Below are 57,671 nucleotides of genomic sequence, written 5' to 3'. Positions count from 1 at the left end.
TTTGATTATTTTAGCCCAGAGTTGAGTGTAGCGCCAGTGTCTGCCAGAGCGATGGGTTGAGTGCGGGCGATAAATCGTGGCAAGTAACCTCAAACCCAGCACCAAGATATTCGTGCCGTCCGCTTTATCGATAACGTTTATTCTTTAAAGCGTCTCCTCTTTTGAACGCAAAACTTTTAAGCTGTGCGGAAGCCAAAAAGATGCAAACGCAGAATGCTGTACACAGAAATCCACCCAATAAGGCTGTATGCCAGGGCAAATGACCTTTTCGCGTGAGTTGACTGTAAATCATCATTAATGGCGATCCTAATGCGCCAAATAGCCCAAGATAGTATCCCAAGTCACCTATACGCCAAAGCAATCCCAAGAACCAACTTTGCTTGCGTAGTTCTTCATATTCAGGATAGTCTAGTGACATTACAAATCCACTCCCTGTGCCTAATTAATTTAAACTATGAATCTACCCGCAAATTCTGCACATCCTCAACGCTAATCCCGGTAACTTGGGCGATTGCGCCATTATCTAGCTGTGAGAGTAATTGTTGGGCGATCGCTAGCGTTTCTTCTCGTTTTCTTTGTTCTCTTGCTGCCTGTATTCCTGCCTGTCTTGCTTCTTCAACAGCTTTAATAATTGCTCCCTGTTGGTCGTGAATAAACTGTTCCTTGCGTTCGTAAACTTCTACTTCTTCCCGACTTAACCGGGCTTGATTGGCAAGATCGAATGCTTTGTGGATTTCCGGTACGCTATCGATTGTTTCGGGAACTTCTGAGAGCATTCTGGCATATTTCATGAAATATATCCATTTATCTGTCAAAGTTTCTAGTTGACTTGCTTCTTTATGGAATTTAGGTAATTCTATAAACACTAAATTCATGGCATCTTCGGGATAGTTTAAATTGCTTTCAACTTCTTTATACACAAATCTCGAAATTAAGTTAGGGCTGTTGCGAAACATTTCAAAATCTGTAATGGTTAAAGCTATTAATGGCTTGAGCATTCGATAGCCTTCTCCTCTTTGCAATTGAAATGCGTAGGTTGTGGCTGCATTGTACAATACCCGATTGCCAGAATATTGAACGTTGAGAACTAGAATTTCAATAATGACTAAGGTACCATCGTCTAGTTTGGCTGTGACATCGAGGTAAGTATCTTTTAAATCTGCAAGTTGCCTCGGCAGATTTGGGTTGATTATTTCTAAGTCTTCGATGGTGGAATTTCCTTCATAAATTAAGGCGTTAAGAAAGCTAATTAGAATCTCTTTGCTTTCTGAGGAGCCAAAGATTTTTTTGAAGGCGTATTTGGTTTTTGGGTTGATAAATATCATGGCTTTAATTTTGTAGTAGTGATTCAATCAGTGAGGCGTAGTTTGTTGGAATATTTAGGAATCGCCCCGCAAATTTTGCACGTCCTCAACGGTAAGCCCTGTAACTTGGCTGATTTTGTCATTATCTAGCTGTGAAAGTAATTGTCGGGCGATCGCCAACTTTTCTTCTCGCTTTCCTTGTTCTATGCCTTGTTCTATGCCTTGTTTTATGCCTTCGTTAAGCGACTTAATAATTGCTCCCTGTTGGTCATAAATAAACTGTTCTCTTTTGTCTAAATCTGCCACTTCCTCTCGGCTCAACTTGGCTTGATTCGCAATATTAAAAGCTTCATGTATTTCTGGTATACTATCCATTGTTTCTGGGACTGATGTCAGACTTCTCGCATTTTTCATGAAATAAATCCATTTATCTGCTAAAGTTTCAAGTTCCTCCTCTCCTTTGATAAATTTCGGCAATTCTACAAATACTAAATCTAGCTCATTTTCGGGATATGTAAAGTTTTTATTGACTTCTTTTAACACAAATCTCGAAATAAATTCTGCATTCTCAGGAAACATCTCAAAGTCAGTAATTGTCAAAGCAATTACTGGCTTCAATAGTCGATAGCCTTGGGCTGCTTCCAATTGAAAAGCATAGGTTTTAGCTGCATTGTAAAAAACCCGCTTGCCAAAAGACTGGACGTTGAGCACTTGCATTTCAATGATTACTAAAGTGCCGTCGCTGAGTTTGGCTTTCACATCGAGATAACTATCTTTTAAGCCTTCTAGTTTGGGAGGCAGATTCGGGTTAATAATTTCTAAGTCTTCGATGGTGGAATTTCCTTCATAAATTAAGGCGTTGAGAAAGCTAATTAGAATCTCTTTGCTTTGTGAGGAACCGAAGATTTTTTTGAAGGCGTAATCGGTTTTCGGGTTGATAAATATCATAGTAGTCAGATTTAGTTTTAAGGTTATCGGTTTGGTGGCGAAGCAACAGGATTTGAGAGCGGTCAAACGGCAGATTTTGTTTCAGGTAATGGCTTGACATTTTCTGGCAAATGTGAGTTGCCGATCGCCAGCACGGGCTCATCGTCCCTGTGTTCGTCATCGATCGGCAGTTGGCAAGAAATCAATTCTGTGACGATCCGATCGCCCAAAACATCTTCCCAATCCTGCAACTGTTCCCTGGCTTTGATCGGCTCGTTGACAGCAACATCTACGCCCATTTGTTGGAGGTTGAGGCTGTGGGCTGTCGATCGACGATTCACAAACTCCACCAACCAAACACTCAATCCCACTGCGGCCATCAAAGGCAATACAATCCGATAATCGCGGGTTAATTCAAACATCAATAGAATGGCTGTCAGCGGTGCTCTAGCGCTACCTGCGAGGACGGCGGCCATGCCCACCATTGCGTAGGCGGCAGGGCCTGCGACTCGATCGCTCAATGCCGGGATCATTTCCAAAAAGATGCCATAAGCCGAACCCAACGAAGCTCCCAAAAACATCGCCGGGGCGAAGATACCACCCACTAAACCGCTACCGAGGCTGATAGCTGTCACCGCCAGTTTGACGAATAGCAGCAACAGCAGCAAAGACAAGGAAAATTTGACATCTTGGAGCATTGCTTGGACTGTTTCGTAGCCCACACCCAAAATTTGAGGCAATTGCAGGGCGACTAAACCGACGATCGCACCGCCGATGACGGGATGAAGCGGCCGGGGCAGTCGTCCCAGCCAAGCAAATCCTCGGGTTTTTCCTTGAAAACAGCGATCGGCCAATTGAATTGCTTCTGTATAAGCTAAGGACACACAGCTTGCCAAAAGTCCCAATCCCATGTAAAGAGGCAGTTCTAGAGGACTGCGGACATCGTAGATTGGCAAAGCAAAGGCCGGCTGAGCTCCCAAACAAATTTGAGCGATCAGCGCCGAAACTACGGCGGAGAGCAAGACAACGCTGACTGACGAAGTGGCGAAGGTGCTACCGAGTACGACTTCTAAGGCAAAAAAGACTCCGGCGATGGGAGAGTTAAACCCGGCGGATAAGCCTGCTGCTGCTCCCGCGCCGAGGAGCAAGCGCTGCCGTTCTGGGGAAAGCTGCAAGATTTGAGCTAGCAGCATTCCGAAGTTGGCGCCGATTTCCACGCTGGGGGCTTCCGGGCCGAGGGAGGCGCCGGTGCCCAGGGATACTGAGGCCGCCACCATTTTGGTGATGGGTTTGAGGGGGGAGAGTTCTTGTAGCCCACGGGTGGCGGCAATTAAGGATGACATATTGGGGCCAAAATCGCGAAACCGCCAGCGCATCAGCCCGATGATGACTCCGCCGAGGGTGGGAATGCACGCTAGAGTCCAAGATCCCGAAGAGGCGATCGCCCCCATAAAGTCTTCCAGCATCAGGCTGTGGATCAAGTGGATCAGGTAGTGAAATGTGACGACGCCTGCGCCAGTAACTCCCCCGATCACTAGGGAGAGGACGAGCAGGAGGGTTTCTGGGTTCGGATGCAGGCGGCTGAACAGCGGGCTGAGGCGGGAGGAATGCGGAGTTTCTGCGGTTGAGCCGGGCGGCAGCAGCTCCACAGGATGGGTGGCTTTCATTTAGCGGTTCATTCTTCTGTGAGAAGTTAGATAAATATTACATTTTATTTCTTATTTTCATTTTGAGTGATTTCAGAGGAATTGACAAGTTAATTAAGGCGTATTTTATGGCAGATTTTTGGGGCTGGCGGCTGGGATGGAATGACCGCTTCTGAGGGTGAGTGAATTTTAGCTGATAATTGTATGCTCAGTGACATTCAAAATTAGATAAACTGAGCGATAATCCTAATTAACTATATCTACAGTCTTATAGTTTCTGGCGATCGCATTAGAGGCTCTGCCATCTAGCAGTCTGTTTAACAGTTGACAGTTGACAGTTGACAGTTGACAGTTTGAGACCGATGTCTACCTAGAAGGAAGAGGATTGGAGTAATGAATGGTCTGATTTTAATTTCTCCCTAAAACGGAGAGGCTTTCAACCAATTCTTTCTGGTAAAATCACTGGAACTAAATGCTCTGATTTGAGATTTTAGGTCGAATAAAATATCTCAAATCGAAATTTTGTAGTGAGGACTGAAGTCCTCAGGGAATAGGACTAAAGTCCTCACTACAAACCTGTTTGATGGTGGCTGTTCGATCGCAAATATAGCAATTGCCACAGCGGTGAGGACATAAATAACCTCATGAATATAGCCGATACCCGTCAAGCATAAATGGTTTGATTCCCGTACTATGCAACTGTCAACTGTCCACTGCCAACTGTCCGCTGCTATATCATATCGGTTGTTGCGCGACCGGGATTCTGGGTTTGGGTTTGGCGATCGACATTAGCGGATCGCCGATGGTGGCCACCTTCCAGGGCGGGGATTCTAGCTGGCGGGCTGCGATTAAAAAAGGTGCCCCTCGTTTTAGGCGATCGACCATTATTTTAGGTGGAATAAATGCAGATAACAAAGGTTCGTTGACGCTGCCGACATAGGCGTAAGCACCATTTTGCAACCACCTGCCAGCAACGGTATTTGCATCATCTGGATCTGATGCTGACCAACTGTGAATCATGTGGATTGCTGCGGGAAATTTCAGTTTTGGTATATCCTCAACCAAGGCGTCACCGTTACCGACTTGGAATGATTTGGGATAGCCTTTGGAATTCATTAATATTAAGTCAAATGTCCACGGTTTGGATGCTACTAAACTCCGCCACAATTGGAGAGTAGACTGGGGTTTTTGCACTAATTCGACATTCAAACCTATGCTTTTTAGTCCGCTAGCTGCTGACTCCATTTCATATTTTCCCCAATTTCCTTCTTTTGGGTAACTGTCATACAGCATAGCTGTTTGGCTGTCGAGAAATATGGCGCACATGGCTTGATAGATCGATCGCACTTGGGATCCGTAAATCCAGCCAGCCGCGGCCCAACGTTCACCGTTGGGATGCCGTCCCAAACCGTCGGTAACAGCCCATTGTTCGTCTTGCTTTTGGGGGGATTGATATTTTACTGCTAGTTGGCGTACAATCGTGATTGTGTCGATCGCATCTCCGAGTTGCGAGTAAAAATATCCGGTTGATTCAACAGCTTTTGTAACTGCTGTTTGCAGATTTTTCCACTGTGCGGTATTAAGGTTATCGTTCGGTTTTCCGAAGTTGCCTTCGAGAAATACTAAGGGTTGGCCACGGGCTGCTGCTAAGGCAACTGCTGCTAAACGTGCGGGGTCATTTTCAGATGTGATGACTACTCCTGGCGGTTCCCAGCCGAGTTCTCTCCATTTTGCTTTTAAGGTTTGAGTATCCGTGGCATTCCAGGCTGCTGCTGTTGCCTTCAGCATTAATTGTTGGAGTTTTTGACCTTTTGGGATCTCCTGTTTGATGCTGGGTAAACGGACAATTTCTTCGGGTTGGAAGCGCTGCAAAAACATCGGTGCATATTTTTGATCTTCGATGAGAATCGGCCAGTGTCCTTTGAAATTCCACTTTTGGATTGCGGCTAAGAATGTGGCTTCGTCGGGGACTAAAACAATGCGGTTGACTGTTGGGATGTTGTCCCGGATCAGGCCGACTCGCAGGCCTATTTGCACTGCCCAGGGTTCTTGTTTGGCTGATGGGGGGAGTTGGAAAGGTTTTTTGAGCAGGCGATCGCACCCAACAGCGATTGTTGCTATGATGGAAATAAGGGCGATCGCTAGCAATTGAAGTTTTAACTGTTTTTTCATGAGGGAAGGGAAGAGCAGCAAAAAACTCGTAGCTTGCGGGGCGGAACGCCATCGCCAACACTAGAAATTATAGGTATATTTTTATACTAATCCCGGATTTTCGAGGCATGACACAAAGAAAGATTGTAAGTGCGATCGGGATGGCGACTGTTTGGGCGATCGGCTTAGCAACTACAGGTTTAATAATTTTCGCAGCCAACGGTTCCTCAGTCAAGCATCAAGTCCGACAATTGCTGACAGCGAGAGAATGCCGGGGGTGCAATCTTTCCGGGGCTAATTTGAGTGCAGTTTTTCTCGAAGGCGTCAATTTAGAAAATGCTAACCTCAAAGATGCCAATTTGTGGAGTGCCCATTTGGTAAATGCTAACTTGAAACAGGCAAATTTGGCTGGTGTTTACCTGATAAGCAGCAATTTAGTAGGGGCAAATTTGGAGGTAAGTAATTTAGAAAAGGCGTTTTTAGAAGATGCTTATTTGGGAGAGAGTAACTTGAAAAAAGCTAACTTAACAGGTGCTTTTATGAAAGGTATTTTTCTGGTTAATGCTGACTTAGAGGGGGCGAATTTGGAGGGGGCAAATCTGTGGATGGCGAATCTGGAAGGTGCTAATTTGAAGGGTGCTAATTTGAGGAATGCTTTGCTGTTGGAGACAAATTTGACCGGGGCGAATTTGAAGGGGGCGGTGATGCCTGATGGTACGCGGCATGAATGAAAGTCAGTTGATAGTTGACATCAGTCATTAGTCAGGGGAGAGGGCGATCGCACCTGTAACCTTTATTTCCCCTTATTTGGTGAGGGAGTGAAGGGGTGAGGTGCGATCGGGATTCTAATAGCTAGCAGTTTGGGTTAGGAAGGGCGATCGAACTGATGGAGCAAATAAGGGCGATCGCCCTGAGACTCGAACTCAGTCAGCGAGCAGAATGTCAATTGCAAACGCAGGAACTTTTCAAAGCTATCTAGAAACTCGATGCAACCACATTGTTGCAGTAGATTCGATCGTGCTGCTGTCCCAAGTGTCATAAAAACCTAAAGCTTCACGCCAATTAAAGGCATTACCACCGGAGGATATCAATTTACGACTATATAACTTGTTTTCGCCCTTGTTATCTGGTGAAAATTGGGAGTTTTTTCGATAGCCTCCGTAGAACCATTCTCCGGCTGGATCGTTCACAAAAAAGTCACCATTGTTGTTATAACCGCGAATAACTAAAATGTGACCCGGCTCTGTCCAATAACCATGCAATATACATATCTCACCAGAATCGAGAGACCGAGTGATGTCTGAAAGACTCCCCCTCAGTGTCAAATCATCTCTCAAGCCTAAACCTTCTAACAATCTTCTGATTCCATCGGGAGAACCGTGATCTATTCCCAGCCGATCGAAACGTTCTTTTACATCATCCTCGTACTGTGGCCAGGGGCCTAAATCTGCAACTTGAAAATACTTGAGACACATTGCTGCGCTTGTAGAACCGCAAGTGATCTTTGGAGCAATTTCGTTATCGTATTGACTGAAATAGGGAACGTTATGATTGACAGCCATAATTTACCTCAAGCTAAGTGTTGTATTGGAATAATAAATATGGTGTTAGCAGCTTTTGCTCTGCTTTAACTCCATCAAAACCCAAAGTAGATAGCCCTGCCGGTGAGAAAAAGTGACAGACTTTTGTAAAGATTTGTCAGCCATGAATAGGCTCTTACTAGATAGCCTGTGGCAAAACAAGTCGCTTCAGTAATGCGTCAAAATCTACATCAGGATTAGAGACATTAAAATCAAAATCATTCCGCATTCCAATTTCCCCAGCATACTGCCAAAAAAGCACCGGGCAAGGAACATCTGTACTAGGCTGAGCTTTAAAAGCATCAAACTCTAAAGGTGGAATTGGGATGCTGGGTGTGCGGAACCTGTTATCAAATCTAGCAATCCATAATCCGTGACATTCCGCACCTCTATTCATTGCTTGTTTGAGGGAGGTTGATGTTTGATCGTCCTGCGATCCCAAGTAAACGCAAGGTAGCATTTTAATTTTGGAACTGCTAGCTATAACTGCTTTAGACCATCCGAGATAATATTCTGTAGATAGTGGATCGCTTGGCTCAACATCTAAAAAGAAATAAAATTCTCCGCCTTGAGATTGGAGATAATCTTCACCAAAAGTTGCCAAGAAATCCAATGCTTGATCTGTACCATCAATATCACCTTCTCTCTCTCCAAATCCAACTCGTGTTGTGAAACGACCGATCGGCAAGACGCGAATATTATTTCTCCTAAGTATGTTGTTTTCTTCACGTTTTTTGTATTCTCCAAACCCTGAAAAGTCAGTTCCGCTAAAATAGCGACCCCAGTATGCAGGTTTAGCCCCACCTAATAATCGAGTTGCGCCACCAACAATCAAATCTGAATTGACGTTGATGGCTGAGTCAGCACCTTGAACTCCAATATTAAGATTGCCTGCGATCGATATATGTCTCTCGAAGACAAACCAATCTTTGCTTCCTTTAATTGGATTAGCAAGCACTATTTTAAGATGACCAAATTGAGCCTTGGAAAATTCTTCTATTTCAAGTATGTCACTTTCCTTGAAATCAAATTTTTCATCATTAGATAGTTCTGTTGACTGTATGGGACGTTTTTTCAGAACAGTATCGACAATAGCCTTTAACTTCATTGCTTTATTCTTCCAGATGAGAATGTTGAGTCAGAATCAGCCAACAAAGATGAATACTGCTTTGAGAATGCAATAAGCTTGCTTGTTTGACTCTGAATAGTTTGACTTTCCCCATCAAACCCTAAAACGATCGCCCTGGCGGTGAGAAAAAGTGACAAGCTTTTGTAAACTTACGTAAATTCACTCGATCGATTTGAGATTTTACCTTATCCCAAATCCGAGTTCAATACCCCTCTTATTTCTCAGTCCGCGCAGGCGGACTTCGTTCGTATAGACGCGGTTTCAACCGCCGAGTATAAAAGGGACTACCTTGCGGTTAATTAAGTAAATTTGTTTTCTATCCTGAAAAAGAACCCCCACTCAGAATATTCGGTGAATATAGTAAATAGTTCAAAATAACAAACTATGACAGCACAAGAGGCGATCGCCCTAATCGACCATCTGTTACAATCCGCAAACAAACAGCAAAAACTCACTGACATTCAATCCCACGTCTTTCTGGAAACTTGGGAAGGACACTCTTATCAAGAGATAGCCGATCGCCTACTTTACGAACACGACTATATCAAACAAGTCGGTTCGCATTTGTGGCGAAATCTCTCTCAAATTCTTGGCGAAAAAGTCTCAAAACAAAATCTGCAAGCAGTCTTGCGCCACTACCAGCAGAGCAGTGCGGGCATCCAAGATTGGGGAGAAGCGATCGATGTTTCCTATTTTTACAACCGCTTGCAGGAATTAGAAACATTAGAAACTTGGATTAGCGGCGATTCTACCCGTGCGATCGGTATTTTTGGAATTGGCGGTATCGGCAAAACTTCTCTGTCTGTCAAACTCGCCCAGCAAATTCAATCTAAATTTGAATTCGCGATCTGGCGGAGTTTGCAGCAAGCACCGACATTAGATGCTATCCTCAGCGATATTTTACCAATTTTAACTAATTCATCAGCCGAAACCAATCACTCTATTCATGCTCTCATGGAACAGTTGCGGCAAAAACGCTGTTTGTTAATTTTCGACAATCTGGAGTCGATTTTGCAAGCAGGAAATCGCAGCGGACAATATCAACAAGGTTATGAAGATTACCGACAGTTATTTGCCCGCATTGCTGACGAACCACACCAAAGTTGTCTGATTTTAACCGGACGAGAACAACCCGGCGGGTTTGCCGTGCGATCGGGCGAAAATTTACCCGTGCGATCGCTCAAACTCTTCGGCCTTTCGCCACCTGTATGCCAGCAAATCCTCGCTGATAAAGGATTAAAGGTAACGCTATTGCAATGTCGAGATATTGTAAATTATTTTGGTGGCAATCCCCTCGCCCTGAAACTTGCTGCAACGACTATTCAAACACTTTTTGGTGGTGACATTCACGCATTTTTAGTGCAAGGAAATACTGTTTTTAGCGATTTGTGGGATTTGCTCGATCGCCAATTCGATCGCCTGTCTCCCCTGCAACAACAAATCATGTACTGGTTAGCCATTAACCAAGAAGCAGCGACTCCTGCGAAGCTAAAAGCTGAAATTTTGCCCGAAGTTTCGGGACGGCAACTGATGGAAGCATTGGAGGCGCTGGCCGAGCGATCGCTGATTTTCGATGAGCGATCGCTTAATTATACCGCATCCACCAGTTTAATGCTACAACCTGCGATCGCCGAGTATGTCAGAGAACGATTGCTCGAACGAAACTGTCGTTCGAGCAATATCGAACTTTTAATAAATGCCCGGAATTAGTTTTTTTACTCGCTGGCGGTATTCTGAATAGTCGGGATATTTATCGCTCAACCAAGTTTCTTCGCGTCTGGATTTGATGTCAAAAAATATTAGTAAAATTGCAGTCGCTATTAAATGAGATAAACTGAATTGAAAGATTGTCCAGCCGAGGGCTGCGAAGATGCCGCCGCTGTACAAGGGATGCCGCACTATTCCGTAAATGCCTGTTTGGACTAATTCTCCGTCTTCTCTGGGATAGGGTAAAGGTGTGAGGTTTTTCCCCAAATCTATCAGTCCTTTGATGATGAAAGTTAATCCGATTAAGCTGAGAATACTTGCTAAAAACCAGGTAAGATAAATTAATTGAGTTGATTGACTTTTGAATCCGGGTAGTTGATAAACTGGTAAGATTGTAAATGCTGCAAGTAATACTAATTGCAGAAAAACTAAATATTCGCCCCGGCTGTTGTTGCTCCAGCCTTGGCGCGTGAAACCCCAGTCAGTTAATAGTTTTTTCATAGGAAGAGGAAAGTTCGGCTAGGGATTGTGGAACTGACATTTTTGGGCGCATCTGGTAGATTGTTTGTAGTTGTGCGATCGCGTTTAAAGAGCGCTAAAGCGCAACTACGTACCTCGGATAAAGCGCTCAAGCGCAACTACATACCTCGGATAGAGCGCTCAAGCGCAACTACGTACCTCGGATAGAGCGCTCAAGCGCAACTACATACCTATTAGAGATTTATTCTCGCCAGGGACGTGTCATTAGTTCTAGTTGGTTGACTTCATCTTGGCTTAAAGTCCAGCCTAGGGCGCCTGCGTTTTCTTCGGCTTGTTTTGCGGTTTTGGCGCCGGGAATTGGGATAACTCCGTTTTGGGCTATTAACCAGTTTAGGGCAACTTGCGCGGGCGTGCGATCGCGCTTTCTCCCCATTTTTCGCAAGGTAGACATGACTAATTCGATTTTTTCAAGGCCCACTTTGCCGAATCGGGAGTCCATTTTGCGGGCTCCTGTAGGTGGTTCTTGGGCTGTGTATTTGTCGGTGAGCAATCCTTGGGCTAAGGGGCTGTAAGCTAAAATTGTTACTCCCAATTCCGAGGCTGCACGTACAATTCCTTGTTTTTCTACTTGCCGCGATAGCAATGAGTAACGGACTTGATTTGTTGCTAGGGGGACGCCTCTGGCTGCTAGTATTTTGTGAGCTTCGCGCATCTGTTCTTCGGAATAGTTGCTGACTCCTACTGCTTGAATTCTGCCTTGTTTTACTTCGTCTGCTAAGGCATTCATCAGAGTTTCTTGACTCAGTAAAAAACTAAAAGGCCAGTGTACTTGGTAGAGGGTTATTTGTTCTACTTGCAACCGTTTTAAGCTGGCACTCAAGGCTTCGGAAACTGATTTTCCGGTAATCCGCCAGGGTACGGGGCCGAATTTGGTGGCTATTTGCACGGGTTGGCTAGTTTTTTTGATAAACTGTCCCAGCAATTCTTCTGACAAGCCGTTACCGTAGACTTCGGCTGTGTCGAAAAAGTTGATTCCGGCATCTAGGGATGTGTTGAATGCTGCTTCTACTTCGGCGGCGCCGTAGTTGCTGCCGTAGTTCCAAAATAGTTTGTCGCCCCAAGCCCAAGTTCCGACGCACAGGGGAATGACGGCTGGGCCATTTTGTCCTAGGGTGATAGTTGTCACGGTTGGTAAATCCACAGTTATAGCAGTTGACAGTTGACAGTTGACAGTTGACAGTTACATAGTACGGGAATCAAACGGTTTATCGATCGCGGGATCGGGGATCGATTCATGAGGTTATTTATGTCCGCGCTTTCAGGTGGCGGTTGCTATATTGATTCTCTTTATTTTTATATGAATAATGTCATTTGAGCTTCTAGCTGTGGGTATAATGGCGGCCGATTGCAATATCTCAGTTACTATAAATTCAAATGTTGTCTTTATTTGAAAAGTTATGCCGATCGACCGTTTGCCAGATTCTACATTAACAGATTCCACGACTGCTGCCCAAAAGAGAATTGACCTCGCGACGATGTTCCGCCTGGGCTTGTTTCAGATGGGGCTGGGCATGATGTCGATTTTGACCCTGGGGGTACTCAATCGCGTGATGATTAAGGAGTTGGCGATTCCGGCTACTGTGGTGGCTGGTACCCTGGCGATGCACCAGTTTGTGGCGCCAGCGAGGGTATGGTTCGGGCAAATGTCCGATGCTAAGCCTTTGTTTGGCCATCACCGCACGGGTTACGTGTGGATGGGAGGGCTGTTGTTTGTGATTTCGGCTTTTTTGGCGGTGCAGGTGATGTGGCGCTTGGGCGCTAGTTTAGACGCTGTGGGGTGGACGACTCCGACTTACGGCTGGGTGGGTTTGCTGGGTTTGGTTTTTGCAGTTTACGGTATCGCGATTTGTTCGAGCTCGACTCCTTTTGCTGCTTTGTTGGTGGATGTTTCCGATGAGGAAGATCGATCGAAGTTGGTGGGTGTGGTGTGGTCGATGCTGATGGTTGGTATTATTATCGGGGCGATTGTCAGCAGCGGTTTGCTGAAGCAGATTGATGGGGATGTGCCGCGGGAAGTGTTGCAGGCTTCGATTAATGGTTTGTTTGTGAAGGTGCCGGCGGTGGTTTTGCTGTTGGTGGGGATTGCAACTTTTGGGGTTGAGAAGAAGTATTCGCGTTACGGGGCGCGATCGATCGCAGTTAATCGAGAAGATAAGATTACTTTAGGAAGTGCGCTGCGGATTTTGACTGCTAGCCGCCAAACTGGTTTGTTTTTTACTTTCCTGCTGGTGATGACAATTTGTTTGTTTATGCAGGATGCCGTTTTGGAACCCTACGGCGGGGAAATTTTTAAGATGCCGATTTCGGAAAGTACGCGGTTGAATGCTATTTACGGTACTGGTGTTCTCATCGGTTTGAGCGCAACTGGTTTTTTAATTGTGCCGCGGATTGGCAAGCAAAATACGATTAGATTGGGTTGTTTATCGGTGGCGGCTTGTTTTGGCTTGATTATTTTATCGGGATTTACTGGTAATCCCATTGTGTTTAAGTCGGCTTTGATGTGTTTCGGGTTAGCTTCGGGAATTACAACGACGGGGGCACTGAGTTTGATGTTGGATTTGACGGCTGCGGAAACTGCGGGGACTTTTATTGGCGCTTGGGGTTTGTCGCAAGCGATGGCGCGGGGTTTTGCTACGGTTAGCGGCGGTGCTATTTTGGATTTTGGCAGGACTTTGTTTGGAGTGCCGATGTTGGCTTACGGGTTGGTTTTTGCAGTGCCGGCTGTGGGTATGATTTTCGCTTTGTATCTGTTGAGTCTGGTGGATGTTGCAGAATTTCAGGATAATGCTAAAAGTGCGATCGCAACTATCCTTGAAAATGAATTAGACTGAGAATACCGGGCGGTTGAAACCGCGTCTATACAGACCAAACCCGCCTCCGCGGGTTGAAGAAAGTTCTCTTCAGTCCGCGGAGGCGGACTTCGTTTTTGTAGACGCGGTTTCAACCGCCGTCTTCGTTTTTATCAGCGCGGTTTCAACCGCCGTCTTCTCCTACAAACCAGTAACTAATGCAAGATTTTTGGAACTCTATTCTAACTTTTTCTCAGACAACTGTCAAAACAATCGGACAGCAGTTTTTGAAAGATTTCGGTTCTGCACAAGCGGATGAGAAATCTGATGGCAGTTTGGTTACGCAGTCTGACAATTGGGCGGATGCAGAGATTAGAAATGCGATCGCACTTGCGTTTCCCAGTCACGGGATTTTGAGCGAAGAAGGAGAGCACGTTTTACCCGATACTGAATGGTGTTGGGTTGTCGATCCTCTCGATGCTACCACTAATTTTGCTCGGGGCATTCCAATTTGGGGGATTTCTTTAGGTCTATTATATCGCGGAACTCCAGTTTTTGGCTGCGTGCATTTGCCACCCCTGAATCAAACTTTCCACGGTTTTTATGCAGAGAATTTGGCGGACGATCCTGTATTGACAAATATGCCTCAAGGTGCATTTTTAAACGATCGCCCGATTCGCCCGAGTGATGATAAACTGAGTGGAAATCATATTTTTAATTTGTGTTCGCGGAGTGTGGGAATTGGGCCTCATCTTCCGAGTAAAATTCGGATGTTGGGGATGGCTAGTTACAATTTTTTAATGGTGGCTTCCGGTGTGGCGATGGGAGGAGTTGAAGCGACTCCTAAAATTTGGGATATTGCTGGGAGTTGGGTAATTGTCAAGGCTGCGGGTGCGGTTTGGCTACCGCTGGAATCCCAAGCGATTTTTCCGCTGGAAGTGGGTAAGAATTATGCGAGGGTTTCTTTTCCAACTTTGGTGATGAGTCGCCAGGAATTAGTGTCGGTGTTTTTGCCGTTTGTTGAAGCTTGGAAGAAGAAAAAAATGGGCTAATCTTAAAGTCGCCTCGAACCCAATAGGTTCGATCGTTCGGACTTCAGTCCTTCTTTCTTGCGGACTTTAGTCAAATGGCACTGAAAAAGTGACAAAAAAAATCTGTAAGGCAAGATATACATAGATAATTGCCTTACAAACCAAAAGATCTCTTTCCCGGCAATGCCAAATCGTGCGTCCATTCTCTCTCCAACAATTTTTGCAGAGTGTTGCCTCACCTTGCCAGAAGCTGCTGCCAGATTCTGCCGTCCATTCGCTTCTAGCTTGGGAGAAGATCACCTACTACCAAAGCATCTACACATCAGTAGTCACCTTAACTTGTCACCAATGGGTCTTGCATAGGCGGTTGTGATTCGTTATGCTTTGCACGGTCTATGACCGTGCTTTTTCACCAGCCCCAAGAATGGTAAAATTGTCACAAGCCGAACAGAAAATTAGTCCCGAGCCCTTAATTGGTTACTCGATATCAATTTACTTCAAAATCCTCATAGGGAATCAACCTGAACTCTTGACGAAACATCTGCCTGGGCGGCCATACTTACCGCTTTGCTTCGCGCCTCTATAATTTGACCTATCTCGCGCCCCAAGCTTGGTTGGCGTTCAATCATTGTATTTACAGCATCTGAGTAGATGACAAGAACTTGCAAATCGTCAACGGCGGCGATTGATACCGGACTCGGTTCCCCACTAAATAGTGCCATTTCCCCAAAAAACTCACCACGCAAGATAGTCATTACCTCCAACTCCATGCCAAACTGGTTCCTGACTGTGACCTTAGCCTGACCCGCAATGATAATGTACAAAGCATTACCAGGCTCGCCTTGCCGGATGACTTTCTCTCCCGCACCAAACTTCTGTAAAATAGTTCCCTTACCTAAGTCATCCAAATTTTTGGGTTCTCTAGCTAAAGGCATAAATCCGGGAATTGAGTGCAGGCTTTGGGCTAACTTAGTTGAAGCGCTATCTGCCTTATCAGCAGGTTCCACAGGATACGAGTATCGGTAACGATATAACGTTAAGTTGTTTCGCTGCGCTGCGTACCAAATTCGCGTCATAAATCGATCGACTATCTGGTCTACATCCTCAAAGTTTTTGACAAAGAACTCCACCTCATACATAATTGCAGTCTCATCATAGGATTTGGTTTTAATATTTGGTTCCGGTTCCGCTAATACTCCTTGGGTAGCCAAGGCTGTACTTGTTAGTACCTGCTTCACGAGATTAGGCGGGCTATCGTAGGAAAAACCAATATTGAGGCGTTGGTTATAAATGCCTTCTGGTTGGCTGTAATTATAGATGATTCCTTTTCCAATGAACTGATGAGGAACGATTATCATCTGGCGCTGGAGAGTGAGCAGGCGAACCGATCGCCAATTGATATCAACTACCTCACCTTCGATATCTCCAATCCGCAACCAATCACCAACGCTAAAGGGACGTTCTAGAAGCAGCGCCATGCCAGACATGACGCTGCCTAGTGTGTCCTGAAGCGCCAAACCGATCACAATTGAGCTAACGCCCAATCCAGTAGCAAGACCGGCCAAATCAGCACCCCACACTGCCGCTAGCACGATCGCACTTCCTACAAGCACCAAAAAAAACTTAGAAAGATCGATCAGCAATTTGGGCATCCGTGCCCGCCATGTATTAGCCTCAGCTTCTTCAAACAAAATCACATTAAGCAGCGAGAGAGATGCGTAGATGGCAGATATCCAGAACAGTGTTGCTACGAGCTTGGGAAAATTCCCATTAACGTCAAGCTTCAGGACATTCCTGATTAAAATCATCACCATTAAGACCGGCAGGACAAGGTTTTTTATAACCAGCAGGGTAGTCGCCAGTGGTCTAGCGTGCCTTTGTAGGTGATAAATAACCTCTCCTAGTAAAACGACGAGGAGTGGGAACCCTAATCCGACAATTACTGCCCACATCTCCCAGTCGTTTGAAGAGCTTAAATTATTCATGGACTTCCTCCGATCCAACATTTACTGGAAGCTTATAACTTGTGATTTGCCAAGCTACTAACTTTTCTTTTCCAGATTCTTGAATTTCACCAACCAACTCAAAATCGTAGAGATCGTGCAGGCGATCGTAGATATCTTGAGACACAAAGATTGCGCCGGGGGGACAAGCCGACTTCAATCTATTGGCAATATTTACGCTCTCACCCCAAACATCATAGAGCAATTTATTTTTGCCAATGACACCTGCAACCACATCTCCTGAATTGATACCGATTTCTACGTCTAGATCCAAGCCTTTTTCATAATTAAATCGGTGGACAAACGCCAGCATTTCCAAAGCAAAATCCACCGTGCGTTTGTCATGATCCAAACGTGGCACACTCAGCCCGCATACAGCCATATAACCATCACCAATAGTTTTAATCTTCTCCAAACCGTATTTTTCGGTCATTTCATCAAAGGCTGTTACCAGTTCATCAAGCAGAGCGATAACTTCGGGAGCTGACATGGTTTGAGAGAGCTTAGTAAATCGATGGAGGTCGGAAAACAAAACCGAGACATGAGAAATCTGATCGGCAATTGCTCGATCGCCCTGTTTGAGGCGTTTGGCTATTGCGGGACTAAATATATTTAAGACTAATGCTTCATTTTCGCGATTTTTCTGTTGAATTAGTTGAGTTTCGGCACGAAGGCGGCCTATCGTTTGGTTAAATGATTTAGCTAACTCTCCAAATTCATCTTCTGAACCAGATTTAACCACCGCGTCAACTTCTCCAGCCCCCACCAGGCGGGCACTAGCGATTAACTTCTTGATGGGTCTGACAAAGATTGCGGTCAGCCACATGGCAACAACCGTGATTATCGCGATGATTGCAGTAGCTGCCATCACAATTGTTTTTTGAAAGGAGTGAATTGACGCATAGGCTTCCGAAACATCCATCTCCGCCAATATCACCCACCTCAATCCATCAATATCTAGTGGAGAATAAGAACTCAAAACAGGAATATGACGATAATCGTCGATCACCTGGGTGCCCTGTTTCCCAAATAACGCTTCCTTCACTCCTGTTGTTTGCGCTTGCTGTAGGAGGATTGTAGTATTGAACTCTTTGATTTTCTTGATGGTCTTTTCATCAGTACCGATAGAGGCTAGAATTTTTGCATGACCTTCTGGGTCTTCTATCTGGAAACGAGATGCAGAGCGCATTAGATAATCCGACCCAACCAGATAAGTTTCTCCTGAATCGCCCAGACCACTTTGTTTCCAATTTTTGTTACCAGTCATCACATTGTTAATTTTGTCAACGGGAAACTGGAACGCCAAAATACCAATAAATTCCGAGCCGTTAAAGATTGGAGCAGCGATAAAAGCCGCAGGCGCACCGTAGGAAGGGCTGTAGGGCTTAAAATCTACTATTTTCACATACCCCTTTCCCTTTGCCTGTCGTGCAGCGGCGATCGCGTTTGCTAGGTTACTCTCTTTGTAGGGGCCATCGATCAAGCTTGTGGTAAAGTCGGCTTCTTTAAAAACCGTATAGACAACAGTTCCTTCGCGATCGATCAAAAACATATCGTAGTAACCATATTTTTCAACTATATTGCGAAAAATAGGGTGGTAGAGGGCGTGAGCGCGGCTGTAAGCGCTGGCGTCGCCTGGAGTATCAAGGAGAAGTTTCTTGCCAACGGGGTTCGGATTAGCAGCGATGTAGTGGTACTGTAGGTAACGAGCAGCGGGTGTTTTTGGCCTGTATGCTGCCAGAACAGGCGAACCATCGTTAGTTCGCGTTAGTTTGGTTAAAAATTCTTTCTGGTAGTAGGTATCAATTTTTGCGTCAAAATTCGCTGGAATTTTAGACTTTTCAAGTTCGCTGTAAGCCGTCTTAAATTCCTGTAGGGCTGCGACTACTGTCAAGTCTTCGCTGAGGGTTTGGGTGTGGTTTTTAAGGTTTTCAAAATAATCTTGGATTTGATAAGCTTTCACAGCCCTAAGGCTGGTTAATTGGTTAAAGACTTTTTCGGTCAGAATAGCTTTCCCACTGCTAGAGCATATAAACGTGCTCGCAAGCATAGCGCAAAGGCTGACTACCAGCAACATGACTATGAGTTTTGTTTTTATACTTAAATGATTCACTAATTGCATAGGATTTTTCCTGAGAGTCTGGGTATTATTTCTTTCATCTCTAAGAAGTTAAAGAGTAATCTTTCACCATTGGTAGCGATCGCTTTTCATTTATAGAACCCATTTGACATCTTTTGGCGATCGGCTCACAACAGTCGCTCTACTGCCCAACAGCACAAAAAGAGAAATCCTGGATAGCAGATTCTAAGCTGCTGTGCATCTATATTGTAGAATATCAACATATCATATCAATTCCGGCTCCATCGGAATGATATAGAGGAGACGGCAGTGCCGTGTCCCTACCACGATCAATTGTAGGGACACGGCACTGCCGTCTCCTCATTTTGGCTGCTAATAATTCAGATGCTAACGGAATTGATATCATAGGCAAGCGATCGCCAGATATATGCCAGCCATAAACCATCTGTCTCAAGAGCCAAAAGAAAGACTAATTAAACTTTCAAAAGATGCACATTGGCATTATAATAGAGAAAAATTTTTAATTATTTTAAGAGTAACTTATGGCTATTTTGCTCTAGAAATTAGTAAGTTTATGGAGATTTATAGACCAATACGGTTCACCTAAGACAGATCCCCCCTAACCCCCCGAACCAAACAGGGTGGTTTTATTGTCGTCAGACAAATTAGGTACGTAGTTGCGCTTCAGCGCTCTTTCCTAATCTTAGAAAGAGCGCTGAAGCGCAACTACGTACCTTGTAACGAAGATTGCAAAACTAGGAAAAGTAGAATTTAGCCAACTCATGCTAATAAACACTCTATTTCTGCTTCAACACCACCAAAGTAATATCATCAAACACCCTCTGAACACCAATATACTCCCGCACATCAGCGATCACAGCTTCCCGAATTTCTGCGGCCGAAAGCTGACGATTTTCAATCACAACTTGCCACAATCTCTCTAATCCGTACTGCGCTTTATTAATATCAAAAGCTTCAGGAATTCCATCAGTATAAAGCACCACCACATCCCCAGGATTTAACTGCACTTCTGCTTGAGCAACAAAGTCGCTAATCTCGTCTACTAAGCCAATGGGAAATCCTAAATCCATCGTGTCTATGCACTCCAATGTTCCATCAGCACGCACTACGATCGTTTCCTCATGTTGTCCGCTCAATTTCAGCACACCTCCGGCATAGTCTAAGATGGCGAGAGACATATTTTTCGGGGAATCCATGCGCTGGAGATTGTCATAAAGAGTCTGATTTATAACATCCAAAAACTTTACGGGGTCTGTTTCGTTCATTTTCTGAAGCGTCCTGACAGCCGTTTGTGCCATAATCATCAACACGCCACTTTCTAAACCATGTCCGGTGACATCGCCAATACTAATCTTGACTTGACCATCCTGTTGCAATACGTCGTAGTAATCGCCACCAACTTCGTCTGCTGGTTCCATAAAGCCAGCTATTTCTAAGCCGTCAACTGCTTCTAATTCTGACTGTTTGGGTAATACCATTTGTTGCAGTTGTTTGACAATATCGAGTTCTGCACTCATACGCAGATTGTCTTGTTTCAGGAGTTCATTGAGGGTGCTAATTTCTTGATTCGCTTCAGCTAGTTGAGCCGTGCGTTCTTTGACTTTATCTTCTAAAGTGCGATACAGCAAGGCATTTTCAATCGAAATAGCAGCTTGGGAAGATAGAACTTTAAGGACTTCTAAACGTTCGATCGTAAATGCCCCAGCAGTCAAATTATTTTCTAGATACAGAATGCCGAGCAATTTGCCTTGATTGATAATAGGAGCACATAAAACCGACTTAGGCTGATTTTTTACAACATAAGGTTCACTAATGAATATACCCTCTTTGGTAGCATCTGATAGCACTATATCTTCCTGAGTTCTTTCGACATATTTAAACATCCCCATTGGCACATCGTCGCAGTCTTCAACAGCAATAGATTGCAAAACTTCCACTTTTTGTGGATCGAATTGACCAGTCGCTTCAATAGTTAACTTACCATTGTTTAATAACATCAGTAAACCTGTTTGTGCGCCTCCATTCTCCAGCACAATATTCATTAATTTTGCTAATAATTGGTCGAGGACAATTGCACCAGCAAGAACTTGGGAAGCTTTGATAACTGTGGACAAGTCTATATCTGAACTTCCTCCAGTTTTTGAAGAAGCTATCCCAGTAGCAGTAGCCTGCAAATCAGTTTTTTTCTTGGCAGATACCTTGGGTAGCAACTGCGGATATTTCTGCTCCAAATCCTCAACTTTGCGTTTGGCACCCCAAAATTGGTAGCCATAATGGGCTTTTTTCATGTAAAGTTGGGCAATTTCCTCTTTGCCTTTCCCTAACCAGAATTTAGCTGCCAATTCATTACCTAAAGCTTCATTCTGAATATACTCATTTTCATGAGCTGAAGCAATGGCGCGATCGTACAAGTCCCATGTCAATTCTATTTCTTTATTTGTAATGCGAGCGATTTCTGCCTCCACCAGTAGATATTTATGCAGGAAGTTTTCAGGACAATTATCTGCCCAAATTTTCATCTTTTGCTGACAGGCTTTAATAATTTCCCCATATTCGTGCTGCTGTGCATCGGTAGCAGTGGGATAAAGAGCCGTTAAAATTAGAGGATAGTAAAGATAATGTTCGCCTTGAGTGGGAATACCTGAAATAAAAACGATGATTTCATCGCTTTTTTTAATATATTCTAAAGCGTTTTCATAATCACCATAGAAAAATACAATTTGGGCTTTAAAGATGTTATAAGCTGCTATTCCAGGCATAAAAGATTTTTCCTCGCACATCTGGAGGCACTGCAATTCATCAAAATACTCATCGCTAAAAGAAAATTTATCCAGGGTTAATCCCTGTAAATTTAAAATGAAATGCCGCTGTAATTGCTGAATACCAGCAAAAACATTATTTTTTATTTTCTTTAGAAATTCAAGATGTTTGTTAGATTCTTCAAGAATGCTATCAAAATTATCAGAACATAGAACTCTTTGCAGAATCAAATGGTAAGAATTGTAGCTGACATAAACATCTCCAGTTTCCACTCCAGCTAGGTAGCCATTCCTCAGAAACGGAATTCCTTTTTTAAGATGGCTTCGCCAGGGATTAATCAGACCACCGAACATATTAAAAACTTTGCAAGCCAAATTAACATTATGAAATCGCTCGTTGAGCTTCATCGATAATAGACCAAATTCATAACCCACTTCATAATCAACTAATCTCGCACCTGCCAAGAATCCCCAAAAAGCATATCCATGAGCCGATACATCTGAGTTGCCGTTTTCCAGAGAAAGATTGACCATTTTTAATGAAATCAAAGCCAACAAATCTTGATCTACGAAATAAGCTGGCCCAGTAATATTCATTAAGAGAGTCATACAAGCTCTAATCTCTGGATCGAACATTTCTGGGGCATCAATTAGCTCAGAAACTTTGATATGCTCCAGATTGGCTCTGTATAACTCCAACTCTAAGTCAAGGGCAGACAAAATTTCCGATTTATCGGTTGTAGGCAAACTTAATCCCAAGGATTTTAAAGCCTCCGATCCAATGCCAACAGCTTCTACAAATTTGCCTGTATTATCATACAAAACTAAACGAATATTCTGAATTTCGGCTCTTTCTACATTAGATTTAACTTGAGTTAATATCAAGCCAAATAACTCTTCTGCTTTTTCAAAGTTACCGCATAGATATTCACATTCAGACCGTTCTCGATATAAACTAAAAGTCAGATCGTAATGCTCTTGCCAAGCATCTGTCGGCAACATCTCTATTCCCGTAGTAAAGTATTGCTCTAAAGCAGCCGCGTAAGCCGTTGAAGCTTTGGCTTTTCTCCCCGCTTCCAAGTTCAATCGTGCTAATTCAACCCGTTCCGATTCATCAGCAATTAATTCCCCAGCTAAGTTCAAATGATCGACTATTTCAAAGATTTTTCCTGGCAGTTCCTCAGCAGATAAATTCGCCAGCAACAGCCGCCCAATCTGGAGATGCACTGCTTTTTTCCGATCATCATCAATCAGAGCATAAGATGCTTGTTGTATCCGGTCATGCAGAAATTTATAATCTTGAATTAATAGGTTTTGATCTAACTCTGATGTCGGCAAGATGAATCCGGTCTGAACTGCCACAACTAGGTCGGGGAAAATTACCTCTTTGAGTTTTTCACTAACGATAGCAAGAGTGCTTAAGTGGAAAGAAGCACCTATACAAGATGCTAAACGTAAAACCTGCTGTGTGAGGGGGGGCAGTTTTTTTAACTTGCCTATCATCAATTCTACAACATTATCAGTAATATTTTGTGCTTCAATTTGGTTGATATTCCACTGCCAACTATGCTGTTGAGAATCAAAAGTTATTAGATCTTCTGCGTACAGGGTTTTGAGAAACTGATTGACAAAGAATGGATTACCACCTGTTTTCTGCATCACTAGCTCTGCCAAGGTTTTTACCGAATCAGTGTTGCTATATAATGTATCGGCAATCAGTTGACTAATATTTTCTAGCTCTAAAGGTGCTAAGGTAATATAATTGATAGTGGCTCCATCTTTGAGCAATCCATCAAGCGTCATCATCAAAGGGTGGATTGGGCTAACCTCATTATCCCGATAAGCTCCAATTAAAAACAGATATTGCATATCTGCGTCTGTCATCATCAGTTCTATTAACTTAAGTGTCGCGGAGTCTGCCCACTGTAAATCATCGAGAAATATGACTAAGGGGTGCTCTTTTGTACAAAATGTTCGGATGAAGTTACCGAAGACAATATTAAACCGATTTTGCGACTCGCTTGCCCCTAATTTTGGCACGGGTGGCTGTTCGCCGACAATCAGTTCTACTTCGGGAATTACATCAATAATTACTTGACCGTTTGCACCAAAAGCAGCTCTAAGTTTTTCTCGCCATTGTTCGAGTTGTGCTTCACTTTCAGTTAATAGTTGCCGCACCAATCCCTTAAAGGCCTTGACAACAGCCGAGTAAGGAATACTCTTTTGAAATTGGTCAAATTTGCCCGCCGTAAAATAGCCGCGCAGTCGGGTATTTGGTTTGTGAATTTCGGCTACTAGCGATGATTTGCCAATGCCAGAATAACCAGCCACTAACATCATTTCTACCCCCCTCTGTCCCCCCTTGCTAAGGGGGGATGAAAGGGGGGTTGCTACTCGCTCAAAAGCTGTCAGTAAGGCTTCAACTTCTGCCTCGCGCCCGTAGAGTTTTTGGGGAATTTGAAACTGGTCAGAAATATCTTGAGTACCCAAATAGAAATCTGATATATTTCCTTTGGTTTCTAACTGATGCAAACATTCTGCTAAATCAACTCTGATTCCAAAAGCACTTTGGTATCGATACTCAGCCGTTTTTGCCATCAGTTTCACCACGATATCTGAGATGGCTTGGGGAATTTCTGGATTAATTATATTGGGAGATATTGGCACTTTGGCGATGTGACAATGTACCAACTCCAGTGCATCCGTGGTTTCAAAAGGGAGTTGTCCCGTTAGTAACTCATAGAAAGTGACACCGAGGGAGTAAAAGTCGGTGCGGTAATCTAGGGAACGGTTCATTCTTCCCGTTTGCTCTGGTGAAATATATGCTAAAGTACCTTCTAAAACATTGGGATTTTTCAGGGTAGGGTTTTCGCGGGTTAAGACTGTAGAAATACCAAAATCAATAATTTTGAGCTGCCCGGTTTCTGGGTTGAAAATAATATTCGCCGGGTTAATATCTTTATGGACAATATTTTGTGCGTGAATACTGCCTAAAATCTCAGCCGTTTTAATAGCAATGCGAAGAAATTCCTGTAGGGGAAATGCCGGCGTGCTTGCTGCCTTACACTCATTCATCAAGTGTTTTAAAGATGACGCGCCAAAATCCTCAAGAATAATAACTAAAGTCCGCTTATAGGGTTTTAATTCATAAACCTTAATGACTCCATCAAGATTCAAATTCCGAGTAATTTCATATTCTTGTTTATAGCGGGTGAGTTCCGAAGGTGTGGGATAGTCTTCTTTGAGGAATTTGAGAATAACGGGTTGGTTATCGTCTTGGCGGATGCCTCGATAAACATTGGAGTTGTTACTTTCGTAGATTTGAGTGAGAATTTGGTAGCCGTCAAGTTTAAGCATTTTTTTTATAGTAAGGTGCTACAAGGAGTATTTCCAAACTGCGAAGATGGAAATACTCCCAAAACTTTGGCATTAAAAAGCTGAATGGGGAACTATCGCGGGCAAGATACTGCGCTATATGTGAATACTTTTCCCCTGTGGTTTTGATTTTACTCTATCTTCTTTGCCTAATCTCCTTCTGCGATCGAGAAGTTAAGCGATCGAGGTTTTGGCCAAGCATCATTCTCGCCCATAATTTTGCTGCCGATGATATTCCTGGCTGAACTGTTGTGTGATAATAGCCTTTGCTGCTTGCATTCCTGCGATCGTAGTCGCTTCGATACCCCAGAATTGAAACTATTATCGACCCAATCGCCTGTTAGGTAGAGGTTATTGAACCCGCGAGGGCGATTATCTCACCTGGAACCATCGGCGCGGAGACGAAACTGGTAGCTACCAGGAACAGACAATACATAACGCTCTGAAGGAGTAATATTAATCCGCCAAAACTGAGAGTACATATGTAGCATGAACTCAAGCATCTTGAAAATGTATTCCCAGGGGGAACCAGCTTTAATATCTCGATCGAACCAAGGAAATTCATTCTTAAAGTAAGGAAAATGTAAATTCCAAGGAGCCCAACGACCATGTTTATCTTCGTCTTCAAAGACAATGAAGCTATGGGTTGAAAAGCATTAGCTGGTGTATAATCGACAAAAATATAGGGAATAAACCAAGTGTGGTGATCGACCAAAAATTTCCCTCCCTCTTATTTTCCTGCCTCAGTCAATACCCAAAACATGACCTCCCCTGTTTCAGAGAAGAAACCTTTGTCACTGCCGGGAGGTTGTGTAGAATTAATGTGCGCGATCGTATCAAATACCATCAGCACACGGTTAGCAGCAGGACGGTATTGGAATTGATCTTGGCCTGGTATATTGAGATATTTGTTGCAGAGATTCTGTAAATTTTCCGAGGTTCCTTCCAAGACAAATCCATAGAGTTTTGTCTCATTGAGAATGTAAGGGGGTGCAAAAGCCGTATCGCCTCCTCTTGTGATGTATTGAGGATAGTTGGAAAAGGTAGAATTAGTATTTGTCATAAAATAGCTCGGTAAGTGGGAAACTCAGAGACTTTAGTCCTGAGAGGGAAACGACCCGGCGGTTTCAACCGCCTTGAATCTTTCTTTATCCATTACCGCCTTGGAGTTGCTTAACTTGGTGTACTTTTGTAATGTACTTTCGGCAGGACAGTTACCGCCTCAAACCTTGCAACCCTGTACGCATAATGTTTGCTCTTTTGGAGCCTCCCTTACGGGGTAATGTTCGCCTCGACCTGGTTATAAAGGCTTGTTAGACCTGCGACACTGTTTCAGTGACTTTAAAACTGTTTAATCGCAGATGACAGAGCGGAAAACTGGCGTCGCATTCGTCGGTGTCGTGACCTAAATAACGTATCCTTTTTCAAGGGGTCTGGTCAGAACAGCTTGCAATTTCTTACAAGCTCAGTGGCGTTGATTCCCTGAGTTCCTGACATTCGTTGAATTGGTTGTTGGTTGATTTTCCGACTTAGACAGTTTAAATGATGTGAGCTATTGTGTTTTTGCCACCATCGGACGATCACTAAAATCTTTGTTGCATATTTTCCCTCCTTAACGATGAAACAGAGGTGAATTTGAGTACGGTTGCGATTTGGCGAGCGAACCCTACTATTAATTCAACCTTTATATCATATGTTTTTGAGAGTTTTAGTATTTTGTATTAAAATTTAACTATTCTTTAATATTATGGATAAACTCTCTATTCTCTTGGCTTGCGATCGCGAAAATTGGAGGCAGAGCCTCCGGATCTGCATTACCAGGCAGAGCCTAGTAACGAGTAGAACGAGTAGATAGGTCGATCGCACCGACGACTCAGAAGCCTCTAGAAACTGGTTTTTGGGGTCTTATGATTAAGTTTAACTTCTGATGATGTTACTCGATCGTCAGCTCTTATCAACAGCGAAGTTAATCTATGTCGATAATACAGATAGAGATCTGCATTAGGAGCAAGAGGAATGGGCAAAACTTCACAAAGAACTGACGATCGCGATCCTGCTCCATTTAATCCTCTAGAATTTGGGCCTTACTATCCTTATGGAGCTAATGATGGTAAAGTAACGGATAGTACAATGGCTAAAGAAATGAGTTTCTTGGGTCGCTACGGACATCCGGACGGTTCAACATTTAATGCTCAACAATTTTTAGAAGAACAACCTTCAGTATGCTTGGCAAGGTGAATTTCTCAGAGATAAACCCCATCAGCCGTGGGTAATTTTTGGGGCTCGTGACTAGGGATAGATTTATCTCGAAAATAGTCGCTCTGCGTTGACAATTATAGAAAATATTGTATCAACCGATCGCATTACTTTGCAACAAAAACTAACAGGAATTACGCAGGGACGTTATATGTAGCGTGTCTGTGTTTGGACAATAGCGATCGATCGCGCAGCGGTCTAAAAGTTGTTCGGGAGAAAATGAGAACAGAGTTTAAAGCAAGCTCAAGTTAACAAAAGATCGCGCATCCGACTGGATTAATAGACTTCATATCAAAAACATTGTGCTAGAATCCATCAATACGTAGTCGTAGGTTGGGCACAGGCCGAGAAGAGCAATCTTCTTGCAGTCTAGGGGAGGTTGTAGGTCAGCCACCATTTGGGTCTTCCCAGTTGAAAGCCACCCTGCAACATGAGCCTGGAATCTGCAACCGCAGCCGAGTGCGGCTTTCGCGGTGGGAGTGTCGCGCTAGAATTAGCATTACGAGTTAACACTCGAACAAAAACGCTCGTTGTGCGAGCGTGACCTCAAAACGGGCACATAGCAGGTGGGAATAAACCATGTTTGAACGCTTCACAGAAAAAGCAATAAAAGTAATCATGTTGGCCCAGGAAGAAGCTCGCCGCCTGGGTCACAACTTCGTAGGGACAGAACAGATCCTCCTGGGTCTGATTGGAGAAGGAACCGGAGTTGCAGCCAAAGTCCTCAAATCAATGGGGGTCAACCTCAAAGATGCTCGGATTGAGGTCGAAAAAATCATCGGGCGCGGTTCGGGCTTCGTAGCAGTCGAAATTCCGTTCACCCCTCGCGCCAAGCGGGTTCTAGAACTGTCCCTCGAAGAAGCTCGCCAACTCGGACACAATTATATAGGTACAGAACACCTGCTGCTCGGCCTGATTCGTGAAGGTGAAGGAGTAGCGGCCAGAGTCCTGGAAAATCTGGGAGTAGATTTGTCGAAAGTCCGCACCCAAGTGATTCGGATGCTGGGAGAAACGGCAGAAGTCGCAGCCACCGGCGGCGGAGCTCGCACTAAAACCCCAACATTGGACGAATTTGGTGCCAACCTGACTCAAATGGCGGTTGATGGTAAGCTTGACCCCGTAGTCGGACGGCAAAAAGAAATCGAACGGGTAATTCAAATCCTCGGTCGCCGTACTAAAAATAACCCGGTACTTATTGGCGAACCTGGAGTCGGCAAAACTGCGATCGCCGAAGGTCTGGCCCAGCGCATCGCTAACAACGATATCCCAGATATCCTCGAAGATAAGCGCGTCGTTACCCTCGATATCGGCTTGCTCGTAGCTGGTACGAAATACCGGGGGGAATTTGAAGAACGCCTCAAAAAAATCATGGACGAAATCCGCACGGCGGGTAACGTGATTTTGGTGATTGACGAAGTGCACACTTTGATCGGTGCTGGTGCGGCTGAAGGGGCGATCGACGCAGCGAACATTCTCAAGCCAGCTTTGGCAAGAGGCGAACTCCAGTGTATCGGCGCTACAACCCTCGACGAGTACCGCAAGCACATCGAGCGCGATGCCGCCCTAGAACGCCGCTTCCAGCCCGTGATGGTCGGCGAGCCCACCGTTGACGAGACGATCGAGATTCTGTTCGGTTTGCGGGAACGCTACGAACAGCACCACAAGCTGAAAATTTTGGATACAGCCCTGGAAGCTGCCGCCAAACTGTCTCACCGCTATATTTCTGACCGCTTCCTCCCAGACAAAGCAATTGACTTGGTAGACGAAGCTGGTTCGAGAGTCCGCCTGATCAACTCCCAACTGCCGCCCGCAGCTAAGGAACTTGATAAAGAACTCCGCCAAGTCCTGAAAGATAAAGACGAAGCGGTGCGTTCTCAAGACTTTGACAAAGCAGGTGAATTGCGCGATCGAGAAATGACGATCAAAGCCGAAATTCGCGCGATTTCCCAAGCCAAAAAAACTGACTCGGCCCGCACCGGCGAAACCGACCCTTCGCCAGTAGTTACCGAAGAAGATATCGCTCAAATCGTCGCAAGCTGGACGGGCGTACCGGTCAACAAACTGACTGAATCTGAATCCGAAAAACTGCTGCACATGGAAGATACCTTGCACCAGCGCTTGATCGGTCAAGAAGAAGCAGTGAAAGCCGTTTCCCGTGCCATCCGCCGCGCTCGCGTTGGCTTGAAAAATCCCAATCGCCCGATCGCCAGTTTCATCTTCTCCGGGCCCACAGGCGTCGGCAAAACCGAACTGACGAAAGCCTTAGCCGGCTACTTCTTCGGTTCCGAAGACGCCATGATTCGGTTGGATATGTCCGAATACATGGAACGTCACACCGTCTCCAAACTTATCGGTTCTCCTCCTGGTTATGTCGGCTACAACGAAGGCGGACAACTGACAGAAGCAGTTCGTCGTCGTCCTTACACCGTCGTGTTGTTTGACGAAATCGAAAAAGCCCACCCCGATGTCTTCAATATGCTCTTGCAAATATTGGAAGACGGCCGCTTAACAGATGCCAAAGGTCGTACCGTGGACTTCAAAAACACGCTGCTGATCATGACCTCCAACATCGGTTCTAAGGTCATTGAAAAAGGTGGCGGCGGCCTCGGTTTCGAGTTCGGCGACAACCAAGCTGATGCTAATTACAACCGCATTCGCTCCTTGGTTAACGAAGAACTGAAGAACTACTTCCGCCCAGAATTCCTCAACCGACTTGACGAAATTATCGTCTTCCGTCAGTTGAACAGGGAAGAAGTCAAGGAAATTGCCGTTATCATGCTCAAAGAAGTGTTCGGCCGCTTGACAGAACAGGGAATCACTCTGGAAGTGACCGAAAAATTCAAGGAACGGCTAGTAGAAGAAGGCTATAACCCCAGCTACGGAGCCAGGCCCCTGCGCCGCGCGATCATGCGGTTGTTGGAAGACAGCTTGGCTGAGGAAATCCTTTCTGGCCGCATCAAAGATGGCGATATCGCTGTTGTAGATGTGGGCGACGATGGAATTGTCAAGGTGCTGCAAGGTCAAAAACGGGAATTGCTGCCCCAAGGCGCTGAGTAAGTGCGTTGAGTAAGTGCGATCGCGAGTAAAGTTTTAAGATCGCAAATTGCGCGATCGTAAATAACTCAAAATCAGCATATAAAAAAGGTAGAGAATCTTAATTCTCTGCCTTTTTTATGAATAAGAGTCAATAAAATTATAGGAGGAGTAAATGACATCTGAAGAAAAGAATTTTGGTACAGAAGTAGCAGAAAACCTACCTGATACTTCGACTTCGCTCAGCACAAGCCCGTGGTGGCAAAAAGCGTGGAAATCGCAGCGAGAAAATCTTCAGATTGTGATTATTGCTTTGGCTTTAGCAATAGTGATTCGAGCGTTGGTGGCAGAACCGCGCTTCATACCCTCAGATTCTATGGTACCAACTTTGCGCGTGGGCGATCGCGTCGTAGTCGAAAAAATATCCTACTACCTGGAACCTCCAAAAACTGGTGACATCGTAGTATTTGCGCCGCCGGAACAGTTGCAAGAACAAGGCTTTACCGCAGACCAAGCATTTATCAAGCGGGTAATTGGCTTACCAGGTCAAACAGTAGCTGTGAAAAAAGGTCTAGTTTACCTCAACGACAAACCCCTCGTTGAGAAATATATTGCCGAACCTCCTAAATACCAGTGGGGGCCTTATGTCGTCCCGGAAAATCAATACTTCGTGATGGGAGACAACCGCAACAACAGTAACGACTCTAGCAGGTGGGGATTTTTACCTAAAAAGAATATCATCGGCCGGGCTGTATTGAGGTTTTGGCCACTTGAGCGTATCGGACAAGTTTGAAGAAGTCAGTTGACAGTTGACAGTTGACAGTTGTCAGTTGTCAGTTGTCAGTTGTCAGTTGTCAGTTGTCAGTTGTCAGTTGTTATTGCAAGCCCAATGCCATAAAGACCCCATGCCCCATCCCTCGACTTCGCAATTCCCAATTCCCAATTCCCGATGCCCATGCCTTATCCTGTACGGAAATTTCTACTGATTTTTGCGCCTTGAGCGGTAGAGAGTTCCTCCGGCAACTGATAAAATAGTACCAAAAGCAGCGGGATTTCCCGCCTAGATCAAAATCACTTCAATATTAAAAATTAGGAAAGCTATGGGATTTTTTGATTCAGAAATTGTTCAGCAAGAAGCCAAGCTGTTGTTTGAAGACTATCAATCTCTCGTCGCACTAGGCGGGAATTACGGCAAATTCGATCGCGAAGGCAAGAAGATGTTCATCGCTCAGATGGAATCAATGATGGATCGCTACCGTATTTTTATGAAGCGCTTCGAGCTGTCTGAAGACTTCATGGCTCAGATGACTGTAGAGCAGTTAAAAACACAGCTAAATCAATTTGGCATCACGCCCCAGCAGATGTTTGAGCAAATGAACTCAACGCTGGAGCGGATGAAATCTGAACTGGAAAAGCAATCATAAGTTGACAATTGACAACTATCAACTGTCAACTGTCAACTGATAATTAACTAGCAGCCGGGAAGTCCCTCGGTGTATTTAGAGGGGATGAATCTCAATTGCTACGCTCCGTACCCCGACTAAATTACCGTAGGGATGAAAGGCTCGTCGGTCGGAGGAACACCAGCCCGACAATTAGACTCAGTTACCGCAAATCAATCTTTGGGAGAGTCTTGATTCTCAATATACTTCCTAAGTATGGAGACGGTAACACCTCGGCAAGAAGCAATAAAATACGAACTGCTCCACAAAACATCTTTACGATAAAACTCATTCACCCTTTCAGGGAATTCACTCTATACTGTGGGAAGGTCGAAAAAAAGGAAGTTTTCATGCAACTGACGTACAAATACCGCCTCAAACCTACGAAAGCCCAACTAGCAACAATTTCGACTCATCTAGAGCTTTGTCGCCGGCAGTACAACTACCGATTGAGTGAAAGATTCAGATGGTGGGAGTCCACAAGAACGCCTGTCAATGCCTGCCCTTTAATTGCTTCCATAGTGCCTGTTGAGGAAATTTACCAAAATATTCCTCTGACTAGAGTGCAAACTAGAGATGGCAGAAAGAAAGATGAATCAGGCAATCCTTTGACCAGGAAAGGTGATGTTTTCTCGAATATTGAAGGCGGATACGTGCAGTGGCAAACCATCCAGTTAGCCGATCTAAAAAATACTAAAAAGCTATTTCCTGATTACAAAACTTTGAATTCTCAAGTTTTGCAGGATGTGATTAACCGAGTGGAAACTTCCTTTTCAAATTTCACCACACCCGACAAAAATGGCAATCGTAGAGGCAAGCCCCGATTTAAAGGATTTCACTACTACAAATCTTTTACTTATCCTCAATTAGATAATTTAGATATCGCCAAGGATGAGCAAAATAGGATTTGCATTAACCTTGCCAAAATAGGTCAAATACCGATGGCATTCCATCGTCCAATACCAACAGGATTAACGGTTAAGACGGGGACAGTTATTAGAGAAGCGGACGGGTGGTATATTTCCCTGACGCTAGAAGATAAGACGGTTCCCGTGCCGGTTGCAGAAATTCAACCGACTGATGAAAACACTCTTGGTATTGACTTGGGAATTACTAATTACGCTTACCTTTCTAATGGCGAAAGAATTGAAAATCCTAGATTCTTGAGGAAATCTGCCGAGAAATTAGCAAAACTTCAGGCGAAGCTAGCTAGTAGAGTCAAGGGTTCTAAACCTTGGCAAGTTATAAAAAGCAAGATTTCTAGACTGCATCAATTTGTAGCTAGAGCGAGACTTGATTTTCAATTCAAGACGGCACATGAATTGTTTCGTAAATGCGATGTTTTGGTGGCTGAAGATTTGAGTATCAAGAATTTGACAAGACGCGCTAAAACTAAAACCGAGATCGACAATGGTAATTTAGTTTATTTGCCAAACGGTCAATCTGCCAAAAGCGGCTTGAATAAATCAATGCTTGATGCTGCTCACGGTCAGTTTGCTAATGTTCTCAAGTATGTTGCCTGGAAATTGGGTAAAAATCTTTTGTTTGTCGAGCCGAAGGGAACTTCTCAGTATTGTTGGAATTGCCTCAATAAAGTACCAAAAGAGTTATCGGAAAGATGGCATTCTTGTCAGTGCGGTGAGTCTTTGGATCGAGATGAAAATTCAGCCAAACTTATCAAGAAAATTGGTCTGAGCGATCAAAGTGGCGGGGGAACTCCGTCACTCAAAAAAGCCTTTGCAAAAAAGGAAAAAGAAGCCTGCGGTCTAACTGTACTCAGTTGACCGTCAGGTTCGTTCACGGTCGTTCAAAAGATGAAGCAGGTTTGAAATCTTCTTCAGGAACGCCCTGCAAAGCTTGGCTCATAAAATCGCGCCAAACAGGGGCAACGATTGTACCGCCAGTAGCACCGTAGCTCATCGGTGTGTAATCGTCGTTGCCTATCCAAACAGCCACCGACAACTGCGGCACGTAACCCACAAACCAGATATCCCTTTCTGAGGAAGTTGTGCCAGTTTTCCCAGCAGCGGGCCTCCCAATTTGGGCAGCCTTGGCAGTACCGTTGTAAATTACTCCTTGCAGGGCGCTGTTGACGGATGCCGCAGCCCAGGCGTTGAGAACTAATTTTGGTTTGGGCGTGTTGTCAAGCAAGACGTTGCCGCTGCTGTCGGTGACTTGCACGATAAATGTGGTGTCGGAATGCCAGCCGTTGTTGGCGAAGGTAGCAAAAGCTCCGGCCATTTCTAAAGGAGTGAGGTCAACTGCACCCAAGGGTAAAGAAACTACGGGTTCCATGGGACTTCTGATGCCGAGCACCCGGCAAATTTCAATTACTTTATTCAATCCGACTTCTTGGCCGAGCTTGACAGCGGGAATGTTCAGTGATACTTCCAAAGCTCTGCGGATGCTGACGGCACCGGAGAAGCCGCCGCCGTAGTTTTGAGGGTAGTAGTATCCGTCGCCGTCGCGGTAGCCGACGGGGGAGTCGTAGACAACTGAATCGGGGCCGTATTTGCCTGTAGCAAAGGCAGCGTAGTAGATGAAGGGCTTAAAGGAAGATCCGGGCTGGCGGCGTGCTTGAATGGCGCGGTTGAATTCACTCTTTTGGTAATCGACGCCACCAACCATTGCTTTGACGAAGTGGGTGCGGGGATCGACGGCTGCTAGGGCAATTTGACCTTGGTCGCGATCGTAAAAAAGTCCTTGATAGTAAAGTCGATCGTGCCACGCTTTGACGGTTTCTTCGGCGATGCGCTGTAGTTTGAGGTCGATCGTAGTTTGAACGCGCATTCCACCCTTGAGGACGGCATCTCGCCCAAAACGCCGTGTCAACTCCTGGACTACGGCTTGTGTGACGTAAGGAACTTGAGAGCCGCCAAAAGAAGTGATTTTGCCCAGCTTAATTTTTTGCGCTCGGGCGCTTGCTTCTTCAGCTATTGTAATCCATTTGAGTTCTCTCATCCGGGTTAAAACGATTTCCTGCCGTTCTTTTGCCAACTTGTAGTTGACAAAAGGACTGTATTCTTCGGGAGCGGAAATTAAGCCGGCCAGCATCGCTGATTCTGCAAGGCTCAAATTCTCGGCTGACTTGTTGAAATAGCTTCGAGAAGCTGTCTCTACGCCGTACAAGTTGTGACCTAAATAGATTTGATTTAGGTACAGTTGCATAATTTGGTCTTTGTTAAGAATTTGCTCCAAGCGGATAGACATTACCGCTTCAGCTATCTTGCGACTAAATTTTGATTGGGGAGATAGAAACAAGTTCTTGACTAGCTGCATCGTCATAGTCGAGCCGCCTTCAACGGTTCTACCTTTCTCTAGGTTGACTATGAGAGCTCTGGCTATCCCGCCGGGGTTGATACCTTTGTGGGTAAAGAAGTTGCTATCTTCGATCGCCAGAACAGCCCGTTTCAGGTTCGGGGAGATTTTTTCAAGGGGTACGACATCCCGGTTAGCTTCATCGTGGATGCTGGCTAGGGGGCGGCCGTTGATGTCATAAATGTGGGTAGTTTCGGTGGGAGAGTAGGTTTGCAAGATGCGAACATCTGGCAAATTGCGGAAGCTGATCGCTAGGCCAACCAGTCCGCCGGCGACTACGGAACTGGCAAGCATTGTCATGCTGAGTATGGTTCCGGCGGTCACTTTGCTGACTGACTGAACAAACTCGAATACAGGGGCTGGGTTTTCCGTATTTTTGCGGACTGCGTTGGTTGACACGTGGATTTCACTTCCTCACTCGATTTGGGGTTTAAGACTTTTAATTTTAGATGGCAAGGCTGGAGGCTGTCAGTTGATCGATTTTAGATTTTAGGTTTTAGATTTTAGATTTTAGATTTACTCCACTGATAAATTTAGGAGTTTGAACCTTAGTCTAAAATTGTGGGATGTCCACAACTCCTGTCGGGGCTGGTATCCGTTTCTGGATGGGTTTGCTAATAAAAGCTGGTCAGCTTTGGGATTATAGTAGCTTGATAGTTGTGTGTTTATGTGTCAATCAGTGAGTGTAACTAATTCTGCTGCACTTTTGCAAAATATAATGATGGACGATCGCTCTTTTATGATTTCTCCTAACTTTTCTGGAATTTACCGCGGCATCAGCGAAATTTTTCCCGATCGACCTGATTCTAGCAACCCTGACGAAAATCTGGCCCAACTGCTGGCAAATGTCGATCGACCGTTGCGAGTCAAACTGGGAATCGACGCCACAGGGGCGAACATTCACTTGGGACACAGTATTTGCTTCCGCAAGCTGCGAGCTTTTCAGGATGCAGGCCACACGGCGGTACTGGTCATCGGAGATTTTACCGCAAGAATTGGCGATCCGACTGGGAAGTCGGAGACGCGCGCTCAGTTGACAGCCGAACAAGTGGCGGAAAATGCCAAGACTTATTTAGACCAAGTGCGTCCGATTCTAGATTTTGACACGCCCGGACGTTTGGAAATTCGCTATAACTCCGAGTGGTTGTCAAAATTGGACATGGCGAAGATTTTGGAACTGCTAGGCACGATGACGGTGCAGCAGATGCTCGCTAAAGAGGGATTTGATAACAGGATGCAGCAGGAAAATGCGATTTATTTGCACGAGTTTCTATATCCAGTAATGCAGGGTTACGATTCAGTAGTGTTGGAAGCCGATGTGGAGTTGGGGGGAACTGACCAAAAGTTTAATATTGCGGTGGGAAGAGATTTGCAGCGGCATTTTGGGATGAAACCGCAGTTTGGTTTGCTGATGCCGATTTTGATCGGGACTGACGGCGTGCAAAAGATGTCGAAGTCTTTGAATAATTATGTCGGTTTGTCGGAAGATCCGCTGACGATGTATTCTAAGTTGGAGAAAATTGCCGATCGCTCGATCGCCCAGTATTTCGAGCTATTGACAGATTTGCCACTTGATGAATTGCCAGAAAATCCGCGCGAAAAACAGAAACTTTTGGCTGTGGATGTGGTAAGTCAGTATTTTGGGAAAGCAGCGGGCGATCGGGCACAACAAGATGCGATCGCGCTAATCAAAGGTGCGGCGGGACAAGCTGATGCTGTGGCGGAGTTTTCTTTAGCAAGCGTGGAGTTTCCGGCCAAGTTGTTTTATATTCTGAGTGCTAGCGGGCTTTGTAAGAGCAGCGGCGATGCACGGAAGTTGATGCAGGGCGGCGGAGTGAAGTTGGAGGGTGAGAAAGTTTCGGATGTTAATCTTACCTTTGAATCACCAGGTGATTTATGCGGTAAAGTTTTGCAAGTAGGCAAAAATAAGTTTGTCCGCTTAGTGGATTGAGTTGGGATTTGTTAACCGCCATTGGTGTCAACTTAAGTCTATAACCCTTGATAAATCTCGCTTTGCTCCGAGGCCAGATCCCCCTAAATCCCCCTTAAGAAGGGGGACTTTGAGAATACTCTTGTCCCCCCCTTCTTAAGGGGGGTTAGGGGGGATCTAGGCCCGAACCTCAAACAGCAGTCTGTGACTACGTTTGATGTTTTGACACCAATCTACTATGAAGTTCTTACTACGAACGGTACTATGATCGCAGATAAAATTATTGTTCCTTTGGATGTCCCCAGTCAAGAAAGTGCGATCGCCCTGATCGACAAACTGCCAGATGTATCATTTTGGAAAGTCGGTTTAGAGTTATTCGTTAGCTGCGGGCCGGCAATTATCGAGATTCTGAAAGAACGGGAAAAACGGATTTTTCTCGATTTGAAATTTCACGATATTCCGAATACTGTGGCGGGTGCTTGTCGTGCTGCTGCTAAATACAATGTAGATTTATTGACCATCCATTCTACTTGTGGTAAAGATGCTTTGAAAGCGGCACAGTCAGCTTTGGTAGAAGGGGCGGCGGCGGTTGAGAAACCGACTCCTAAATTGATTGCAATTACGCTGTTAACGAGTTTGAATTCGCGACAGTTGGCTTTCGAGTTAAAGATACCTTTAGAGTTGCCGGAATATGCTTTGCACATGGCATTGTTAGCTAAGGAAACAGGTTTAGCTGGTGCTGTTTGTTCTCCCCAAGAAGCGGAACAGTTAAGAATGAGTTGCGGGGATGATTTTTTGTTGGTTTGTCCGGGGGTTCGTCCAAAATGGGCTGATGGAGGCGATCAAAGGCGATCGATGACTCCGAAGGCTGCTTTAAAAGCTGGTGCTGATTATCTGGTGATTGGGCGGCCGATTACGGCTTCCGACGATCCGGTGGCGGCTTTTGCGCGGATTTGCGAAGAGATTGGATAAACAGAATCGATGAACACAGATCAACTTCCATCCGCGTTAATCTGTGTTTATCTGCTAATATCTGCGATCGCAAGTCCGACTTTGGCTGCTAATTTTGTCACAAATGCCGATCGCAGTATAAACGCAAGTCGGTACAGTTTGTTAGCGCGATCGCCCTGTCCGGCTGATTTGGAAGCTTTAGTCGATCGCCTGTTGCAGGATTTGCCGAGTTATGCTAACCGGGTAATTGTGCGATCGGGCTTTGCTCCTAACAATTCTAGGGCGATCGGTGACGTGCAGCGTCAAATAATTTTAGCAGGTCGCCCGGAGTTTGAACCGCTACCTTTAAATTTTGCAGAAGCACTTCCCGAAAATGCCAGTCAAGTTTTTATTACTACTTTGGAACTGCAATATCGCGGAGGAAAACGAGTCGAGATTCAGCAATATCACTGGCTGTTTTTAGCTAAAACAGAGAAGGGCTGGGAATTAGTAAAAATTGTTTCTAGGTTTGGTACAGTGGCGGATGTTAGTCCGTTGTCGTCGGCAGAAAGTGAGAAAAGCGCAATTGCTGAGGCGATTCGTTTGTGGTTGCGAGATTGTCATGCAAAATGAGAAAGTATCAAGGGTTGAGAAGTTCATACACCAACACATACAACTCGAAAACCACAGTCATGATAGTCAAATTCCGGCGTATTGAAAAAGCGAAAAGCAGAACGGCAATTCCTCGGATGGTAAAGCCACGACCCCCCGCGCAGCACCCTTGCTATTTTATTATTTTGAGATTTTACTAATAATTCAATAGAATTTTGATAGCGATTATCATTACATTTTTCATCCCAGGCGCTACCATCAGTTGGTGCTCCGTAATAGCTACCGTGCCAGGGGTCAACGCACCACTCCCAGACGTTCCCGTGCATATCATATAAACCAAAAGCATTGGGAGAAAAACTGCCTGCATCTGTAGTTTGTTCTCGATACTGACTTTTTGGTGAATTATTGTAAGAGTAATTACCGTTATAGTTAACAATATCTGTAGTAATTGTTTCACCAAAATAGAACGGTGCAGTCGTACCAGCACGACAAGCATATTCCCATTCTGCCTCAGTGGGCAAGCGATAATTGCGTCCAGTATGTTTAGATAACCTAGCACAAAATTCCACCGCCTCATACCAAGAGACATTTTCTACTGGTAGGTTATTGCCTTTGAATTTAGAGGGGTCTGGGTTGAGATGATATTGAATTTGTGGCAATTTAGCAACGGCTTTCCACTGTGCTTGTACGATCGCATATTTTCCGAAAAGGAAAGGTTGAATTGTGACAGGATGTTGAGGTTTTTCTTTATATTGGCTTTCTGCTTCAATGTCTGGCGCACCCATTGTGAAGGTTCCACTGGGAATTCCTATCATTTCTAACTGCACGCCATTTTCCAAGTCTTCAGTAAAGGATTTGAAGTAAGAGGCTTTTGGTTTAAATTTAGCTGATATTTTATTAGCTGCTGCTGAAGAATGAACGGGTTTTGCTGGCGGTAGTGGTGCTAATATTTGATTGGGTAATACTGAGATTGAATCAACAGCTTGCAATACTTCTCCTGCTGATTGATAGCGCGCACCAACTGGAAATAGTATCATTTTATCTAAAATTTTTGCCAAGTCCTTGTTGAGATGAACTGTCTTGTTTTTCCAGTTCCATTGCATTTGCATCGGATCGAAAAGTTCATCAAACAAAATTCCATTTATCTCTTTCAGGAAACATCCGGTTAATAACCGAATGCAAGTTACACCAAGACTGTACAAGTCACTCGCTGGAAAAACATGACCTTGCATTTGTTCCGGTGCCGCATAACCAGGAGTGCCAGTTACAGTTCCCACTTTAGTCAAAACACTACCGCTCAATTCCTTGGCAACTCCAAAGTCAATCAATACTAAAGAACCGTGAGAATTTCTAATGATGTTTTCCGGCTTAATGTCTCGGTGAATTACCTTTTGGTTGTGAACAAAATCTAATATCGGTAGCAATTCATTCAGTAATTGTTTAATTTGTTTTTCGCTAAACTTTCCCTGCTGCTCTAATTCTTTTAATAAATCCTCACCGTCTATAAATTCTTGTACTAGATAGAAGCGTTTATTTTGTTCAAAAAATGCCAATAGATCGGGGATTTGAGGATGTTTGCCTAAATCTCGCAGTCTGACTGCTTCTTGTTTGAATAACTGCGTCGCTTTCTGGATGGCGGCATTCCCTTGTAGTTGCGGGAGAAATTGTTTGATTACACAAATTGTATCGAGTCGATGTTCGTCTACGGCTTTGAATGTACGGCCGAAAGCTCCTTCGGAAATGTATTTTACTGCACGGTATCTGTCTCCGAGTAGCAGTTTGTTTCCGCATTTTTGGCAGAATTGGGTGATGGGTGGGTTGGGATGGAGGCAGTCGGGATTAAGGCATTGACTCATAATTTTTTTTGGTTTAATATTTTTAGATTAACATAATTTACCTATTTTAATACCAGTTGCCAACAAGCTACTGTTTGACGATTAGACCCTCGATCCCCCCTAGCCCCCCTTAATAAGGGGGGGACAAGAGTGAACATCAAAGTCCCCCTTTTTAAGGGGGATTTAGGGGGATCGAGACTCTGGTAAAAGCGAGATTTATCATGCTCTCTTTAACTTACTGCTTTAAATTCATCCAATTTAGCTTTTACTGCCTGCATATCTTGCCACATAAACCATTTTGGTGTTTCCGGTTCGCGGGAGGGATTTCGCAACAAGTATGATGGGTGAAAAATTGGCATACACAAACGTCCTTCCCATTCAATCCATTGACCTCGAATTTTACTAATTGGTCGCTTGTCGCTTAACAAACCTTTTAGGGCTGTAGCACCAGTTAATAAAATGATTTTGGGGTCTAAGATGCGAATTTGTTCGAGCAAGTATGGTTTGCAAGCTTCGATTTCTTTTGCTGTGGGAGGGCGGTTGTTGGGAGGGCGACATTTGATGACGTTGGCTATGAATGCGTCGGTTTCTGTGCTCAATTCTACGGATTCTAAAATCTTATCTAACAGTTTGCCCGATCGCCCTACGAAGGGTAATCCGGTTTCATCTTCATTTTGTCCGGGCGCTTCTCCCACAATCAAAATCGAGGCTTGAGGATTGCCGCGCCCGATGACGGCGTGAGTGCGGGTATTTCCCAATTCGCAGCGGTGACAGCGGTTGCAGTGTTCGCCGATTTGTTCCATGTTTTGATAGGTGCCGGCGGGAATGGGAATTTTGGCATTTGCTGGTATTGAGTCGTTTTGGAAAGCAGCACTTTGATTGCTGTCAAAAAGGCTGAGTTGCAAGTCGCTGGACATATGTTTAAACAGTTGATAGTTGACAGTTGACAGTTGATAGTTGATAGTTGATAGTTGATAGTTGACAGTTGATAGTTGATAGTTGATAGTTGACAGCGAAAATCCGATCTAGGTTTTTGCTCTAATTGTGCACCGTCAATTGTCCGCTGTTAAAGATAGAGGGGATTTTGGGGAAGCTAGAGTTATAGTTTAGATCGGGTTTGCTCGTACAGGCAAAAATATGTTCTCTAACCCGTTTTTTGACGATCGCGCCGATGCAGGCGAAAAACTGGCCGAGGCAGTTGCAGGCGAGCTCGGCAAGTTGAATTTAACAACACAGGATACTATTAAACCGATTGTTTACGCCTTGCCGCGCGGGGGTTTGCCGGTTGCTGTACCGATTGCGCGCCGCTTGGGCTGTGCTTTGGATGTGGTTGTCGCCAAGAAAATTACTCGCCCAGATAATTTGGAATTGGCGATCGGGGCTGCAACTGCTGACGGCCAGGTTCTCTGGCAAAAGCAAAATCAGCAAAATTTACGCTTGCAAAAATCAGCACTCCAGCAGGCTGAAAATAGCGCTCAATCTCTGTTGGCAGATTTGGCTTCGGGACGGCCCAATGTCAGCGCAGCGGGGTCTTTGGCGATTTTAGTGGACGATGGGATTGCGACGGGGATGACGGTGGCTGTGGCGGCCCAGGCTTTGCAGTCGCAGCAACCGATGGCTTTGTGGATTTGCGCGCCCGTCGCCCCGCCAGAGTTGATGGGATTTTTGGCCCAAATCGCCGATAAGTTGATTATTTTGGAGACTCCTCACCCTTTTTACAGTGTCAGCCGTTTTTACGCCCAGTTTCCGCAGGTGGAGACGGCGGAGGCTTTGCTGTGTTTGCAGCGACAGATTGAATGGCGATCGTGAGTTAAGCTAGAAGGCTAAATCCAAAAGCTCGATCGTTAAAACATGAGAAGTTGGGAATATTGGTTGAACACTGTGATTCTGTCTAGCCAGCAAAATCCGCCTCGGTTTGTTGAGTTGGTGATGTTGACTTTGGCGATGATTTTTCTCGGGCTGTGGAGTGTAACGTTGCAGTGGCAGTATTTAACGCTGTCTTTGAGTTATATCATTGGTTCCTCTTTCTCAATTTTGGTGCGGGAATATATCGGGCCGCGGCCTCAATTTCAGTGGACTCATTTCACTGCTTTGTTATTGTTAATTATCAGTTTTTATAGTTTTGCTGAATTGATTAGATAGTTGAGAGGTTGTGAAGGAACCACCGGCGGGACGCCTGTTCCACCACAGAATCACCACCACAGAATCACAGGCGAGACGCCTGTTCCACCACAGACTACAGGCGGGAGGATTATTTTAGATTCTAATGGGATTGATGCAAAATTAGGCGATTTCCGGCGGGATCGAAGGCATAGATTTCTAAACCGTGTGAGGCTTTGATAATTTCTCCGGCGGGGGGATATCCTAAGGCCCAGATTCGGGCGATCGCAGTTTCGATATTGCTGACTTCCAAACACAAACTCATGCCTGTTTTGGCTCGATTTGCAAATTCCGATTTGTGGGAATCTTTGGGTTTGAATATGCCGAGTCTCAGGCCGGGGAGTTGAAATTCAGCATAATTATTGGGAATGTAAGGGTTTGGTTCTAGGTCGAGAAATTTGGTGTAAAATTTAACGAGAACTTCTTTGTCAAGGTCTGCTAAAGTCACGAAGGCTGCGCTGTATTGGAAACTCATATAAATGGGTAATGGGTAATTGGTAATTGGAGATTGGGGGAATTGGCAATGGGAAAATCGCTTTACCTATGCAATAGATTCCCCTTCTCAAGTCTTTCGATTACCCAACTTTCAACATCTTCTTCTTGAAGAACCTTTGCACCAAGTTCTGAGTACGTCGAGGTAGCTTGCTGATAATTTTGCTGAGATTCTTGATAGTTATCAGCGTCTTTTTTTGGCGGTAGTGCCATGATTGCAATAGGAAAATTAGGTTGACACTGTTTTACATCAGTAATCATCCAAAACAGAGATTTTTGCAGGTGTTCCGGTATCTTCACCTCAAATGATACACCGTGTGCTGCCAAGTAAGGTTGCCCATTAGCAACAACTGCATCAAACTTGTGAGAGTCTCGACTACCCTGCACGGAATAACTTGTTTTTAGGAGTTCTTTAGCATCATTTTTCACGTACTTTTGAAAAACATTTCTAAATTTAGAAGTGGTCAATCTTGCAGCATCTTGGCGGTCACGTCGATGCGGCTTTTGGGAATTCAAATCTACCAAAAAATTACTAGCAATATCTTCTAGTAAACTATCGACATCTGCTAAGGAGCCACGAGGTTCTGTCCACTGAATACTATTGAGCCAATCCTGGGCAATTTTATTTAAACGTTCCTGATAAGGAGCATTTGGGTTATCCCCAGGAAAAATCAATCCACAGTCAGCAGCTTGGGACATTCGCTGAGCAAACTCTTTCAAGAAAGTAACATCTTCCATGCCAAAATGCCGCACCCGCTCCCAGTTTGTGAGAAACTGAACGCGCACCTGTTCTTCGTTAAAAGCAACAACGCCAATATTAATCCGTTCGTTAGCAATTGGATTGGGAACGTATTGAACGATACTATACTTGCTTGCCATTGTTTCCGCCTTTTTGTCTGACAGTGGCTATAAGAGCGCCAGTAAATCCTGTCTTCTTTTAACAATATACTCTACCATGGTAACACGCTCGTCAATTGTAAATCCCCATTCCCTGGGCGGAGCAGCCACAGCTTGAATAATGCTTTCTTCGCTGACAGCATCGAGAAGCATAAGTCCCTGGCTAATCTCCTCTGGCTTTAGTTGACATTTAGAAACAAGGTGGGGGTTTATCTCAGCATTAGCAGCTTCGAGCAAGTCGCGCTGGTTCCACTTTGGGCCGCCTGGAAAGAAATGACCGTGGTCTACAGAGTAAACTAAATTGGGACGAAAATTTTGATAGATGAATTGACAGTCATTAGCATATACCCATCCGTACAGCAAAATCAGCAAAGCAAACCTTTCGCGGTTTTCGGGCTGGTTTGTGTGCTTGATTTCTTCTCTTTCGGCAGAACATTTAGGGATGTAAAGCGTAGCATGAGCCGTTCCAGGAGTAAGATAAGAAAATCTAGAATCTTCAGCAATTAGTTCCTCATAAATTTCAACAATACAAGGTTCTCCCACAGGTGCTCCGATTGCGATACCGAGTCTTGCTACCACCTGATCGTTGACGATTTGACGCCCTGCTTGTTGCCCCTTGATGACATATTCCCGCTTATCAATGCCCCGTGCTAAAACTGGACGTGCGGCAGAAGCCCACCCTGAATGAAAGGTAATGATAATTATCGGATCTTCAGCTCGATCGATTCCGGCTTCTAAACAATCTTTCCACCTTTTTCTTCTCTCTTGCTTAGTCTCTGCACTATCGCTCACAATAATTTTGCAGTCATAAATTTGCTGGAAAATTATACATTATCACTTTAGATAGCAAGACTCAACGATTTTTTTTCTCGTGCTGCGAAGGAGACAAAGGAAGAGGAAAGCAAGAGTTCGCGAAAAATTCGGCAAGGATTGCTACACATTCTTAAAATCCGCCAATTCGTCCAACTATTTTGATTTTACCTTGTTCGTCGCTTTTGAGAATCACAGCTTCGCCGCTTTGGGGAACAATATTTGTAATTGCTGTAATATTTACTTGATGAGTTACCATAATAATAGCGCCTTTTGTGTTGCGGTTGTCAACAATTAATTTGCGGATTGTCGCTGTTTGTCGGGCTTCTTGGCTGCTGTCGCTAAAGAACGAGTTAAGTGTTCTTAATGGCTCGACTTTGCCTAAATTTATTAGTTTTGCTGTTTCCAGACACCGACACCACTGACTTGATAAAACTCTGGCAATTTTGATGTTGCGGTTGCGAAATTCGGCTCCAATTTGCTGGGCTTGGGTTCTTCCCTGGGCTGATAAGTTGCGCTGGGTGGAACAGTCGCCCAATTTAAAGTTAGCAGGATCTCCGGTTCCAGGGGCGATCGCGTGTCGCATTGCCACCACCAACCCTGTCTCGCCCCGCTGCAACAGTTGCCATCCCGCTTGAGTCTGGGCGTTGGTTGCTGCGTCAGAAGTTGCAGTTGCATTGATTATGCCGATCGACAATACTAAAGCTAGCGAGCCGAAAAACCATTGACCGTTGAGGTGAATCCGCACAGCCATTGTTCCAGAACCTAGAAATTATCTTATCATATTGTAATACAACAAATATTTCTCTATGGAACTCACCAATTTTATTGCTCTGTCTGTCATTGTTGTGGCTGCCCTGGGGATTGGCATGGGAACAATGACTTGGGCTTACTCCGGTAAGGGCAGCATTTCGGTACTGTTTAAAGAACCTATTTTAAACTCGCCAGAATTTCCCGATACTGACAGCGGTAGGAAAGCTGCGGCTTATTTCCAAGCTGGAATTGAGGCTTATCAGTCGGGAAATTACCGCAAAGCTGAAGATAAATTTACTAGCGCCATACAAGAGGTTTCAACGGCAGAGGCTTACCACAATCGCGGTTTGATTTTTGCGAATTTGCGATCGGATGGTGAGGCTGTTGCAGATTTGATCCGTGCTAGCGAATTATACCAAGAGCAGGGTAATGGAAGTGCGATCGACAGCATCAAACAAAACCTGGAAGCGTTGAAGCAGCGCAAGTTAGAACGGGAGAAGCAAAAATAGATCAAAAAATAATAACGAAATTCCCGGCTTTTTTAAGAAGTCGGGAATCAGAGAGGGCAAGCTGAATTTACGTTTGCTGCCAATCAAATTTAAATATTAGTTATGATTTTAAAATAGTCTTGTATCTTCGATTCTGTCAATTTGAGCAATCAACATTTCTCGGCTACAAGCAACGTGTCGATAATTAGTAATTGGATCGTAAGCTTCCCATTCTTGAGTTACTTCGCGGTCTTGCCACATAAACCATTCGCGGTAAATTTCGCCTTCATCAATATCGGCGCATACAGCCAGCCAATCATCTCCTCCCAAACTGCTGTAATCTCCTCCCACTAAGTCGATCCAAGCAGCAGCGATACAATAGTCCATGTTACTGTGAGAATTCATCCCATGATTGTTGGAATTAATTTTTTGAGAGTGTACGGAAGTTTCGGGGAAGCAAAGAGTAGATTTCATATGTATTTCCTGAATGTCATGTTGTTACTTTAGAAAAAATCCCTGAGTCATGGTGTTCGCCAAATGCCACTATCCGTACCTTCACACTTTTTCGCTCGATCGCGGATGACGGGCGATCGCACTCAAACGTTTGTCCTGTATAACTTGAGAGTGTGTTTCTGCGTACAAGCAACAGACGCTAAATTCAGCCAATTCGCCAACTGGCACAAGGGCGAAGCTGGAACCCATAGTTAGGAATCACGGACTAAGGTTATACTTGCTGAGGGGGTTAGTTTCAGTACAGTTTGCAAAGTCGATCGATAATTAATCAGGTCAATATGCTAGAGCTTCACTGCCATACAACTTACTCCGACGGTACTCTCACCCCCAGCCAACTCGTAGCAGCCGCCGCTGCCTCAGGAGTTAGGGCTTTAGCCATCACGGATCACGATACGATGTCGGGTTGGGACGAAGCCTTCGCCGCCGCTAGCTTGTACAATCTAGAAATAGTACCAGGGCTAGAACTCAGTACGGTACATAACGGTCGATCGCTGCATATTTTAGGTTTTTATCCCGATGCAAATAAGCTGCGAGATCCTTTGAAAGCGCGCCTGGAAGGACGGTTTCGGCGATCGCAGGAAATGGTAGAAAAACTAGCAGCAATGGGATACGCGATCGAACTGCCAACAACATCCCCAGGAATGGCACCGGGAAGGCCTCACATTGCCTCTGCACTGGTAAAAGCGGGTCACGCAAAATCATCGCGAGAAGCCTTCGATAGGTGGCTGGGAGACAACGGCCCGGCTTACGTGCATTACGAGAAATTCTCGATCGCAGAAGGCATCGATTTACTCAAGAGTTGCGGCGCAGTACCAGTCTGGGCTCACCCTTATTTGTTTCGCGGCGGCGCTGTTGAGGAAGTCTTGAAAGAATTAGTAGATGCTGGTTTAATGGGAGTTGAAGTATACCATCCCAGCCACAGTTCCAGCCAAATTCATAAGTTAAAACAATTGTGCCTCGATCGCGGTTTGCTGATGACAGGTGGCAGCGATTATCACGGCCCCGAAGTAGAAAGAAATGAAAGGAAAGGTGTTGAAACTACTCACTTGAATATGCTGCATATACCGTTAGAATTGCTCGAACCGATTAAAGTTGCAGCGGCGAGTTTAAAATAGTTTGTAACTTTTTGGGCGGGCTAGAAGCCCACCCCACAATAATTTGAGTATAACTGTAGGGTGCGTGACTCAGTTTTTATCAGAGTAAATCTGAATAATCAAGTCATTCTGACGCACCCTACTACTGCGGTTTCTGTATCAATAAAATATTGGGCAAAAACTCTACTGAAAACCAATAAAAATCAAAATCAACATAAATTAATGTGAAGTTAGCGAGCAACTTCTGTTGAGCTAATGTTAGGGTGGTAGTAGCGTTCAACTACTCAATGGAGCTGATTATGAGTACAGAAGACAGAGCAAAGGCGATCGGCAAAAACGTAGAAGGCAAAGCTCAGGAAATTTTCGGTAACATCACGGGCAATAAAAAAGACCAGGCAGAAGGCAAAGCGAAACAAGCGGAATCCGCCGCCCGCCACGCAGCAGAAGATGTGAAAGATGCGGTAAAAAATCTGACGGATAAGGCCAAAAGGGCGATCGACAAATTGTAAGCTGTCGGGCATCTAGATTGTATTTGTGGGGCGGGCTTCCCGCCCGCCCCAAAAGATTTTAATCAAAATTAAATCTAAGATTTAGAGGCGTCTGGGCAGATAAAATATTAAAGCTATTCCTTATTAAGAGGTATGAATGGATTCTATTAGAGTGGAAAGATTACGCTGTCTGGCTGACACTGGCTATATTGAGTTAAAGCCTATAACTGTTCTTCTTGGGCAAAACAGTTCAGGTAAGAGTAGTTTTCTGCGTATTCTTCCTCTATTGAAACAAAGCCTAGAATCTAGAACAACTGGGCCAATACTTTGGTCAGGTCGCCTAGTTGACTTCGGTAATTTTGAGGATGCTCATCAAACAGGAGCAGAAGATAATATTGAATTTTCTTTTAACTTCAAGCTCGAATCAAGACAGTTTCCCTCTGCTAGAGATTTTTCTTACTTTCTTTTTTCGGGAGAAGCAAAGATTTTAAACACTTGTGATATAACGTTAACTCTCCAAGTCTCAGAAAATAAAAAGAAAGAAACAACAAGAACAAGTAGAATCTTTTTGCAGCTTGAAGATTCAAAAATCCAATTATCTTTTGGTGAGGATGATTCTCTAACGGACTTTTTCGTAAATTCATTTAACGTTTTAAATTTGGGTAATAAATATGTTACTAGAAAATTTGACAGGAGTCTGATTCTGCCAACTATTACTGAAAGTGAGCAAAAAAAAGAATATGAATTTGAAAAATCATCCTCACTATCTCCTGGTTTTGTGAGATATCGTTCTCGCTTCAGAGCTTTATTTCAAGCTTTGATAGACAAAACCAAAGAGACGGCTCATCATGCAACTAAGTTAGAGACTATTATTCAAATGGCACTCTCTTTTGGTCTCGGCAACTCAGAAAATATGTTAAAAGATATTCAAGAAAATAATATTGCTGGCAAATCTTGGAAGAATAAAACTAAGAATTGGACAGTTGAGACAAAAGATTTTAAAGATTTAAGGGATCTGATTATCGCAAATGCGATACCTTTTATTCTTGAAAAATGTGATGATACACTAGCGAACTTCTCAAAGAATATTAGCTATATTGGGCCAGTACGAGCTACAGCAGAGCGTTATTACCGAACTCAAGATTTAGCTGTTGATGAAGTGGATTACCAAGGTAATAATCTTGCAATGTTTTTACGCAATCTAACTGATTCAGAAATGAAAAACTTTTCTACCTGGACTTTAGATAATTTTGGATTTAAGCCATCAATTAAATCTAGCCTTGGTCACATTTCAGTAAAAATTCGTTCTAAAAATTCTGATAAATACCTGAATGTTGCTGATACTGGATTTGGTTTTTCTCAAATTCTTCCTGTTATTACTCAATTATGGTTACTAAGTTCATTTCGTCGAGTAAACCGAGGAACAATAACCTACGCTATTGAGCAACCTGAGTTACATCTTCATCCCCGTCTGCAAGGAACTTTAACAGATGCATTGGTTAAGTCAATCAAAGCAGCTAAGGAGAAGAAGATTCAGCTACGTTTAATGATTGAAACCCATAGTGAAGTATTGGTAAATCGCCTCGGACAATTAGTTTCCGAAGGTAAAATTTCTCCTGATGAAATCAACATTGTTTTATTTGAGCCATGCGATAAACCAGGAGAAGTAAGAATAAGAAACTCTCAATTCAATTCAGATGGGTATCTTTTAAACTGGCCGCTAGATTTTTTCGAGATGGAACTTGTATAAATGCTAATTTTGATTGATAGCTCTGTAGTAGATAAGGGAGATGAAAATACTTGGGACGATGAGACTGTTTTGGCTTTAGAAAATCTTGCATCTGCCCGTCGGGAAGGTAAGCATATAGTAATGGCTAAGAGAGAAACTTTTAAAAAAATTGCTCAATGCTCTCGTTTATCTCAATTTGCTAGAAAAATTTACCATAAGTTATACAACCAATCTACACAATTTCAATCCTATCTTTCGGCGGTAACAAGATATATTGAAATTGTTAATCCTTGTTATGAACCAGCAGTGATTTCTGATTCAGGTAAGCAAATTATTAAAGTTGGCCCACGTTTTTTTAATGATTCAGAGTCTGTACAGAAAACCATACTCTTGTGTGAAAATAGTGATGATGCTGTTTTATACGAAATTATAGCAAAAGTTTATCTTATATGGAAAAAGATGAATGTAAAAATAGTATGCGAACCTAGAGGTGGTGGTGGTAATACAATTTCTAGTGAGTATATTAATATTCAAAAATTTAAAAAACGCTTTTGCCTTTGTATTGTAGATAGCGATAAAATTGCTCCTGATGGAAATCTAGGCTCGACGGCATCTCGCCTCCAAGCTTTGAGCGATTCTACTTGTATAAATACGGAAAATTTTATTCTTGATTGCCGTGAAGTTGAAAACTTAATACCTAATTCAATTTTATCTGAACTGTGTTCCAAAAATCAGGAAAGACTCAAAGCATTAAAATTTTTTGAAGATATTAGTAGTAGTGCAGTCGATATTAGGTATTTTTTAGATATAAAAAAAGGAACTAGAATGAAGGAAGTTATTCAATCAAGTAACCCTAATATTAAGTCTTTTTGGGAAGTAAAGATTTCTATGAGTCCCCATATATTAAGTTGTATAGATAATTGGTGTCAAGTTAACTGGCAATGCAGTAGTAGTGGAGAATGTCAATGTAAAATCTCACTGGGATTTGGAGAAAGTACGCTCAGCAATACCGTTGAATATCTTAAACAAAAAAGTCCTCATGAGATTGCCAGAATAATTGATAAGTCCATGGTTTCTGATTGGGAAAAGATGGGACAGGTTGTGATGAACTGGTGCATTGCTGAAAGTCCTATTCGTGCTTGATACTTTGCTATTACTTGTTTATTTATAAAGGCGAAGCGCCTAAATCTGCGGTTAAAAATCCGGTTCCGCAGCTAAAAGTTCGATCGCCAAATCCATCTTATCCTTCCCCCGCGCCAGAAAACCTTCGCACTCCTGCAAACACTCCACAGCCACCGCAAACTGCTCAAAAACCTCCTCTAGAGGCAACTCTCCCGACTCCACTCGATCGATAATCGCCTCAATGCGATCGACCGTTTCCTCATAATTCCAGCCAGACTGACGCAACTGCGAGTTAACCATAACATTTATTCTGCATCCAAAACTTCCACAATCTTAACCTTCAGCACACCGCGACTCAACCTCACCGTCAACTCCTCGCCCAATTCCAAACCCTCAGTTTGGCGGACAATCGTACCGTCACCTTGGATTACCGCCGCATAACCCCTTTCCAAAACCGCCGCCGGATTTAGCGCCGCTAACTTTTCTTGCAATATCTCCAGTTTACCAGTTGCTTGCCGCAAAGTTCGCGATGTCGCAGGCAACCGTTTTAAGCGATTTTGTAGCTGTTGCAAATGCTGTTCTTCTTGCTGAAATCTTGCCCTCACAACACTTGCTAAATTCAGCATTCTCTGCCTGTGTTCCCAGTAAATATTTGCCAAAATTGGTACGGCTTGAGTAGCGGCCGCCGTCGGAGTATGCGCTCGTTTATCTGCTACTAAATCTGCCAGAGATTCGTCTCTTTCGTGGCCGATGCCTGTAATAATTGGAATTGTGCAATTCGCGATCGCCCTGACGACTCTTTCATCGTTAAAACAAGCCAAATCCTCCGCAGAACCGCCGCCCCGCCCTAAAATTATGACATCCGCCCTACCGTCCAATTCTACACGGGCGATCGCCCTAACAATCGCAGCAGCAGCCAAATCCCCCTGCACCAAAGTGGGCGACAGCAACACCTGCAAACCCGGATATCTCTGTGCTAACGTGCGCTGAATATCCCCCCACGCAGCGCCAGTATCCGATGTCACCACCGCCACAATCTGCGGGTGTGCGGGAATCGGGCGCTTTCTGGCGCGATCGAAGAAACCCTCAGCTTCCAAGCGCGATCGCAATTGCTGCAACCGCAAAGCCTCCAATCCTTCGCCACCCGGTAGCGATTTGGAAACAATCAACTTGTAATCCCCGCGAGGTTCGTAAACCTGAATGCTTCCGAAAACCAGCAATTGCTCGCCTTTTACGGGCATTCGTCGCAAGTTTTGCTGTTGATAAGTCCACACCACGCAGGTAATCGCAGCGCTTGTGTCGGGATCGCGTAGAGTGAAATAACAGCCGCTGGAATGCCGCGAAACGTTGGACACCTCGCCCGTTAGCCAAATCGATCGCAGGTGGCGATCGCCCTCCAGCAATTCTTTCAGGTATGATGTTAGTCCGCCCACCGATAACGTTGTGTCAGGGAAAATTGAATTCATTAAACAATTGTAGATTTGAGATTTGAGATTTGAGATTTAGGCTACTATATCTAAGGTATTTATTTGTAGGTCTATCCTCTGCGAGGGCTTCTCTACCGGCGAAGGTAAATTAACAGCAAACAAACTAATGATATCAGATGTCATGACTTCGATGAATGTGCTGCGCCAAGAGGCTGCGGCGATCGGCATTACTGATGCCGAAGCCAGAAAATATGGCGATCTCAGACATAAAAGAACTTGGTCTTTGGCGATCGAACATCACCTCTCGATGCAAGATTTTGCCGATCGCGAAGCCCTCGAAGAAGATCGCACAGCATCCGATTCTGACAGCGCACTCAGCCGCTCTCAGACTGAAGAGTCGAAAGACTACGGCATTCAGCTAACGGCGAACCTGGGTGAATCTGGAGTCAAAACAGATAACAAAACAGCATCTGGGGCTTCGTTGCAACAGCCAGGAATGGCGATCCTCTTCGAGGGCTTCGCTAACGGGCGATCGCCCAACAATTCCGATTACCGCACCAACCCAAACAGAGGTTTTAAACAAGTAGTTCAAAACCACATTAAAGCATTGACAATTGCCTCAGCATCCCGCACAATTCAGCTAAATTCACAACTCAACAATTGGGTTTGTCCCGAGTGCAGCCCCGAGGGCGAATCGGGTTGTCACCTGTGCGCCGGAGAAGGCAATGTCAGCGACATTGCAGCTATTGGCTGGACACTAGCTTATATGGAAATGTTGGGATGTTCTGCTCGCGAAATAGAACCGCTCAGGAAATTTTCGCCTGCGTCCGAAACTCTAGAATTGAATTTAAAATCTTGTGTTGCTATCAAGAAAAGTACCGAAGTTTTAGCGCGTACTAATTGGTAATTGGTAATTGGTAATTGGTAATTGGTAATTGGTAATTGGTAATTGGTAATTGGTAATTGGTAATTGGTAATTGGTAATTGGTAATTGGTTCTCAAAAAAGTGAGGTATGCCCTATGCCCGGTTTGCCCTATGCCCAATCGTCCGCGAATCTTTCGCTCGAAAGGCTATAATATCAAATCATCATCATATCATTTCCGGTCGCTGACAAACAACACGGATTCTAGTTTTTTTAAAGCAACTTCTAAATCGTCGTTGACAACTTGGAAGTCGAATTCGCCCGCAGCTTCAATCTCCTCTTTAGCCCGCAGCAACCGACGGGCGATCGCAATTTCGGAATCTTGACCCCGACTCCGCAGCCTGCGCTCCAATTCTTCCCAAGAAGGAGGTAAAATAAAAATTCGCAAAGCTTCAGAAAACTTATTTCTAATTTGCCTTGCTCCTTCGAGTTCAATTTCCAGGATTACCCATTTTCCCTCGCCGATTCCCTGTTTGAGAGCAAAAAATGGAGTACCGTAAAAATTGCCAGCAAACTCAGCCCATTCAGCCAATTCGCCAGCCTCAACCATTTCCTCAAAACGGCTGCGGCTGACAAAATAGTAGTGTTGTCCCTCAATTTCTCCCTCGCGGGGCTTACGAGTTGTCACCGATACCGAAAGATATAATTCGGGATGGCGGTTGAGGAGCGATCGCACTAGGGTGCCTTTCCCCACACCGCTAGGCCCCGTCAGAACAATTAATTTACCGGATTTCATTTTTAGAAGAGAAACGTGTCACAATTTGAGTTTTCGCTTACTCTAGACTGTAAGTGCTCAAATTGCAACCAACAAACCTCAATCATCCCGACCTTGACCGTCTTTGCCGATCGCAAAACGATTAGCAACCGTTTCCGGCTGAATCGCCGAGAGGATAACGTGACTCGAATCAGTAATAATTACCGCCCTCGTGCGGCGGCCGTAAGTAGCATCAACCAGTTGTCCGCGCTCCCGCGCATCAGTAATTATACGCTTAATTGGCGCTGACTCGGGACTGACAATGGCAATCACTCGGTTAGCCGACACAATATTACCAAAGCCGATATTAATTAATTGAATATCCATGAATATCTCAATCTATAGGTGAACAAGTAACTATCAATCCTTACTTATTATCATATATAAATACATTTTTTCTGGCAAGTTAAAATTATTCATAACAAAAAGTTTTAAATTTTCACCTTCATTTTTTGCTCTTTTTTGAAGCAGAGTCTGCCAATCTTTATCAAAACTTTAAAAAACTACCGCTGGTGACCGCTGGATGTTAAAGATTCGGTAAAATTCTCAATTTTTCGTTGCGAATAAAAGCTTTAGCTGTATGGAGAAAACCGCCAGTAAATGTTGCGAAATATAAAGGAAGTTTCAGGTGGAGGGAAAGTTAAGTACCATCACTGATTAATGATAGAAAATATTCACGAAAGGCAGTTTATACTGACAGTATTGAGATTGATGCTGCTTTGATGGGCCTTCAAGCTAATCCAAAAGCTGCTGGCGATTACCTACGGGATAGCCACGTGGCGCATACATCATCCCCAATTTTTCACAAAAAGATTGGGGATGATGTGCCAAACTACAGATGTTTGTTGCATGATGTTCTACAAAAAAAATGTTTCGTAGTGAGGACTTTAGTCCTATTAATACCAATTTAAAAGTGTTACTATAACCCTTCGATATTGTTCTTATAAAATTAGGTACGTTGTTGGGCTTTAGCCCTCTTTAGAAGTATAGATAAAGAGGGCTAAAGCCCAACAACGTACCTTTATTTATTAATATGAAAGTTGCGTCTAATACGCCATCCGAACTTTAAGGGATTAGGGATTAGGGGGAATCTACCTTAAGTGAACTGTATTGGATTATATGTAAATAAAAATTATAGGACTAAAGTCCTCACTACAAACTTTTTAATCCCGCTTTTTAGCGGGATTAATGCAGATGAATTTACCTGCATTAATCCTCAATTATTGGACAGTTTGTTAAGCCGCAACTAAACCGCTGTGTCTCAACAAAGCTTTAGTGCTCGGTTCGCGTCCCCGGAATGTTTTAAACACTTCCATCGGGTGCAAACTGCCGCCCAATCCTAACACTGTATCTCGGAAGAGTTTACCTGTAGAGGCGATCGCACTTTCATCTTCCAAACCCGCCTCCTCAAACGCCGCAAAAGCATCAGCACTAAGGACTTCCGCCCATTTATAGCTGTAATAGCCCGCCGCATAGCCGCCCGCAAAAATGTGCCCGAAAGCGCACAAAAATGCGTCTTCTTCCAGAGGAGGCAACACAGTTGTCGTTTTAGCGATGCGGTTGCGGACATCCGCCACAGTTTCGCTGCCGCCCGATCGATAGCGGTGGTGCAATTCAATATCAACACTGCTAAAATGTACTTGCCTGAGCATGGCACTGCCGCTCATGTAGTGGCGCGCTGCTAACAGCTTTTGGTAATAGTGTTCCGGCAAAGTTTCCCCAGTTTGGTAATGTTTTGCCATCCCGAACAAAGTCGCCCTATCGTAACACCAATTTTCCATAAATTGACTTGGCAACTCCACCGCATCCCACTCAACATTATTGATGCCAGAAGCCCCCGGATAGTCTACCGTTGTTAGCATATGCTGCAAACCGTGGCCGAATTCGTGAAACAAAGTTTCTACTTCCACAAAAGTCATTAAACTCGGTTTCCCATCAACCGGAGGGCTTTGGTTGCACACCAAATACGCCACAGGTAAGCGCGTTGTTGTTTTTCCCGCTTCCACAAACTTAGCGCGCACCACGCACTCATCCATCCAAGCACCGCCGCGCTTTTCTTCCGGGCGGCTGTAGGGGTCTAGATAGAAATTGGCGATCGCATTTCCGGCTTCATCATCTATTCTAAAATAGCGCACGTCTTTGTGCCAGACAGGAGCTTGACCGTCCGTCGCCGTTACCGTCACGCCGAACAGCCGCTTTACTAATCCAAATAACCCCTCCAATACCTGCGGCAAAGCAAAATAAGGGCGCAATTCTTCGGCACTAAAAGCAAACTTTTCTTCCCGCTGCCTTTCCGACCAAAAACCGACATCCCAGTGCTTCAAATCCGCAGCTTCCGGCGCACCTTTAGAGGCAGCAAAAGCTTTCAATTCTTCTAAATCTTTGACAGCAGCATCGTAGCTAGCCAAGCGCAATTCTTCTAACAAAGCTTCCACTGCTGTAACGTTAGGAGCCATTTTGCTCGCCAAGCTCAATTCGGCATAACTGCTAAACCCGAGCAAAGCAGCTTTTTCGTGGCGCAGTGCTAAAATGCGATCGGTCAAAGGCCAGTTATTCAAATCTCCACTGCTAGCTCTGCCGATCAAAGCTTTGTACAACTTTTCGCGCAAATCGCGGCGAGTGCTGTGCTGCATGAAAGGCCCGTAACTCGGAAAGTCTAAAGTAATCCGCCAAGGGCCATTTTCGGCATCCGCATTTTCGGCGCCGGCACTGCGAGCCGCTTGAGCTGCTAAACTCAACAAACTCGGCGGTAAACCGTCAATTTCGTCTTTGTTTGTGAGGGTGATACTGAAAGCTTTGGTAGCGTCGAGGACGTGATTGGAAAATTGAGTAGTAATTTCTGCCATTTCTAATTGAATGGCATTGAAACGCTCTTTTTGCTCGCCTTCTAAACCGACGCCGGAGAGTTGAGCATCTCGGAGGGAGGCTTCGACAATTCGCTGTTGAGCTGGCTCTAAACTGTCCCAATTTGGGCTGGCCCGCAGTGCTTTAAAACCTTCATAAAGCGGTTTGCTCTGACTGAGCTTGCTCGCAAATTTTACTACTTCTGGCTGCACTGTTTCGTGAGCCGATCGCAATTCCGGACTATTTTTCACCCCCATCAAATGTCCGACAATGCTCCAAGTCCAATTTAAACGCTCTCCGAGCCGCTGCAATGGTTCTACCAAGCCGCTCCAAGTCGGCTCAACAGAGGCTTCTAAGGCAGCTAACTCGGCTTCTAGTTCCGTCAGCAGTTGCGTAACGGCGGGGACTACGTGTTCTGGTGCGATCGCATCAAACGGTGGCAATCCTTTGCCAATTAATAACGGGTTATCAGTAACAGTTACGGTTGCGGTCATTTAATTTTCTTGTAACAGGTTGAAAACAGGTGAACTAGACAGATTACCTTTTCAATTTGTAACACAGTTGTCTAAAAAATTCGACTCCAGCCGGGAGAGGGGGAGAGGGGGAGAAGGGGAGAAGGGGAAAATCTTCCTTCTGAGTGATGACTAATGACCAATTACAACTGCCAACTATCAACTGCCAACTGCCAACGGGAGCATCTCATTTTTTAAACAAGCATTTTTTATTATAGTGCGAGCGTCCCCGCTCGCGAGTATTGCAATACTCGCGAGCGGGGACGC

General features: G+C 44.4%; 47 protein-coding genes and 1 pseudogene. 21 read left to right on the top strand and 27 right to left on the bottom strand.

The genetic code is table 11. From position 1 onward, the window contains the following. Nucleotides 1-452: 452 nt before the first annotated feature. From JGK22_RS11935 to JGK22_RS11920, 4 genes are all read right to left on the bottom strand, one after another. The gene (locus JGK22_RS11935; protein ID WP_293192425.1) at nt 453-1,325 is read right to left on the bottom strand and encodes an Rpn family recombination-promoting nuclease/putative transposase; all 873 of its coding nucleotides are present in this window, start codon (nt 1,323-1,325) and stop codon (nt 453-455) included. Nucleotides 1,326-1,379: 54 nt separating this feature from the next. Then, the gene (locus JGK22_RS11930) at nt 1,380-2,252 is read right to left on the bottom strand and encodes an Rpn family recombination-promoting nuclease/putative transposase (protein WP_293225226.1); all 873 of its coding nucleotides are present in this window, start codon (nt 2,250-2,252) and stop codon (nt 1,380-1,382) included. Nucleotides 2,253-2,314: 62 nt separating this feature from the next. Then, nucleotides 2,315-3,898, bottom strand: a complete 1,584-nt coding sequence (locus JGK22_RS11925; RefSeq protein ID WP_293176070.1) for a chloride channel protein — start codon at nt 3,896-3,898, stop codon at nt 2,315-2,317. A 714-nt stretch (nt 3,899-4,612) separates the two neighbouring features. Beyond that, complete coding sequence (locus tag JGK22_RS11920) at nt 4,613-6,049, bottom strand: hypothetical protein (protein ID WP_293312931.1); 1,437 nt, start codon at nt 6,047-6,049, stop codon at nt 4,613-4,615. A 107-nt stretch (nt 6,050-6,156) separates the two neighbouring features. On the opposite strand from JGK22_RS11920, the gene JGK22_RS11915 reads away from it, so the two are divergent. After that, nucleotides 6,157-6,759, top strand: coding sequence for a pentapeptide repeat-containing protein (locus tag JGK22_RS11915; protein WP_293198103.1), 603 nt, complete (start codon nt 6,157-6,159; stop codon nt 6,757-6,759). Nucleotides 6,760-6,999: 240 nt separating this feature from the next. Here JGK22_RS11915 and JGK22_RS11910 read toward each other — a convergent pair whose 3' ends face one another. Together JGK22_RS11910 and JGK22_RS11905 are read right to left on the bottom strand one after the other, a co-directional pair. Next, complete coding sequence (locus JGK22_RS11910) at nt 7,000-7,590, bottom strand: C39 family peptidase (protein WP_293198105.1); 591 nt, start codon at nt 7,588-7,590, stop codon at nt 7,000-7,002. 157 nt (nt 7,591-7,747) lie between these two features. Continuing rightward, on the bottom strand, nt 7,748-8,716 hold the full coding sequence (locus tag JGK22_RS11905) for a hypothetical protein (RefSeq protein WP_293198107.1): 969 nt from the start codon (nt 8,714-8,716) through the stop codon (nt 7,748-7,750). A 405-nt stretch (nt 8,717-9,121) separates the two neighbouring features. Between JGK22_RS11905 and JGK22_RS11900 the strand changes: the two genes are divergently transcribed. Next, nucleotides 9,122-10,447, top strand: coding sequence for an NB-ARC domain-containing protein (locus JGK22_RS11900; RefSeq protein WP_293198109.1), 1,326 nt, complete (start codon nt 9,122-9,124; stop codon nt 10,445-10,447). Here JGK22_RS11900 and JGK22_RS11895 read toward each other — a convergent pair. Both JGK22_RS11895 and JGK22_RS11890 read right to left on the bottom strand, forming a co-directional pair. Beyond that, nucleotides 10,427-10,945, bottom strand: a complete 519-nt coding sequence (locus tag JGK22_RS11895) for an isoprenylcysteine carboxylmethyltransferase family protein (RefSeq protein WP_293312929.1) — start codon at nt 10,943-10,945, stop codon at nt 10,427-10,429. The two genes, JGK22_RS11900 and JGK22_RS11895, sit on opposite strands and share 21 nt — an antisense overlap. Before the next feature lie 220 nt (nt 10,946-11,165). Then, entirely contained in the window at nt 11,166-12,110 is a 945-nt protein-coding gene (locus JGK22_RS11890; RefSeq protein WP_293176328.1) for an aldo/keto reductase, read from the bottom strand. Nucleotides 12,111-12,381: 271 nt separating this feature from the next. On the opposite strand from JGK22_RS11890, the gene JGK22_RS11885 reads away from it, so the two are divergent. Together JGK22_RS11885 and JGK22_RS11880 are read left to right on the top strand one after the other, a co-directional pair. After that, nucleotides 12,382-13,815: a BCD family MFS transporter gene (locus JGK22_RS11885; protein WP_293176083.1), complete on the top strand. Its 1,434-nt coding sequence runs from the start codon at nt 12,382-12,384 to the stop codon at nt 13,813-13,815. Between the two features lie 176 nt (nt 13,816-13,991). Then, the gene (locus tag JGK22_RS11880) at nt 13,992-14,825 is read left to right on the top strand and encodes an inositol monophosphatase family protein (protein ID WP_293176085.1); all 834 of its coding nucleotides are present in this window, start codon (nt 13,992-13,994) and stop codon (nt 14,823-14,825) included. A gap of 485 nt (nt 14,826-15,310) precedes the next feature. Here JGK22_RS11880 and JGK22_RS11875 read toward each other — a convergent pair whose 3' ends face one another. From JGK22_RS11875 to JGK22_RS11860, 4 genes are all read right to left on the bottom strand, one after another. Next, a complete protein-coding gene (locus JGK22_RS11875) occupies nt 15,311-16,612 on the bottom strand; it encodes a mechanosensitive ion channel family protein (RefSeq protein ID WP_293216279.1) in 1,302 nt (433 codons plus the stop codon). A gap of 169 nt (nt 16,613-16,781) precedes the next feature. Further along, complete coding sequence (locus JGK22_RS11870; protein WP_293176089.1) at nt 16,782-18,929, bottom strand: adenylate/guanylate cyclase domain-containing protein; 2,148 nt, start codon at nt 18,927-18,929, stop codon at nt 16,782-16,784. Nucleotides 18,930-19,684: 755 nt separating this feature from the next. After that, on the bottom strand, nt 19,685-25,024 hold the full coding sequence (locus JGK22_RS11865; protein ID WP_293312927.1) for an AAA family ATPase: 5,340 nt from the start codon (nt 25,022-25,024) through the stop codon (nt 19,685-19,687). A gap of 748 nt (nt 25,025-25,772) precedes the next feature. Then, a complete protein-coding gene (locus JGK22_RS11860; protein ID WP_293205588.1) occupies nt 25,773-26,105 on the bottom strand; it encodes a hypothetical protein in 333 nt (110 codons plus the stop codon). A gap of 953 nt (nt 26,106-27,058) precedes the next feature. Here JGK22_RS11860 and JGK22_RS11855 point away from each other — a divergent pair. From JGK22_RS11855 to JGK22_RS11840, 4 genes are all read left to right on the top strand, one after another. Then, nucleotides 27,059-27,280: a hypothetical protein gene (locus tag JGK22_RS11855; RefSeq protein ID WP_293205590.1), complete on the top strand. Its 222-nt coding sequence runs from the start codon at nt 27,059-27,061 to the stop codon at nt 27,278-27,280. Between the two features lie 597 nt (nt 27,281-27,877). After that, nucleotides 27,878-30,355, top strand: a complete 2,478-nt coding sequence (locus tag JGK22_RS11850) for an ATP-dependent Clp protease ATP-binding subunit (RefSeq protein WP_293176091.1) — start codon at nt 27,878-27,880, stop codon at nt 30,353-30,355. A gap of 151 nt (nt 30,356-30,506) precedes the next feature. After that, complete coding sequence (lepB, locus tag JGK22_RS11845; RefSeq protein ID WP_293176094.1) at nt 30,507-31,124, top strand: signal peptidase I; 618 nt, start codon at nt 30,507-30,509, stop codon at nt 31,122-31,124. A 307-nt stretch (nt 31,125-31,431) separates the two neighbouring features. After that, a complete protein-coding gene (locus JGK22_RS11840) occupies nt 31,432-31,755 on the top strand; it encodes a DUF1825 family protein (protein ID WP_293176096.1) in 324 nt (107 codons plus the stop codon). A 191-nt stretch (nt 31,756-31,946) separates the two neighbouring features. Here JGK22_RS11840 and JGK22_RS11835 read toward each other — a convergent pair. Next, nucleotides 31,947-32,072: pseudogene (locus tag JGK22_RS11835) on the bottom strand (transposase); the annotation flags it as partial. A gap of 51 nt (nt 32,073-32,123) precedes the next feature. Between JGK22_RS11835 and JGK22_RS11830 the strand changes: the two are divergent. Continuing rightward, on the top strand, nt 32,124-33,557 hold the full coding sequence (locus JGK22_RS11830; RefSeq protein ID WP_293176098.1) for a transposase: 1,434 nt from the start codon (nt 32,124-32,126) through the stop codon (nt 33,555-33,557). 13 nt (nt 33,558-33,570) lie between these two features. On the opposite strand, the gene JGK22_RS11825 is transcribed toward JGK22_RS11830, so the two are convergent. Continuing rightward, complete coding sequence (locus tag JGK22_RS11825; protein WP_293176100.1) at nt 33,571-35,490, bottom strand: transglycosylase domain-containing protein; 1,920 nt, start codon at nt 35,488-35,490, stop codon at nt 33,571-33,573. Nucleotides 35,491-35,809: 319 nt separating this feature from the next. Here JGK22_RS11825 and tyrS point away from each other — a divergent pair, with 319 nt between their 5' ends. The 3 genes from tyrS to JGK22_RS11810 all read left to right on the top strand — a co-directional run bounded on the left by tyrS (nt 35,810) and on the right by JGK22_RS11810 (nt 38,584). Beyond that, complete coding sequence (gene tyrS, locus JGK22_RS11820; protein WP_293312936.1) at nt 35,810-37,042, top strand: tyrosine--tRNA ligase; 1,233 nt, start codon at nt 35,810-35,812, stop codon at nt 37,040-37,042. A 243-nt stretch (nt 37,043-37,285) separates the two neighbouring features. Next, nucleotides 37,286-37,993, top strand: a complete 708-nt coding sequence (gene pyrF, locus JGK22_RS11815; protein WP_293205666.1) for an orotidine-5'-phosphate decarboxylase — start codon at nt 37,286-37,288, stop codon at nt 37,991-37,993. Nucleotides 37,994-38,002: 9 nt separating this feature from the next. Continuing rightward, complete coding sequence (locus JGK22_RS11810) at nt 38,003-38,584, top strand: hypothetical protein (RefSeq protein WP_293312925.1); 582 nt, start codon at nt 38,003-38,005, stop codon at nt 38,582-38,584. A gap of 23 nt (nt 38,585-38,607) precedes the next feature. On the opposite strand, the gene JGK22_RS11805 is transcribed toward JGK22_RS11810, so the two are convergent. After that, complete coding sequence (locus JGK22_RS11805; RefSeq protein ID WP_293176106.1) at nt 38,608-40,419, bottom strand: bifunctional serine/threonine-protein kinase/formylglycine-generating enzyme family protein; 1,812 nt, start codon at nt 40,417-40,419, stop codon at nt 38,608-38,610. 209 nt (nt 40,420-40,628) lie between these two features. Then, a complete protein-coding gene (locus JGK22_RS11800) occupies nt 40,629-41,315 on the bottom strand; it encodes a uracil-DNA glycosylase (protein ID WP_293176108.1) in 687 nt (228 codons plus the stop codon). A gap of 220 nt (nt 41,316-41,535) precedes the next feature. Here JGK22_RS11800 and JGK22_RS11795 point away from each other — a divergent pair, with 220 nt between their 5' ends. Continuing rightward, nucleotides 41,536-42,207, top strand: a complete 672-nt coding sequence (locus JGK22_RS11795) for a phosphoribosyltransferase family protein (protein WP_293251551.1) — start codon at nt 41,536-41,538, stop codon at nt 42,205-42,207. A 42-nt stretch (nt 42,208-42,249) separates the two neighbouring features. After that, a complete protein-coding gene (locus tag JGK22_RS11790) occupies nt 42,250-42,540 on the top strand; it encodes a hypothetical protein (RefSeq protein ID WP_293176112.1) in 291 nt (96 codons plus the stop codon). A gap of 121 nt (nt 42,541-42,661) precedes the next feature. Here JGK22_RS11790 and JGK22_RS11785 read toward each other — a convergent pair whose 3' ends face one another. The 4 genes from JGK22_RS11785 to JGK22_RS11770 all read right to left on the bottom strand — a co-directional run bounded on the left by JGK22_RS11785 (nt 42,662) and on the right by JGK22_RS11770 (nt 45,511). Beyond that, nucleotides 42,662-43,033 (bottom strand): VOC family protein, encoded by a 372-nt coding sequence (locus JGK22_RS11785; protein WP_293191180.1) that lies wholly within the window; start codon nt 43,031-43,033, stop codon nt 42,662-42,664. A gap of 62 nt (nt 43,034-43,095) precedes the next feature. Continuing rightward, nucleotides 43,096-43,929 (bottom strand): DUF3037 domain-containing protein, encoded by an 834-nt coding sequence (locus JGK22_RS11780; RefSeq protein WP_293176116.1) that lies wholly within the window; start codon nt 43,927-43,929, stop codon nt 43,096-43,098. Nucleotides 43,930-43,956: 27 nt separating this feature from the next. Continuing rightward, entirely contained in the window at nt 43,957-44,739 is a 783-nt protein-coding gene (locus JGK22_RS11775; protein WP_293197097.1) for a HipA family kinase, read from the bottom strand. A gap of 151 nt (nt 44,740-44,890) precedes the next feature. After that, nucleotides 44,891-45,511, bottom strand: coding sequence for a histidine phosphatase family protein (locus JGK22_RS11770; RefSeq protein ID WP_293312923.1), 621 nt, complete (start codon nt 45,509-45,511; stop codon nt 44,891-44,893). 55 nt (nt 45,512-45,566) lie between these two features. On the opposite strand from JGK22_RS11770, the gene JGK22_RS11765 reads away from it, so the two are divergent. Continuing rightward, complete coding sequence (locus tag JGK22_RS11765; RefSeq protein ID WP_293176122.1) at nt 45,567-46,019, top strand: hypothetical protein; 453 nt, start codon at nt 45,567-45,569, stop codon at nt 46,017-46,019. A gap of 108 nt (nt 46,020-46,127) precedes the next feature. On the opposite strand, the gene JGK22_RS11760 is transcribed toward JGK22_RS11765, so the two are convergent. Further along, on the bottom strand, nt 46,128-46,472 hold the full coding sequence (locus JGK22_RS11760) for a hypothetical protein (protein ID WP_293197095.1): 345 nt from the start codon (nt 46,470-46,472) through the stop codon (nt 46,128-46,130). Nucleotides 46,473-46,535: 63 nt separating this feature from the next. Between JGK22_RS11760 and JGK22_RS11755 the strand changes: the two genes are divergently transcribed. From JGK22_RS11755 to JGK22_RS11735, 5 genes are all read left to right on the top strand, one after another. After that, nucleotides 46,536-46,706 carry a hypothetical protein gene (locus tag JGK22_RS11755; protein ID WP_293197094.1) on the top strand — a complete coding sequence of 57 codons (171 nt, stop codon included), beginning with the start codon at nt 46,536-46,538 and terminating at the stop codon, nt 46,704-46,706. Between the two features lie 83 nt (nt 46,707-46,789). Continuing rightward, nucleotides 46,790-47,626 carry a PHP domain-containing protein gene (locus JGK22_RS11750; protein ID WP_293205596.1) on the top strand — a complete coding sequence of 279 codons (837 nt, stop codon included), beginning with the start codon at nt 46,790-46,792 and terminating at the stop codon, nt 47,624-47,626. Nucleotides 47,627-47,904: 278 nt separating this feature from the next. Continuing rightward, nucleotides 47,905-48,114: a CsbD family protein gene (locus tag JGK22_RS11745; RefSeq protein WP_293176130.1), complete on the top strand. Its 210-nt coding sequence runs from the start codon at nt 47,905-47,907 to the stop codon at nt 48,112-48,114. 136 nt (nt 48,115-48,250) lie between these two features. After that, nucleotides 48,251-49,843 carry an AAA family ATPase gene (locus tag JGK22_RS11740; RefSeq protein ID WP_293176132.1) on the top strand — a complete coding sequence of 531 codons (1,593 nt, stop codon included), beginning with the start codon at nt 48,251-48,253 and terminating at the stop codon, nt 49,841-49,843. Further along, entirely contained in the window at nt 49,844-50,965 is a 1,122-nt protein-coding gene (locus JGK22_RS11735; RefSeq protein ID WP_293191179.1) for a hypothetical protein, read from the top strand. Between the two features lie 51 nt (nt 50,966-51,016). On the opposite strand, the gene xseB is transcribed toward JGK22_RS11735, so the two are convergent. Both xseB and xseA read right to left on the bottom strand, forming a co-directional pair. Continuing rightward, entirely contained in the window at nt 51,017-51,244 is a 228-nt protein-coding gene (gene xseB / locus JGK22_RS11730; RefSeq protein ID WP_293176136.1) for an exodeoxyribonuclease VII small subunit, read from the bottom strand. Nucleotides 51,245-51,249: 5 nt separating this feature from the next. Next, the gene (gene xseA, locus JGK22_RS11725) at nt 51,250-52,410 is read right to left on the bottom strand and encodes an exodeoxyribonuclease VII large subunit (protein ID WP_293312920.1); all 1,161 of its coding nucleotides are present in this window, start codon (nt 52,408-52,410) and stop codon (nt 51,250-51,252) included. Between the two features lie 127 nt (nt 52,411-52,537). On the opposite strand from xseA, the gene JGK22_RS11720 reads away from it, so the two are divergent. Continuing rightward, entirely contained in the window at nt 52,538-53,278 is a 741-nt protein-coding gene (locus JGK22_RS11720; RefSeq protein WP_293312918.1) for a hypothetical protein, read from the top strand. Here JGK22_RS11720 and JGK22_RS33260 read toward each other — a convergent pair. The 4 genes from JGK22_RS33260 to JGK22_RS11705 form a co-directional block, all read right to left on the bottom strand. Continuing rightward, on the bottom strand, nt 53,268-53,363 hold the full coding sequence (locus JGK22_RS33260) for a hypothetical protein (RefSeq protein ID WP_363319166.1): 96 nt from the start codon (nt 53,361-53,363) through the stop codon (nt 53,268-53,270). The genes JGK22_RS11720 and JGK22_RS33260 overlap by 11 nt on opposite strands. A 103-nt stretch (nt 53,364-53,466) precedes the next feature. Continuing rightward, the gene (gmk, locus tag JGK22_RS11715) at nt 53,467-54,030 is read right to left on the bottom strand and encodes a guanylate kinase (protein WP_293191176.1); all 564 of its coding nucleotides are present in this window, start codon (nt 54,028-54,030) and stop codon (nt 53,467-53,469) included. A gap of 78 nt (nt 54,031-54,108) precedes the next feature. Continuing rightward, a complete protein-coding gene (gene remA / locus JGK22_RS11710) occupies nt 54,109-54,375 on the bottom strand; it encodes an extracellular matrix/biofilm regulator RemA (RefSeq protein WP_172193250.1) in 267 nt (88 codons plus the stop codon). A gap of 908 nt (nt 54,376-55,283) precedes the next feature. Beyond that, nucleotides 55,284-57,386, bottom strand: a complete 2,103-nt coding sequence (locus JGK22_RS11705) for a M3 family metallopeptidase (RefSeq protein WP_293210438.1) — start codon at nt 57,384-57,386, stop codon at nt 55,284-55,286. Between the last annotated feature and the right edge of the window lie 285 nt (nt 57,387-57,671).

The sequence above is a fragment of the Microcoleus sp. PH2017_08_TRC_O_A genome (genome assembly GCF_020738665.1).
Lineage (GTDB): Bacteria > Cyanobacteriota > Cyanobacteriia > Cyanobacteriales > Microcoleaceae > Microcoleus.
The sequence above is the reverse complement of the archived record's forward strand: the minus strand, read 5'-3'. Positions and strand labels throughout refer to the sequence as shown.

Excerpts from the sequence above, each read along its gene's own strand:
- JGK22_RS11930 (WP_293225226.1), bottom strand. The coding sequence starts at position 2,252 with ATGATATTTATCAACCCGAAAACCGATTACGCCTTCAAAAAAATCTTC.
- JGK22_RS11750 (WP_293205596.1), top strand. The coding sequence starts at position 46,790 with ATGCTAGAGCTTCACTGCCATACAACTTACTCCGACGGTACTCTCACC.
- lepB (WP_293176094.1), top strand. The coding sequence starts at position 30,507 with ATGACATCTGAAGAAAAGAATTTTGGTACAGAAGTAGCAGAAAACCTA.
- JGK22_RS11735 (WP_293191179.1), top strand. The coding sequence starts at position 49,844 with ATGCTAATTTTGATTGATAGCTCTGTAGTAGATAAGGGAGATGAAAAT.
- JGK22_RS11870 (WP_293176089.1), bottom strand. The coding sequence starts at position 18,929 with ATGCAATTAGTGAATCATTTAAGTATAAAAACAAAACTCATAGTCATG.
- JGK22_RS11920 (WP_293312931.1), bottom strand. The coding sequence starts at position 6,049 with ATGAAAAAACAGTTAAAACTTCAATTGCTAGCGATCGCCCTTATTTCC.
- xseB (WP_293176136.1), bottom strand. The coding sequence starts at position 51,244 with ATGGTTAACTCGCAGTTGCGTCAGTCTGGCTGGAATTATGAGGAAACG.
- JGK22_RS11740 (WP_293176132.1), top strand. The coding sequence starts at position 48,251 with ATGGATTCTATTAGAGTGGAAAGATTACGCTGTCTGGCTGACACTGGC.
- JGK22_RS11900 (WP_293198109.1), top strand. The coding sequence starts at position 9,122 with ATGACAGCACAAGAGGCGATCGCCCTAATCGACCATCTGTTACAATCC.
- JGK22_RS11760 (WP_293197095.1), bottom strand. The coding sequence starts at position 46,472 with ATGAAATCTACTCTTTGCTTCCCCGAAACTTCCGTACACTCTCAAAAA.
- JGK22_RS11765 (WP_293176122.1), top strand. The coding sequence starts at position 45,567 with ATGGAACTCACCAATTTTATTGCTCTGTCTGTCATTGTTGTGGCTGCC.
- JGK22_RS11880 (WP_293176085.1), top strand. The coding sequence starts at position 13,992 with ATGCAAGATTTTTGGAACTCTATTCTAACTTTTTCTCAGACAACTGTC.
- JGK22_RS11705 (WP_293210438.1), bottom strand. The coding sequence starts at position 57,386 with ATGACCGCAACCGTAACTGTTACTGATAACCCGTTATTAATTGGCAAA.
- JGK22_RS11885 (WP_293176083.1), top strand. The coding sequence starts at position 12,382 with ATGCCGATCGACCGTTTGCCAGATTCTACATTAACAGATTCCACGACT.
- JGK22_RS11800 (WP_293176108.1), bottom strand. The coding sequence starts at position 41,315 with ATGTCCAGCGACTTGCAACTCAGCCTTTTTGACAGCAATCAAAGTGCT.
- JGK22_RS11810 (WP_293312925.1), top strand. The coding sequence starts at position 38,003 with ATGAACACAGATCAACTTCCATCCGCGTTAATCTGTGTTTATCTGCTA.
- JGK22_RS11910 (WP_293198105.1), bottom strand. The coding sequence starts at position 7,590 with ATGGCTGTCAATCATAACGTTCCCTATTTCAGTCAATACGATAACGAA.
- JGK22_RS11795 (WP_293251551.1), top strand. The coding sequence starts at position 41,536 with ATGTTCTCTAACCCGTTTTTTGACGATCGCGCCGATGCAGGCGAAAAA.
- JGK22_RS11755 (WP_293197094.1), top strand. The coding sequence starts at position 46,536 with ATGCCACTATCCGTACCTTCACACTTTTTCGCTCGATCGCGGATGACG.
- JGK22_RS11780 (WP_293176116.1), bottom strand. The coding sequence starts at position 43,929 with ATGGCAAGCAAGTATAGTATCGTTCAATACGTTCCCAATCCAATTGCT.
- JGK22_RS11925 (WP_293176070.1), bottom strand. The coding sequence starts at position 3,898 with ATGAAAGCCACCCATCCTGTGGAGCTGCTGCCGCCCGGCTCAACCGCA.
- pyrF (WP_293205666.1), top strand. The coding sequence starts at position 37,286 with ATGATCGCAGATAAAATTATTGTTCCTTTGGATGTCCCCAGTCAAGAA.
- JGK22_RS11905 (WP_293198107.1), bottom strand. The coding sequence starts at position 8,716 with ATGAAGTTAAAGGCTATTGTCGATACTGTTCTGAAAAAACGTCCCATA.
- JGK22_RS11840 (WP_293176096.1), top strand. The coding sequence starts at position 31,432 with ATGGGATTTTTTGATTCAGAAATTGTTCAGCAAGAAGCCAAGCTGTTG.
- gmk (WP_293191176.1), bottom strand. The coding sequence starts at position 54,030 with ATGAAATCCGGTAAATTAATTGTTCTGACGGGGCCTAGCGGTGTGGGG.
- JGK22_RS11770 (WP_293312923.1), bottom strand. The coding sequence starts at position 45,511 with ATGGCTGTGCGGATTCACCTCAACGGTCAATGGTTTTTCGGCTCGCTA.
- JGK22_RS11935 (WP_293192425.1), bottom strand. The coding sequence starts at position 1,325 with ATGATATTTATCAACCCAAAAACCAAATACGCCTTCAAAAAAATCTTT.
- tyrS (WP_293312936.1), top strand. The coding sequence starts at position 35,810 with ATGATGGACGATCGCTCTTTTATGATTTCTCCTAACTTTTCTGGAATT.
- JGK22_RS11805 (WP_293176106.1), bottom strand. The coding sequence starts at position 40,419 with ATGAGTCAATGCCTTAATCCCGACTGCCTCCATCCCAACCCACCCATC.
- remA (WP_172193250.1), bottom strand. The coding sequence starts at position 54,375 with ATGGATATTCAATTAATTAATATCGGCTTTGGTAATATTGTGTCGGCT.
- JGK22_RS11860 (WP_293205588.1), bottom strand. The coding sequence starts at position 26,105 with ATGACAAATACTAATTCTACCTTTTCCAACTATCCTCAATACATCACA.
- JGK22_RS11850 (WP_293176091.1), top strand. The coding sequence starts at position 27,878 with ATGTTTGAACGCTTCACAGAAAAAGCAATAAAAGTAATCATGTTGGCC.
- JGK22_RS11790 (WP_293176112.1), top strand. The coding sequence starts at position 42,250 with ATGAGAAGTTGGGAATATTGGTTGAACACTGTGATTCTGTCTAGCCAG.
- JGK22_RS11720 (WP_293312918.1), top strand. The coding sequence starts at position 52,538 with ATGATATCAGATGTCATGACTTCGATGAATGTGCTGCGCCAAGAGGCT.
- JGK22_RS11875 (WP_293216279.1), bottom strand. The coding sequence starts at position 16,612 with ATGATTTTAATCAGGAATGTCCTGAAGCTTGACGTTAATGGGAATTTT.
- JGK22_RS11915 (WP_293198103.1), top strand. The coding sequence starts at position 6,157 with ATGACACAAAGAAAGATTGTAAGTGCGATCGGGATGGCGACTGTTTGG.
- JGK22_RS11745 (WP_293176130.1), top strand. The coding sequence starts at position 47,905 with ATGAGTACAGAAGACAGAGCAAAGGCGATCGGCAAAAACGTAGAAGGC.
- JGK22_RS11855 (WP_293205590.1), top strand. The coding sequence starts at position 27,059 with ATGGGCAAAACTTCACAAAGAACTGACGATCGCGATCCTGCTCCATTT.
- JGK22_RS11830 (WP_293176098.1), top strand. The coding sequence starts at position 32,124 with ATGCAACTGACGTACAAATACCGCCTCAAACCTACGAAAGCCCAACTA.
- xseA (WP_293312920.1), bottom strand. The coding sequence starts at position 52,410 with ATGAATTCAATTTTCCCTGACACAACGTTATCGGTGGGCGGACTAACA.
- JGK22_RS11785 (WP_293191180.1), bottom strand. The coding sequence starts at position 43,033 with ATGAGTTTCCAATACAGCGCAGCCTTCGTGACTTTAGCAGACCTTGAC.
- JGK22_RS11865 (WP_293312927.1), bottom strand. The coding sequence starts at position 25,024 with ATGCTTAAACTTGACGGCTACCAAATTCTCACTCAAATCTACGAAAGT.
- JGK22_RS11895 (WP_293312929.1), bottom strand. The coding sequence starts at position 10,945 with ATGAAAAAACTATTAACTGACTGGGGTTTCACGCGCCAAGGCTGGAGC.